At 45.8% G+C, this 47,531-nt stretch carries 38 protein-coding genes and 1 pseudogene; 14 read left to right on the top strand and 25 right to left on the bottom strand.

Features of this window, described 5'->3' with window-relative positions:
• The first annotated feature begins 166 nt into the window (after positions 1 to 166).
• From QTO06_RS10250 to QTO06_RS10260, 3 genes are all read left to right on the top strand, one after another.
• Positions 167 to 1,531, top strand: a complete 1,365-nt coding sequence (locus QTO06_RS10250) for a PTS transporter subunit EIIC (protein WP_331407800.1) — start codon at positions 167 to 169, stop codon at positions 1,529 to 1,531.
• 52 nt (positions 1,532 to 1,583) lie between these two features.
• Entirely contained in the window at positions 1,584 to 3,011 is a 1,428-nt protein-coding gene (locus QTO06_RS10255) for a sucrose-6-phosphate hydrolase (RefSeq protein ID WP_331407802.1), read from the top strand.
• Positions 3,012 to 3,421: 410 nt separating this feature from the next.
• Entirely contained in the window at positions 3,422 to 4,540 is a 1,119-nt protein-coding gene (locus tag QTO06_RS10260) for a carbohydrate porin (protein WP_020196091.1), read from the top strand.
• 46 nt (positions 4,541 to 4,586) lie between these two features.
• Here the strand turns inward: QTO06_RS10260 and QTO06_RS10265 are convergent, their stop codons facing one another.
• Positions 4,587 to 5,786, bottom strand: a complete 1,200-nt coding sequence (locus QTO06_RS10265; protein WP_331407804.1) for an MFS transporter — start codon at positions 5,784 to 5,786, stop codon at positions 4,587 to 4,589.
• A 91-nt stretch (positions 5,787 to 5,877) separates the two neighbouring features.
• Here QTO06_RS10265 and soxR point away from each other — a divergent pair, with 91 nt between their 5' ends.
• Positions 5,878 to 6,318: a redox-sensitive transcriptional activator SoxR gene (soxR, locus tag QTO06_RS10270; protein WP_005441477.1), complete on the top strand. Its 441-nt coding sequence runs from the start codon at positions 5,878 to 5,880 to the stop codon at positions 6,316 to 6,318.
• Between the two features lie 15 nt (positions 6,319 to 6,333).
• On the opposite strand, the gene QTO06_RS10275 is transcribed toward soxR, so the two are convergent.
• Together QTO06_RS10275 and QTO06_RS10280 are read right to left on the bottom strand one after the other, a co-directional pair.
• Complete coding sequence (locus QTO06_RS10275) at positions 6,334 to 6,729, bottom strand: DUF2391 family protein (RefSeq protein WP_005441475.1); 396 nt, start codon at positions 6,727 to 6,729, stop codon at positions 6,334 to 6,336.
• 2 nt (positions 6,730 to 6,731) lie between these two features.
• Entirely contained in the window at positions 6,732 to 7,583 is an 852-nt protein-coding gene (locus QTO06_RS10280; RefSeq protein ID WP_252042359.1) for a tetratricopeptide repeat protein, read from the bottom strand.
• 195 nt (positions 7,584 to 7,778) lie between these two features.
• On the opposite strand from QTO06_RS10280, the gene QTO06_RS10285 reads away from it, so the two are divergent.
• Positions 7,779 to 8,252, top strand: coding sequence for an ASCH domain-containing protein (locus QTO06_RS10285; RefSeq protein ID WP_331407808.1), 474 nt, complete (start codon positions 7,779 to 7,781; stop codon positions 8,250 to 8,252).
• A 53-nt stretch (positions 8,253 to 8,305) separates the two neighbouring features.
• Here QTO06_RS10285 and QTO06_RS10290 read toward each other — a convergent pair whose 3' ends face one another.
• Positions 8,306 to 8,869 carry a GNAT family N-acetyltransferase gene (locus QTO06_RS10290; RefSeq protein ID WP_331407810.1) on the bottom strand — a complete coding sequence of 188 codons (564 nt, stop codon included), beginning with the start codon at positions 8,867 to 8,869 and terminating at the stop codon, positions 8,306 to 8,308.
• Between the two features lie 123 nt (positions 8,870 to 8,992).
• Entirely contained in the window at positions 8,993 to 10,510 is a 1,518-nt protein-coding gene (locus QTO06_RS10295; protein WP_331407813.1) for a phospholipase D family protein, read from the bottom strand.
• Between the two features lie 589 nt (positions 10,511 to 11,099).
• On the opposite strand from QTO06_RS10295, the gene QTO06_RS10300 reads away from it, so the two are divergent.
• The 3 genes from QTO06_RS10300 (at position 11,100) to QTO06_RS10310 (ending at position 15,975) form a co-directional block, all read left to right on the top strand.
• Positions 11,100 to 12,257: an efflux RND transporter periplasmic adaptor subunit gene (locus QTO06_RS10300; protein WP_331407817.1), complete on the top strand. Its 1,158-nt coding sequence runs from the start codon at positions 11,100 to 11,102 to the stop codon at positions 12,255 to 12,257.
• 13 nt (positions 12,258 to 12,270) lie between these two features.
• Positions 12,271 to 15,429 (top strand): efflux RND transporter permease subunit, encoded by a 3,159-nt coding sequence (locus tag QTO06_RS10305; RefSeq protein ID WP_331407820.1) that lies wholly within the window; start codon positions 12,271 to 12,273, stop codon positions 15,427 to 15,429.
• 279 nt (positions 15,430 to 15,708) lie between these two features.
• Positions 15,709 to 15,975 carry a hypothetical protein gene (locus QTO06_RS10310; RefSeq protein WP_005429553.1) on the top strand — a complete coding sequence of 89 codons (267 nt, stop codon included), beginning with the start codon at positions 15,709 to 15,711 and terminating at the stop codon, positions 15,973 to 15,975.
• A gap of 687 nt (positions 15,976 to 16,662) precedes the next feature.
• Here the strand turns inward: QTO06_RS10310 and QTO06_RS10315 are convergent.
• The 4 genes from QTO06_RS10315 to QTO06_RS10330 all read right to left on the bottom strand — a co-directional run bounded on the left by QTO06_RS10315 (position 16,663) and on the right by QTO06_RS10330 (position 22,572).
• Positions 16,663 to 19,764: an efflux RND transporter permease subunit gene (locus QTO06_RS10315; RefSeq protein ID WP_331407822.1), complete on the bottom strand. Its 3,102-nt coding sequence runs from the start codon at positions 19,762 to 19,764 to the stop codon at positions 16,663 to 16,665.
• Entirely contained in the window at positions 19,761 to 21,089 is a 1,329-nt protein-coding gene (locus QTO06_RS10320) for an efflux RND transporter periplasmic adaptor subunit (protein WP_331407825.1), read from the bottom strand. Before QTO06_RS10320 ends, QTO06_RS10315 begins: the two co-directional genes overlap by 4 nt.
• The gene (locus QTO06_RS10325; RefSeq protein ID WP_331407828.1) at positions 21,076 to 21,732 is read right to left on the bottom strand and encodes a TetR/AcrR family transcriptional regulator; all 657 of its coding nucleotides are present in this window, start codon (positions 21,730 to 21,732) and stop codon (positions 21,076 to 21,078) included. The genes QTO06_RS10320 and QTO06_RS10325 overlap by 14 nt, the downstream gene beginning before the upstream one ends.
• A 141-nt stretch (positions 21,733 to 21,873) precedes the next feature.
• Entirely contained in the window at positions 21,874 to 22,572 is a 699-nt protein-coding gene (locus QTO06_RS10330; protein ID WP_331407831.1) for an HAD family hydrolase, read from the bottom strand.
• Between the two features lie 342 nt (positions 22,573 to 22,914).
• Between QTO06_RS10330 and QTO06_RS10335 the strand changes: the two genes are divergently transcribed.
• On the top strand, positions 22,915 to 24,516 hold the full coding sequence (locus QTO06_RS10335) for a long-chain fatty acid--CoA ligase (protein WP_331407834.1): 1,602 nt from the start codon (positions 22,915 to 22,917) through the stop codon (positions 24,514 to 24,516).
• 105 nt (positions 24,517 to 24,621) lie between these two features.
• Here QTO06_RS10335 and QTO06_RS10340 read toward each other — a convergent pair whose 3' ends face one another.
• Positions 24,622 to 26,205, bottom strand: a complete 1,584-nt coding sequence (locus tag QTO06_RS10340) for a BCCT family transporter (RefSeq protein ID WP_331407836.1) — start codon at positions 26,203 to 26,205, stop codon at positions 24,622 to 24,624.
• Positions 26,206 to 26,497: 292 nt separating this feature from the next.
• Here QTO06_RS10340 and QTO06_RS10345 point away from each other — a divergent pair, with 292 nt between their 5' ends.
• Positions 26,498 to 28,906: a beta-mannosidase gene (locus tag QTO06_RS10345; RefSeq protein ID WP_331407838.1), complete on the top strand. Its 2,409-nt coding sequence runs from the start codon at positions 26,498 to 26,500 to the stop codon at positions 28,904 to 28,906.
• Between the two features lie 259 nt (positions 28,907 to 29,165).
• On the opposite strand, the gene QTO06_RS10350 is transcribed toward QTO06_RS10345, so the two are convergent.
• The 8 genes from QTO06_RS10350 to QTO06_RS10385 form a co-directional block, all read right to left on the bottom strand.
• A complete protein-coding gene (locus tag QTO06_RS10350; RefSeq protein ID WP_331407840.1) occupies positions 29,166 to 29,819 on the bottom strand; it encodes a LuxR C-terminal-related transcriptional regulator in 654 nt (217 codons plus the stop codon).
• A complete protein-coding gene (locus QTO06_RS10355; RefSeq protein ID WP_061007572.1) occupies positions 29,819 to 30,634 on the bottom strand; it encodes a helix-turn-helix domain-containing protein in 816 nt (271 codons plus the stop codon). Before QTO06_RS10355 ends, QTO06_RS10350 begins: the two co-directional genes overlap by 1 nt.
• A 66-nt stretch (positions 30,635 to 30,700) precedes the next feature.
• Positions 30,701 to 31,717, bottom strand: coding sequence for a GGDEF domain-containing protein (locus QTO06_RS10360; protein WP_331407845.1), 1,017 nt, complete (start codon positions 31,715 to 31,717; stop codon positions 30,701 to 30,703).
• A gap of 372 nt (positions 31,718 to 32,089) precedes the next feature.
• A complete protein-coding gene (locus tag QTO06_RS10365) occupies positions 32,090 to 32,344 on the bottom strand; it encodes a hypothetical protein (protein WP_005441438.1) in 255 nt (84 codons plus the stop codon).
• 147 nt (positions 32,345 to 32,491) lie between these two features.
• Positions 32,492 to 33,718, bottom strand: coding sequence for a sodium/glutamate symporter (gene gltS / locus QTO06_RS10370; protein WP_331407847.1), 1,227 nt, complete (start codon positions 33,716 to 33,718; stop codon positions 32,492 to 32,494).
• Between the two features lie 210 nt (positions 33,719 to 33,928).
• Positions 33,929 to 34,468, bottom strand: a complete 540-nt coding sequence (locus QTO06_RS10375; protein ID WP_020196073.1) for a disulfide bond formation protein B — start codon at positions 34,466 to 34,468, stop codon at positions 33,929 to 33,931.
• A gap of 12 nt (positions 34,469 to 34,480) precedes the next feature.
• Positions 34,481 to 34,636 carry a DUF5993 family protein gene (locus QTO06_RS10380; protein WP_005429588.1) on the bottom strand — a complete coding sequence of 52 codons (156 nt, stop codon included), beginning with the start codon at positions 34,634 to 34,636 and terminating at the stop codon, positions 34,481 to 34,483.
• 159 nt (positions 34,637 to 34,795) lie between these two features.
• Positions 34,796 to 35,797 carry a TolC family protein gene (locus QTO06_RS10385; RefSeq protein ID WP_331407851.1) on the bottom strand — a complete coding sequence of 334 codons (1,002 nt, stop codon included), beginning with the start codon at positions 35,795 to 35,797 and terminating at the stop codon, positions 34,796 to 34,798.
• On the opposite strand from QTO06_RS10385, the gene QTO06_RS10390 reads away from it, so the two are divergent.
• Positions 35,784 to 36,089: a DUF6559 family protein gene (locus QTO06_RS10390; protein ID WP_331407854.1), complete on the top strand. Its 306-nt coding sequence runs from the start codon at positions 35,784 to 35,786 to the stop codon at positions 36,087 to 36,089. The two genes, QTO06_RS10385 and QTO06_RS10390, sit on opposite strands and share 14 nt — an antisense overlap.
• Here QTO06_RS10390 and QTO06_RS10395 read toward each other — a convergent pair.
• The 5 genes from QTO06_RS10395 to ppsA all read right to left on the bottom strand — a co-directional run bounded on the left by QTO06_RS10395 (position 36,086) and on the right by ppsA (position 42,345).
• Positions 36,086 to 36,382, bottom strand: coding sequence for a Dabb family protein (locus tag QTO06_RS10395; RefSeq protein ID WP_331407856.1), 297 nt, complete (start codon positions 36,380 to 36,382; stop codon positions 36,086 to 36,088). The genes QTO06_RS10390 and QTO06_RS10395 overlap by 4 nt on opposite strands.
• Positions 36,383 to 36,550: 168 nt before the next feature.
• Positions 36,551 to 37,807, bottom strand: a complete 1,257-nt coding sequence (tyrS, locus tag QTO06_RS10400; RefSeq protein WP_331407858.1) for a tyrosine--tRNA ligase — start codon at positions 37,805 to 37,807, stop codon at positions 36,551 to 36,553.
• Between the two features lie 81 nt (positions 37,808 to 37,888).
• Positions 37,889 to 38,710, bottom strand: a complete 822-nt coding sequence (locus QTO06_RS10405; protein ID WP_331407860.1) for a helix-turn-helix transcriptional regulator — start codon at positions 38,708 to 38,710, stop codon at positions 37,889 to 37,891.
• A 299-nt stretch (positions 38,711 to 39,009) separates the two neighbouring features.
• Positions 39,010 to 39,789: a hypothetical protein gene (locus tag QTO06_RS10410; RefSeq protein WP_331407862.1), complete on the bottom strand. Its 780-nt coding sequence runs from the start codon at positions 39,787 to 39,789 to the stop codon at positions 39,010 to 39,012.
• A 186-nt stretch (positions 39,790 to 39,975) separates the two neighbouring features.
• Positions 39,976 to 42,345 (bottom strand): phosphoenolpyruvate synthase, encoded by a 2,370-nt coding sequence (gene ppsA, locus QTO06_RS10415; RefSeq protein WP_331407864.1) that lies wholly within the window; start codon positions 42,343 to 42,345, stop codon positions 39,976 to 39,978.
• A gap of 349 nt (positions 42,346 to 42,694) precedes the next feature.
• Here ppsA and ppsR point away from each other — a divergent pair, with 349 nt between their 5' ends.
• Complete coding sequence (gene ppsR / locus QTO06_RS10420; RefSeq protein ID WP_331407866.1) at positions 42,695 to 43,531, top strand: posphoenolpyruvate synthetase regulatory kinase/phosphorylase PpsR; 837 nt, start codon at positions 42,695 to 42,697, stop codon at positions 43,529 to 43,531.
• 97 nt (positions 43,532 to 43,628) lie between these two features.
• On the opposite strand, the gene ansB is transcribed toward ppsR, so the two are convergent.
• Positions 43,629 to 44,693 (bottom strand): L-asparaginase 2, encoded by a 1,065-nt coding sequence (ansB, locus tag QTO06_RS10425; protein WP_045383968.1) that lies wholly within the window; start codon positions 44,691 to 44,693, stop codon positions 43,629 to 43,631.
• A gap of 524 nt (positions 44,694 to 45,217) precedes the next feature.
• Here ansB and QTO06_RS10430 point away from each other — a divergent pair.
• The gene (locus QTO06_RS10430; protein WP_331407872.1) at positions 45,218 to 45,433 is read left to right on the top strand and encodes a hypothetical protein; all 216 of its coding nucleotides are present in this window, start codon (positions 45,218 to 45,220) and stop codon (positions 45,431 to 45,433) included.
• Between the two features lie 120 nt (positions 45,434 to 45,553).
• Here QTO06_RS10430 and QTO06_RS10435 read toward each other — a convergent pair whose 3' ends face one another.
• Positions 45,554 to 46,810, bottom strand: a complete 1,257-nt coding sequence (locus QTO06_RS10435) for an adenylosuccinate synthase (protein WP_331407874.1) — start codon at positions 46,808 to 46,810, stop codon at positions 45,554 to 45,556.
• 107 nt (positions 46,811 to 46,917) lie between these two features.
• Between QTO06_RS10435 and QTO06_RS10440 the strand changes: the two are divergent.
• Positions 46,918 to 47,382, top strand: a pseudogene (locus QTO06_RS10440) (LysR family transcriptional regulator); the annotation flags it as partial.
• Positions 47,383 to 47,531 lie beyond the last annotated feature (149 nt).

Genomic DNA, 47,531 nt, shown 5'->3' on the forward strand with positions numbered 1-47,531 from the left:
TTATAGGTTTAATAACTAAGCAACTCCATGCATTTTGAATCAATAACAAGTGTGACGTGTGACAAAAAACGAGAATGAAAAATACAACCTGTATCTAACCTGTATTACGATGAATACAAGTTGAATACAGGTTGTTATTTCTTTGCACTCTTTGGAGACAAAAATTATGGCGCGAGATGCGAAAGTTGTAGCGAGTAAAGTGATGTCCTTGCTTGGTGGTGAGGGCAACATCGCACAACTTAATCACTGTGCAACACGACTGCGTGTTGTGGCCAAGGACGATGGACTAGTAGACGCGGAAGGACTCAGCGCGACAGAAGGGGTACACGGTTACTTCTTTCAAAACGGACAGCACCAAGTGATCTTGGGTACCGGTTTTGTGGGTAAAGTATTTGCCATTATGAAAGGCAATGAAGCGATTGAAGAAGCGCCACAAACCGAAGAGAAGAAAGACAAAGTCAGCACCTTTCAAGCAGTAACGCGCACCTTCTCCGATATCTTTGTTGCCATTATTCCAGCACTGGTTGCGACGGGTCTTTTGATGGGCTTACGTGGTTTGCTCGTCAACGGTTTTGGCATGGAGCTATCGCCACAGTTAAACACACTTTCACAAGTTCTGACCGACACGGCATTTATCTTTATCCCAGTTTTGGTGACTTGGTCTGCGATGCGCGTGTTTGGTGGTAACCCGGTTCTCGGCATTGTGCTCGGCCTGATGCTAGTTGCGCCGCAATTAGCCAGTAAGTGGGATGTAGCCTTTGGCAACGCTGAAGCCATGATCATTCCGTTTATGGGCTTTGATATCGCAGTTACCGGCCTGCAAAGCTCGATTCTTCCTGCGGTATTTATGGGTTGGTTCGCGGCGATGGTAGAGCGCACTTCGCGCAAATACATTCCTGAAGTGTTGGACTTGATCCTCACACCTTTCATTACCTTGTTGGTATCTCTGATTGCTGGCTTAGTCTTCGTAGGCCCACTTCTGCTTGGTATCGAGAAACTGATTACTGAGGCGGTGCTTTGCTTCCTGCAAATTCCTTACGGTATTGGCGGTTTGATTTACGGTGGTGCTATTCAATTTATGGCCGTGACTGGCATGCACCACACCATCGTTCCAATCACGATTGCAATGGTGACAGACACAGGCTTCGACTACATCAACCCACTTGGTACAGCGGCGATTGCTGGTCAGTTTGGTGCAGCGATGGCGGTCATGACTATGCAGACAGACAAAGTAAAACGCTCTGGCATGTTTGGCGCCGCACTTCCTGCACTATTTGGTATCACAGAGCCTGCCATGTTTGCGATTACGCTTCCTCGCGTTAAGCCTTTCCTATACGGCTGTGTCGGTGGTGCGATTGGTGGCTGTCTTGGTGCTATTGCAGGCATCGGCTCCGCGGGTACAGGCGCAACCATGCTACCGGGTATGTTGTTGTACCTCGGCGGTGGTCTAGGCATGTACATGCTTGTCATGCTGGTGGGCGCAGTGTCGGCGTTCGCTCTAACAAAACTGTTCTACAAAGAACCAAAGTAATTCTTTTCACTCCCGTTGTTTAGCGGGAGTGCTTTCTCTTTTTGGAGTCGTTATGGATTTTTCTAATCGCCAAAATCGATTTGTGAGAATCGATGAGGTGAGCGCGGAATATTTGGCAGACATTAAGCATAAAACGAAAACAGACCCGTTTTATCCGAGCTACCACATTGCCCCGCATCATGGTTTAGTGAATGACCCAAATGGTCTGAGCTACTTTAATGGCGAGCATCATATTTTCTATCAGTGGTTTCCACTAGGCCCCGTGCACGGTTTGAAACATTGGTATCACGTATCGACCAAAGATTTCGTCAACTTTAACGATCGCGGCATTGCGATGTATCCAGACCAAGATTACGACCATCACGGTTGTTACACGGGCGTGGGTGTTCCTCACAATGATGAATTGTACTTGTTTTACACCGCCAACCTTCTGAATGAAGAGGGGAAAGGCTTGCCAACACAAGCACTCGCGGTGATGGATAAACAAGGCAAGATCGAGAAAAAAGGCGTTGTGGTTGAGTTTAATTCCGATGCGTACACGCAAGAGTTCCGTGATCCAGTATTGGTCACTCGCGATGACGGTTACCACATGCTGATAGGTGCTCAAGGGCATGATGAAAAAGGCAAGCTTGCTTATTATCACGGTTCAGATATCGATGATTACCACTATCAAGGCAATATTGATGTGGGGCTGGGTGACTTTGGTTATATGTGGGAATGCCCTAACTATTACGAACAAGATGAAAACGGCGTGTTTATTTTCTCTCCTCAAGGCGTAAGCTCAGAGAGTAAATATGACCTGAAGAACGTTTTCTCTGTGGTTTACATGGTGGGCGAACGCATTGATTTCGAAAACAAAGTCTTTCCTAATCAGGGTTATCGAGAGTTGGATAAAGGCTTTGATTTCTACGCTCCTCAGACCTATCTCGATGATCAGCAGCGACGTATTCTGATTGGTTGGCTGGGTAACTCGAAGAGTGAATACCCAACCGATAAGAACCGTTGGGCACATATGCTGACGCTACCTCGTGTCTTGACTATTGAAGGGGATTACCTCATTCAAAGCCCATTACAAGAATTGGAAGCGTTACGCAAAGACTCTGTCGAAGTCGACGGTTCACATTCGTTGGATTCTCAAGCATTTGAGGTCGATCTTCATGTTGATGGCGCTTTCTCTTTGGCTCTATCCAATCAGAAAGGTGAGCGAATGGTATTTAGCGGCGATCAACATGAGTTCACCCTAGATCGAACTCATGTTTCTCATTTGCATGCTGAGGCTTTTGGTACCGTTCGTTATGCCAAGCGACTTGAACAAGCACAACGTATTCGTATCTTCGTGGATAACTCTGCCATCGAGATTTTTGCCGACAGCGGTAAGACGGTTTTCACCTCGCGGATCTTTATTGATGATCTGTGCAACATCGAGCTCAAACACGCTCAAGCAACACTGCATTACTTGTCCCCAATCTCTTACTGCTAGCAGTTTCGGATTGGTTTTTGGCCACCAATTTGGTGGCCTTTTTTGTGCCTGTTGTTTAGCAATGAAATTGATTCATAAATTTTGTGATATCTGTCATGTCACAATGCTCATATGAATGAGTTTGATTTCTATCAATTTCACTCAATAAATTGCTTTAAAATCCGATAATTATAAATTTTTATATTTAAGTTGCTGTAATTAAAAGTAAATAACTAAAGATCTAAAATCGTGATCTCGTCTAGCAAAAACGGTTTAGCAATATTGTTTTGCTGATTTTGTTGATCAAGAATTAGCCCCGTCCACTGCTAATGATCGGCCAGTTAATTAGCAGTTCTTTTTTGTCCATAGCTACACATAAGCCCTCCTTTAAGGCGGGCAAACTATTAAAAAATACAAATATAGGGGTTCACATGAACAACACTTTTAAGCTTTCGCTAGCGGCTGTTTTAGTATCAACAGCAATGACTGCAAACGCAGGTATCAGTATCGTTGACAACGAAGAAGGTAACTTCTCGGTTGGCGGTAACGTAGAGCTAAACTTCAACTTTGAAGATCGTGAATCAAACGCCAATGACGACAGCGAATTCAACCAAGATGGTCGCGTACTTATCGAGTTTGCGGGTGAGAAGTACACCAGCAACGGTCACTATGTGGGTGTCAAAGCACAGCCTCTTTTTGAAAGTACAGGCAACATCGCACTGGATGACGCGTACTTTGAATTTGGTAAGAAAGACGGTTGGGCGATTAAAGCGGGTCGTTTCGAAGCTTATGATATGTTCCCTGTGGGCCTAGACGTATTCCTTGAGTATTCAGGCGATACGGCGAATGACCTATACGCAGACGGTGCGGCATACTCTTACCAAATGAAAGAAGCGCGCGGTCGTGGTTCTGATGGTCAGATCATGTACAACCAAACATTCGGCAACCTGTATGTAGAAGTTGGTGCGATGTTGGGTGACCGTTCTAACTTATTTGATGGCGGCGTTGGTGGTTATTACCACGGTAAAGAAATCACAGAAAGCAAAGATGCGTTCCTACTACGCCCTGTCGTTGCTTACCAAATGGGTGATTTCACAGTCGCAGCATCGATGGAGACTAACCTAGTTTCTGACGCTATTGTTGCCGATGGCGTAGACATCTCAGATCGTACGGGTTACGGCTTAACAGGTAACTGGACAAGCGGTGATTGGTCTGTGAACGCAAGTGTTTCTTACCTAGATGCAGTAGACGAGAACAACATGTCGGCAGGTGTGAACGCATTGTGGAATAACCTAGGTCTTGGCTACATCTACTCAACGAACGAATTTGAAAACAAGGAATTTTCTTCTTGGGCGGAAGGCGACGTAAATGTATCAACTTGGTACGCTTCTTACGCATTCCGTGATGTGCTAGAAGTTCAGGATTTCTCAATCCTACTAGGTACTTACTACACTATGGTCGACAACAAGCTGACGCAGCAATCGGATGCAACTGCCTTTGCTGAAGAAGACGATTTCGGTGCACGTGTTCGTCTATACTACGAATTCTAAATCCTCCCTTTGGAAGCCAAAAGCCCAGCGACTGCTGGGCTTTTTGTTATTGGCTTGTGGCAAGTTGACCATCGCCATTCATTTTATGATTCAAATACCACATCACACAGACTGCCATCGCCATGGTGCCAGCCGCCAGAATGAAGCCATACTTGGTCAAGCCATAGTGGCTCAACATCGCAATAACAACATAACTTAAAGATTGCACGGTAGTGGCGAACATGCTGATTCCGCCATCGACTCGTCCTCGTTGATGGACAGAGACAGTGTGGTGCATCCAATTGATTCTTGCGATTCGATTTAACGCGTTAAATATGCCAAAGAGTGCAGTAAACATCAGAATGGTCAGTGGATGTGCCGATAAGCTCATGCCAACTAAAGCAATCACTAGCACGCTCATCGATACGACAATAATGCTGGTGTGACCAAACTGATTCAGTACCTTGGTAACAATAAGTCCGGTTAGTAATGAACCCAAGCCAAAGCTGATGTTAAATCCTGCGTACCAATCACCAGAGATACCTTGCTCCGAGAACCAGATAGGCACCAACTTTCCAAGATAAGTCAAAATGGGATAAGACAGGCAGGACAGCAAAATGAAAGCGTAAAAGGTCGGCTCTTTAGCAAAGATTTGCTTGCTCTCTTTTAACTGCGACATAAAGGCAACAGCGTGAGAGTCTCTGATTTGTTGCACGTACGGCGTGGCCATATAGAAAAGGACGGCGATAGAAGAAGCGGAGGCAGCAAACAAAGCAAACTCCCTCATTCCCCACATCTCTAACAACACGATACCTAGCGCGCCAGCGCCCAGCGTGGTCGATTGCATCACGATTTCTTGCTGACCGGAAATTTTGGCGTATTCATGGCGTTGATAGTTCTCTTGGGTGAAAGCATTATTGGTTGTCCATGCGAAGTTACTGGATACCCAATAGACCAATTGTGCAAACGCTAACAACCAATGTGAGCTAAGCTCAAGCCAGTACGCGACAAAAATGATGAACGCCATACCAGCTTGTAACCATTGATTGAGCACGAGTAACTGCTTTCTTGAATGGCGGTCGATAAGAGTAGAGAAGAAAGGCGTAGCCAAGAAAGAAACTGCAGTACAAGAGAGTGAGACCAAAGCAACAAAGGTTCCCATCCCCGGTTCAGCCAGCATTACCCATGGAAGTGCCATCATGAATAATCCCGAAGAAATGCTATCGAAGAATCGCCCAGCCAAGTAGGGCAGCGTTTTATTTTTCATCGTTTTTATCTGCTTAATTTGTTAACGTGGTGTAACTTTAGAACCTTAAGTAAACTTGAGGTAAAGCGTTTTTTTAAACAAGAGGTCAGAAATGGAAATCAGCGTAGGTGAGGTGGCAAAGCGCTCAGGAGTGAAGGTATCCGCGCTGCACTTTTATGAGCAGAAGGGATTGATTTCAAGCTGGAGAAATCAAGGTAATCAACGTCGCTACCATCGCAGCGTACTTCGTCGTGTGGCTGTGATCAAAGCAGCGCAGCAAGTTGGATTGTCGTTAGAAGAGATCAAAGTGGCATTAGAAGAGCTGCCCAAGCATCAAGCGCCAAACAAGCAGCAATGGGAAACCATGGCCAGTCATTGGCATGAGCAGTTAGAACAAAAGATTCAAAAGCTCAAAGCGCTACAAAACGATTTGGGTGGTTGTATTGGTTGCGGGTGTCTCTCACTAGAAACTTGTGCATTAAGAAACCCTGAAGATGTGCTCGGTAAAGATCATGCTGGTTCGAATCTAACTCTCGACGAACAAGAGTCATAACAACGGCTGAGCTGGTTATTCCTTATCGAAGCTATCCACCACGATCGCCCCCATTGAAGCGGGCATAGTAATCACAATCACCCGTTTGAGGGCGATTAGTGGGTCGGTGAATAAAGGAAGTTTGTTGATGCAGAATAGCACTAAAGCCACCACCACCGCGGCAATGAAGTAAGCAATCACAACACGAAAGATGAACACGGCAACGCGCGTTTTTATGTTGCTTTGAAATACGCTTTGGTAAGCGAAAAAACCTAAGAAGAGCACAGACAGGCTGAATAGCATCAGCAAATTCAACATCGGCAAGCTTTCACCCAAGCGCCACGCTTCTTCCGAGAAAGAAATTGGGACGGCGAGAGCAAAAGCGCCAACCAAAACTTGGCTGGCATCTTCGAGGTTAAAGTGGCTGCTCATGCTTAAGACTCAGGCGTGCTGCTTGCTAAGAGCTGCTCAAAGCGCTCATTGCCGTGAAGCAGTTCGAGATCTTGTTCTTCCGCTAACAGATCGCGAATGGAAGGGCTGGTATCAATCGCACGCTCTAAGTCTTCAATCGCTTGCTCCTCAATCCCTAAACGAGAGTAGGCGCAAGCGCGTTGGTAAAGTGCTGGGCCGTTAGTATCGTCCACTTCCAGTACTCGGTTACATAAGCTCAGTGCCCAGTGGTACTCTTTGATCTCCATAGCGGCGTCGGCTTTGTAAGTCAGCGCTTCTAAATCACCAGGGCGAACAAGCAAAATTTCATCGTAGATATCGATGCGTTGTTCCGGAGTTTGTGAGCTTTGTGCACGAAGCCATAAGTTATGGATTTCGTTGATCTTCTCAATCTCTTTGTTGTTTTCGCTGATGATGCGGGTTTTACGTTTCAAATCACGCTCCAACGCTACGAACTTTTTCTCGTATTCCTGAGCGATCTTTTCTAGTCGTTTGTCTGCCATCTCTTTGGTGTTGTGCTTAAACTCGCGCAGAGATTGCCAACCAACAAAAGCAATAAGTGAAGCGACACCCGCAATGATGTAGAAGAAGTAGGTCACCGTCACGTTAGCGTAGTTCAGTGATTTATCAGCCACCGTTAACTCTCGGTCGGTAATTTCAACAATCATTCGTCGCTCTAAATCTTGTTGTTCCTGACGCAGCGATTTCAACTCATCAAGGATATAGCGCTCCATTAATGGTCTGTCTAAAAGGTCGGATTCTGAATACTTTTCTTCGGATGCAAGAGTTGGAAAGGAGAGCAGGGCAGCGAAGAAGATGCCGATGATTAAGCGCATAGAACGTCCTTTTGCGTCGAGAATGGGTGGTTCTCTGAAACCATAGCAAATACAAGCAAGGTTTAGCAAAAATCAGATGGAAAATGCTTGTTTTATAAAGCGTTCTGATAGGCTCATATCTTGTTCTTTTGATCATGAATGGATACTCTTTCCGGTTAGTAAAGCGATGGAAAAGCAGAACCAAGGAACAGAAGTATGGACGCCAAAGCACAAGCTTATCTTACCCATTATATGGAGACGCTCTCTGAACAAGAGCAAGCAGCGATTCCCTCAGTAAGCGCTGATTATTATTGTGCTGACGAGTACAACGCTAATACTTGTGCTGAGCTGGTGAGAATCGGCCAGAAAACGGCCTCTTGCAGCATGGAGCTTTGGTATAGCGAACAGGGAGAAATGATGCCTCAAGTTGGACACCTACAAGTTGTGACCAACTGGGATGGTGAACCTGTATGCGTCATTCGAATCACTGATGTTAGAACTTGTCGATATGCAGATGTGAGTGAGGAATTTGCTCACGCAGAAGGGGAAGGTGACCGCACAATGGCTTGGTGGCGAAAAGCGCACACCAGATTTTTCAAAGCGGAATGCGAAGAGCTGGGTATCGATTGGCATGAGCAACGTTTGTTGGTACTTGAGCGCTTTAGAGTGGTTTACCCTATATCCAAGTAACCCAACTAAAAAGGCTTGGCGCGTTGCCAAGCCGTTTCATTAAATACGATGATTTACGCCAATTGTTCTTGGCTATAGAGCCGTTGGAGCAGCGTTTGCCATTCTTCTCTTAATACGCCGTATTTGATGGAATCGTAATACTCGCCTTGGTAGTAACGCACTTTACGAATCCTCGCTTCCTGCTGCATGCCAAGCTTTTCTGCGCAACGCATCATTCTTGGATTACCCGACCATGTTGTTAAACCCACTCGTGCTATGTCTTGGGATTCGAATATATGGCTAATCCAAGGCACTAGCGCACAAAAGCCCAACCCTTTATCCCAATAGTTCGAATCGTAAATGACGATGCCAGCTTCAAGCCAACGAGTACTCTCACATTCCCAATACCAACTCACTGAGCCAACGGGTTTGCCTTCAAACTCAATCAATAACATGTCTTCGCCTTTCAGTAGGCGTTGAAAGATGTGGTTACGGAAGCCTTCTAATGTCGGTGTTTGATAAGGGAAGTAAGGACCATTGAATTGCGCCCAGCGTTCATCCTCAGTGATGAGCTTATAGAGCGCTTTGGCTTCTTCCGGAACGGCTCGTCTTAATGTGACGCCTTGGAAATGGTACATAACACTCCTTTTAGTAACGGATTTATAGTAACGAGTTAACGTTTGACCGCGTTGACGCTGAACATGTGTCAATGTTTTGCATTGCCAAGAGCAGTGCTGCCATCTTCATCTCTCACTAAGAAGCTAGAGCTGATCCTCGATTGGCAGAATGCCCGAGAACCAAGCGCCCATTTTTCTCCACACGCTGGCTTCTGGCTCTGAATCGAATTCTTCGCCTGTCGCTTGATCAATCCATGCGATATCACCATCTTTGATTACGACTTGATAGGCATTTTCTTTCAGCTGCTCTGGCAAAACGGTTTGTTGCTTTTGCACGTATTCTGGTTGTTCAATGACGACTGCCATTTCAGTATTTAACTCTGCGGAGCGCGGGTCCCAGTTCATTGAGCCGACAAACAATGTCTTTTCGTCAATCATCATAAGTTTTGCATGCAAGCTGGCTCTGCTGCTACCGGTTAAGCTCCATTTACTCTTTATTTTAGCGCTGGCTTTTACTTCCCAGAGCTTGATGCCTGCTTTTACTAGATCTTCACGATATTTTGCGTACCAACCATGAACGGCAAAGACATCGTTTGACGCCAAACTGTTGGTCACGATGGTGATGTTAATCCCTCGTTTTGCTGCATTTGTCAGGGCTTTCGTTCCCGATTCTGTCGGCACAAAGTAAGGGGAAATTAGGACAAAAGAATCTTCAACGCTCTCAAGGAGTTCACCCAAGTTCGCGACCAGTTGACTTTCTTGAGTGGCAATCTTATCGGGTAAATCGAACCACACTTCACCTTTACCCCAATACAGATTGAGGTTCCCTTGCTGTAATTCTTCGTAAAGGTCGAGTTCTTTAAAGTTGTATGGGCCAGTCGAGAACTTTTCTTCTAACTCAAGTGCTTTTACTTGGGCCTGAATAGCCTGATCCGCCACTTTATCTGCTTCAGGTACGATCCATTCCATAGGGACGGCATAAATACTGTTCCAGTACAGATCAAATTGATCTGCGGTTTGAGTGACGACTTCACCAAATAACATCACGTCAAAATCACCGAATTCGACATTGGATTCGAAAGAGAAATATTCGTTGCCAATGTTTCTTCCACCCACGATGGCTGACACGCTATCGGCAATAAGTGCTTTGTTGTGCATGCGACGATTAAGGCGTTCAAAGTCACTTGCCAGTGCAAATACACGAGCATTTCGATATTGGTGCGGGTTAAACAGTCGGATTTCGATGTTTGGGTGGGCGTTTAACTCTGCCATTCCTGCATCATTTCGCTTTTGCATGTCATCTAGAAGCAGGCGAACGCGTACGCCACGCTTTGCTGCTTCGTACAAGCGCCACGTCATCAGTTGACTGGTCTCGTCACTACGATAGATGTAGTACTGTAAATCTAGGCTTTTTTCGGCAGATTCAATCAGTGCGATTCGAGCTAATAGCGCATCGTTTCCCTGATTAAGAGGGTAAAAGCCAGTATCTGAGTTGGGGTCTTTGTCGTAACTTTCAAAGAACTCAGCCAACGATGAGTCGCTTTGATACCCGAACTGAAAACTGGTGGATTTCTCACTTGGATCTCTTGGCTGAATTGAGGAGCAAGCCGAGACAAGTACAAGCATTGAACCGAGTAAGGCTTTAGAGAGAGAACGTAGCAATGCACACTTCCTTGTTAAGACACAACGTAACTCTTTGATTATATATCAACCTTTAAATCTGGGTAACGCGAGTGATTGTAGCCAAGTCGCAGATTTCTTAATAAAGCAACCGAATCTGAATGACTCGATATGGCTTTTGGAAGGCATATTATTCGGGCGGACAATATCATGTTTTTTACTTATGTTTTGCTCAGAAATGGTCAATATCACTAATATCTGGTGGTAATTACCAACACTGCACTGAGAGAAATTGCCAATTTAACCTAACTTGTTGATATTTAATGAGTAAAGGTTTGGCATGACGATTGCGTATAAACAGTGAGCGTGAGAGGTCGTAACTTGCGGAGATGGTTAAGTTTTTGTTAATTTTATTAACTTGCCATGGATAGTTCTTTTGTGATTGATAATCGCGAAACACAGCAGAAGCACGGCGCTCTTATAAAGTTGTCTATTTCAGATGCAAACACTCACTGTTTGTCCGCGGGGAGTAGGAGATTGGGTTATCGAACGTTCCGTTTGTTAATTCAGCTCTAAGGCGAAAGCCTGACGGGGATGAACAGGAGAATACAAAAATAAAAAAGGATTTTTGATGTTAGCAAAACCAGTATTACGTTGGCTTTTACCCTTCGTCGTAGTTGGTGGTTCTTATGCGGGTTATGCCGCGATTGCCGCTACTGCGCCCGAGAAAGAGTCAACCAAAGACACCATTACTGAACCCACAGTACAAACCTCTTCACTTTTTCCTACCGATCATAAAGTTGTTATCACCAGTCACGGTGAAATGCGTCCATTCGAAAAAACGCACTTAGCAGCGCAAGTTAGCGGCGAAGTGATCAGTTGGCACCCAAATTTTGTGACGGGTGGAATCGTAAAGCGTGGTGAAGTGTTATTCACGATTGAAAGTGATAACTACGAAGCGGCTGTTCTACAAGCTGAAGCGGGCTTGGCAAGTGCACGTGCTGCGTTGATCGAGGAACAAGCCAAAGCGGAAGTCGCAAAACGCCAAGCGAAAAAGTTAAGCGACAAACAAGTCACAGACCTTTACCTACGTAAGCCCCATGTCTTGAGTGCTCAGGCTCAAGTGAAGTCAGCTCAAGCTGCGCTGAAGCGAGCGAAGCGTGACCTAGAAAATTGCAAAGTAGTAGCGCCATATGATGCGCTTGTTGTTGAGCGTGAAATCGGTGTGGGTCAGTTTGTTTCTTCTGGTTCTCGTGTGGCAACACTGAACAATATCGAAGTGGCGGAAATCCACGTTCCTATCGCTGGCTTTGACAGTGCGTTTCTTCCTGAATCACTGAAAGAGCTGCGTGCAACGGTTACGCAACAAGGCATTCTATCGACGACTCGTGAAGGTAAAGTCGTTCGAGATCTCGGCATGATCGACAGCGCGACGCGCATGATCAACATGGTCATCCAAGTAAGAGACCCATATGGTCTCGATAATAATCAGCCGCCAATTAAGTTTGGCTCGTATGTTGAAGTTAGCTTTACTGGTAAGGAACTCAAGCATATCTACCGTCTTCCTCAAGAGCTGGTGAGAAACCGCACTGTGTGGGTTGTGAATGGTGAAAATGAGCTTCAACCAAGAACGGTAAATGTCCTTCGTGCTGAGGGGGAATTCCTACTCGTGGGCGAAGGTCTTGAGCAATCAGACAAGTTGGTACTGACGTTACCTGAGTACCCACAAAAAGGCATGGCTGTCCAAGTCGCAAAAAAGAATGACGACTCCGAAACCGTCGTACAGTAAGTAGGAGTCAATCATGGAAGAGAATCAACAAAAGGGCATCATTGCCTATTTTGCCAATAACTCTGTCGCTGCGAACCTAATGATGGTGTTCATCATCGTGATGGGTATCGTCAGCTTCATGTTCATTCAACGACAAATGTTTCCAAACGTTGAAGTTAACTACATCAACATTCGAGCGGCTTATCCTGGTGCCTCTCCGCAAGAGATTGAAGAGAGTATTCTGGTTAAAGTCGAAGAGTCGATCAAAGACGTCACTGGTATCAAAAAGACCGTAGCACGTGCTTCTCGAGGCAGTGCTTCTGTGTCGATTGAAGTCGATGTGAATGCCGACATCAAACGCGTATTGGACGATGTAAAACAGCGGGTAGATACCTTATCTAATCTGCCTGCAGGCATGGAACCCATCAACGTTTATCAGGTGGAGTGGCGACAAGAGGTGATAGAGATGGGCTTGGTGGGTGATAGGCCACTAGAAGAGCTCAAACCTATCGCTAAGCAAGTTGAAGACGAATTACTGCAACTGAAAAACGTTATGCTGGTGAATATCAATGCACCAGAAGAAGAGATTGCGATTGAAGTCGATCCGCTTGTTTTACGTAAATACGATCTGACTTTGAACGATGTGAGTAATGCGATTCGTCGTTATTCTGCGAACTATTCTGCTGGTGAAGTAAAAACCAATGCAGGCATGATCGCAGTACGTATTGAGAACCAATACTACCGTGGTGATGAGTTCCGTAATATCCCAGTTAAGCTTGGCGCAAACGGTGCAAAAGTTCTGCTACAAGACATCGCAACAATTAAAGACGGCTTTACTGAGGAAGATCGTTACTTCGAATACTCGGGTCAAAATGCGATCTACATGGCGGTTCAAGCCACGCGTGATCAAAACATTATCCCAGTTGCTGAATCCGTTCGTAACTACATCGAAGCAAAGAACAAAACCTTACCTGACGACATTCAACTGAAAGTTCTCGTTGATATGACCTACTACCTAAATGGTCGTCTCGACATGATGTTGAAGAACCTTCTTCAAGGTGCCGCGTTGGTGGCCATCATGCTCTCGGTATTCCTTCGTTTCCGCTTAGCAATGTGGGTAATGTTGGGGCTACCTGTGTGTTTCTTAGGCGCAGTAATGATGATGCCAATGCTGGGTATCACCGTGAACATTGTGTCTTTGTTCGCCTTTATCATGGTGCTCGGTATCGTGGTGGATGACGCCATCGTAACCGGGGAAAGTGCCTACAGTGAGATCGAAGAGAAGGGTGGTGGTGTTGAGAACGTTGTGACGGGTGTTAAGCGTGTCGCGACTCCGGCGACCTTTGGTGTGTTAACCACGATAGCGGTGTTTGCCCCATTCCTACTCTCAAGTGGAATTGATAGTGCCTTCTTCTACGGCATTGCGGGTGTGGTGATCCTGTGTCTTATCTTTAGCTTAATTGAATCTAAGCTGATCCTTCCAGCTCACTTAGCCCACACCAACTTTACGCCAATCAAAGCGGGCGGTTGGCGTGATAATTTCAACAAGCGCTTCTTCGGCTTTGTTAATGGCCCTTACCGCAGCTTCGTTAAGGCTTGTACCCATTGGCGTTGGACCGTGTTTGCCTTCTTCTGCGGTCTTTTACTGATTAGTGCAGCTTTAGTTAGCTCGAACTATGTTCGTGTGATTCCAAACCCGAAAGTGCCAACGGATTATCCGGCGATTACGATTGAGATGAATGATACGGTGTCGAGCGAGCAAACCATTAATGCGTTAAAAACCATTGAAGGCGTGATGCAGAAAATCGAAAACCAGATCATTGATGAGCATGGTCAGGGGATGATTCGAGATGTGCTTTCTTACAACCGCAGCCGTACTGAAGGTCGTATCCTTGTACCGCTTGTGGATGAAGAGTTGCGTCCATTCAATACCTTTGAACTTGCACGTCGCTGGCGTGAGGCAATGCCAGTTATTCCGGGCATGAAGAGCTTTAAGATCCGTGAACAAAGTGCAGGTGGCGGTGACCGCGACGAGTTTGGTTACTTGCTGTTTGGTTCGGACATTAACGAGCTAAACGAAGCGGGTCGCTACTTGATTGGTCGACTTCAGCAAGAAGAAGGTCTGTACGATATCTCGTCGTCTATCGATTCCGGTAGTAAAGAGGTACTACTATCACTTGCCCCTGTTGCTTATGATTTGGGCTTGGATCTGACTATGATCGCAGAACAAGTAGGCGGCAGTTTCTACGGTGGTGAAGCACAACGCATTATTCGTGATGGCGAAGAAATTAAGGTTATGGTGCGTTACCCGCAATTGACGCGTGAAGCCTTCTCATCACTGCGTTACGCTGTGATTACCACACCAGCAGGCAAGAAGGTCATGCTTGGTGATGTGGTGAAAATCAACGAGCAACCGGGTGTGAGTACCATTCGACGTGAAGGCGGTTATCAAACCGTTTATGTCTATGGCTCTATAGATGAAGAGTTGGTTGAACCTCAAGAAGTCGTGAAAGTTATCGACGACAATATCTTACCGGACATGAAGCAAGCCTTCCCAAGTGTGAAAACGGAATTGGGTGGTGACATCGAAGAGCAAGCCGCGCAACGTAACGAGCAAATCATGTTCTTCATTGCTGGCATGATCATCGTATACATCTTGTTGGCCGTGCCGCTTAAGAGCTACACCCAACCGCTGATTGTCATGTCGGTGATTCCGTTTAGCTTAACGGGGGCGATTTGGGGACACTTCTGGCTGGATATGGACATCAGCATGATGTCGACATTTGGTTTAATTGCAGCAGCGGGTGTGGTTATCAACGATTCCTTGGTGATGACAGATTACGTTAACCAAGTGCGAGAAAAAGGCATGAGCATTAAGCAAGCGGTTGTTGAAGCTGGCTGTGCACGTTTTCGAGCGATCACCTTGACGTCAATTACCACCTTCGCAGGTGTACTTCCTATCATGTTTGAAACCAGCTTGCAGGCGCGTTTTGTTATCCCGATGGCGGTCGCGCTCGGTTTTGCCGTTCTATTTGCAACTGTCCTTACTTTGATTCTGGTGCCTTGCTTGTACCTAATGTTAGAGGATATTAAAAACATCTTCCGCATTGTTAAACGGTTCTTTGGTCGTTTGATAGGTAAGTTCAAATCACAGTCATCAAACACTGTCGGCAACGAAAGCACGCAAAGCTAGTATCACTTAAAGCGAAAATCTAAAGCAGCCCTCGGGCTGCTTTTTTTGTTTTAAGCGAACTGAAAACGACTATCTATACTATAAATTGAATGAATGGTTAAATATTCATAAATATCGTTGGTTAATTTAACACTGTGTGTGTGAAATTCGCCATTGAGCAGATGGTAGAAAAATAAACTTTTGTTTAAGTTGTTGATATTAAAGGTTTAAAAAGTTGGCATCCAATGTGCAGTGTATAGAATGCAACCCAATGAACTGCTAATCCCTAAGGAGCTTATTATGCAAAGCGTATTTCTATCTACTCTAGGTCTTATTGCTGTAATGTCATCACCAATCGCTGCTGCCAACACTCTAGACAAAGAAGAGTGGAGTGCGGATTTACGTCAAGAATTTACAACAATGAAGCATGAGGCGGTTGCGGACATCCAACAAATGAACATGGACGCTATTGATGAACGCGATGAACGCATTGTTAAACACATCAAAGAACAACAAGCTCAACTGGTAAAGATCAAATGCCAGAAGACAGAGGCAACCAAGTCATAATCTCTGACGACAAAGATTCCGTGTTAGTCACAAGGACGAGTGATTAACCAGAGTGCATCCGATACAAGCACGACGTTAGTGAGCAGTCAGCGTCAACCTTGTTGCTCTATTTGCCAACCTATTAATGGGTTGGCTTTTTTACGTCTGTTGATTGAGGAGGGGACGCCAAAACTGGGAATTGAGTAGGAGAAATACGGCAGATAGAAAAAAGCCCGCGAAGAATACCTTCACGGGCGAAAAAAGGGCACCAAATTGGGTGTCTATTCATTTTGGAGATGGTCGAACGTCCATATCATACTGACAATAGGCTTGGTGAGAGGCTTACCACCAGTGCGACCAACGAGGCTAAAGTTAACATTGTTGTAATGATTGTTAAAATGTTAATTCTTCAATCAATGATTTCATTATCGTTAGTTCAGGATGTGAATGTGTTGTTGGTATGTGTCATAAGTGTGCCAAATATCGTTTTTGATAATAAAACTTATCATAAATTCTACGGTGATCATTTGGGTTGGTTATATAAAACTCGACATACTGCATTCTTAATTGTTCATATTTGCACTTAATGCCACATAATAACCCTGCATTTGTTAAGTGTCTGTGTTGTTTTTAACGCTTTTCATTGAAAACAAAAAGAGCGACCTAAGCCGCTCTCGTTCATTTTGATAAGTAAACTTATCAGTCGTTTTAGATTTCTTCGTGCTTATGGACTAGGCCGAAGTCAGCTAAAATGGCATACGCTGCTGGGATCATAAACAACACCAACAGCGTGGATGCAAAAATACCAAACACGATGGAGATAACCAGTGGCTGGATAACCTGTGCTTGCAGGCTGGTTTCAGTCAGTAACGGAAGCAAACCTGCTGCAGTGGTCATTGATGTCAGGAATACTGCTCTAAAGCGCTCCCGACTGGCTTTGACTACCGAGTCATGTACATTATCTCCTTCATCCACATGATGACGTATGTATTGAACTAACAGAATCGAGTCATTCACCACAATCCCTGCTAATGAGACGAAGCCCATCATACTTGGCATACTTAATGAGTGACCGAGTAGGATGTGTCCCCATACCACGCCAATAAAGGCGAGTGGAATCGCAAGCATTACCACGAATGGTTCCAAATAACTGCGGAATTGGTAACTCAGAATCGCAAACACGCCAAACAAACCAAGCAAGAAGCCTTTACCCATTGATGCGCCAGTTTCGGCGGTATCTTTGGCTTCGCCTTCAAAATCGAAGCGAAGGCCAGGATACTTTTGCATAAGCTTTGGCGCTTCATCTTGTTGGAACTGACGAATAATGGCAGTTGAGTTGGCTTTCGTATTGTCGATATCGCCGAATACGCTCACAGTGCGCAAGCCATCAATGCGCTGGATTCTTACGTAATTACGTTGGAAATCCAAAGTCGCAATGGTCGCGAGTGGAATTTGACTGCCATCGGACAAGATAATTGGGAAGTTTGCCAATTGCTGTAAGTCACCAGCTTGTGCTTTATCAAGGCGAACTTCAATAGAAATGTTTTCTACCCCAACTTGGATTTCGTCTGCGGTTTGGCCAAAGAAAGCCGCACGCAATTGATTAGCGATGAGCTGGCCGTTAATCCCATAAGCTTCCGCCCCCGGACGCAGTTTAACCAAGACTTCTTCTTTCCCCATACGCATGTCATCCAACACACCATGCACACCGTCAAACTCATTCAAGTATTGCTGAATGTCGATAGAAGCTGCTTTGAGCGCATCCAGATCGTCATGCTTCGCTCGAATTTCAATAGCTCGTCCACCCGGGCCCATGGTCGGTTGTTTAAATACCAGTGAGATAGGATCGGCAAGTTCACCAATATCTTCGCGCCATGCATCGATAAATTCATCGATGAGTGTGTTACGACTCTCTGCACCAAGCAAATCCAGACGTACCGTGGCAATGTGAGGGCCAGATTCATTCGCGTCGGCATTGGCGTTGAATTGACTGGTGATGTGCAGAACCAATGGATTGCCGTCTTCCACGTTCTCTGTCCATTCTTTATCTAGCTTTTGAGCGGAAGCGACGATCTTATCGACGACAGCTTCCGTTTGAGACAGAGAAGAACCCGGAGGAAGAATAATGCGCGCTTCTGCAATGTCGCCATCCAATTCAGGGAAGGGTTGGAACTTGAGTAAACCACCTACTAACGTGGCTGCGGAGATAAGAAGCAAGGCAACCACGCCCCCTATAAAGGCATAGCGATACTCGACCACTTTATCGACTGCGTTGACTAAGGTGGTGTTGCGGAAGTTCTCAAAAGAAGCCAGCAGCTTTTGTTTGAACTTGGGTGTCTTTCGCTCTTGCTTCTGTTTATGCAGGGAGTGAGAAAGGTGGTTAGGTAGGATCAAGAAGGCTTCCACCAAACTCAAACTCAAAACGAGGATCAGAACTTGAGGTACCGCTTTAAGTACTGCACCCATTTCACCTTGCAGGAATAACAAGCTACCGAAAATACACACCGTGGTTAGGAAGGAAGAAATCACCCCCGGTAGTACCTTTTTCACCCCTTTAATCACGGCATCATCTATCTCTTCTCCTCGGTCTAGGTGAGCGGCAATCGATTCAGCAATAACGATGGCATCATCCATCATGATACCGATGGCCATGAGTAACCCGACCAAAGACATGATGTTAATGGACAGGCCAAGTTGCGCCATCAAAAATAACCCACCTAAGAAGGCAACGGGCAAACCAGCCGCAACCCCAAAAGAGTAGCGAAAACTAAAGAACAACCACATGGTGGCGAAGACCAGAATGATACCTTGCCAACCGTTTTTGACCATCATGGTCAGGCGATCCCAAAGTACGGATGAAAGATCATTGGTCATTTGTAGCATCACACCGTCTGGGGCGATGGCTTGTTGTTCTTCGACAAATTGAGCAACACGTTCCTTGATACGTAGCGCATCGTCTTCTTTGTTTTTACTGACTTTTAGTAAGGCAGAAGGGTGACCATCAAAGAGGACTTTCTGTTCGTCCAATTCAAATCGATCAGTAATCGTTGCGATGTCTCTTAGACGGATGATTGATCCATTTGGACCAGAGCCCACGACGATAGTCTCAAGCTCTTCTGGCGTCACACGTCGTTCGTCAAAGCGGATCAGAAAGTTCTTATCTGGCGTTTCGACATTACCACTTGGCAACTTAACGTTTTGACGACCAATCTGCTCAGCAATATCACCAACACTCAAGCCAAGTTGGCGAATAGCTTGAGTGTCTAGCTCTACTCTGAATTGGTGGTCTGAGAAGCCAGCCACGTCAACTAAAGATACGTCATAGTCGAGCTTTAACGTGCGCTTAAGCTGTTCCGCATACGCTTTTAACTCCGGCCATGTGGTATCTGCGGTGATCGCGACATCCACAACTGGCTCATTCCAATCTAGTTCTTGGACCACAGGAGATTCAATCTCTTGTGGAAAGTCATTAATCGAGTTGATTTGAGTTTGAACGTCGACCAGCATACGCCCGATATCGGCTTCTTCATTCAGTTTTAAGATAAGACGCGCAGAGCCTTCAATCGCTTCACATTGCGTTTCTTCAATGTTAGCAAGACCATCAACAGCATCTTCCATTCGGACACAGATACTCTCTTCGACTTCTTGCGGGGAAGCGCCAGGGTAAACCACACCAGCTAGGATGTAGGGCGGATCAAACTCAGGAAAGGTTTCCCGCTTAATCGTGGAAAGTGAAGAAATCCCCAATATTAGCAGCGTTAGCATCAGCAAGTTGGCTGCTGTTGGGTGCTTGGCGAAGAATCGGATCATGAATCAGACTCCTCAATCGCCGCTTGTGACTGTTCAGGTGATTCCTTCAATAGCATGCCGTTTATCGCAGGCAGCAAATCGTTGATGATCAGCTTTTGGCCTTGCTCCAATTCGCCATCGATCACCACTTGGTTATTACGGCGATATAACACTTCAACCGTCACCACTTGCAGACGATTGTCATCGCCCATCAGGTAAATCTTATCGCCATGAAGCGCACGTTCTGGGATGACCCAACTTGGGTTCTCTTGCCCCTCTATCAAGGCACGCACAAACATGCCGTTCACCAATGGAGGCGCAGAGGTTGGGTTTAATGCACGGTAGTCTTGTTCAATTTCCAGAATCACACCGGCCGTCGCTTGGCTTGGATCAACCGTTTCACTGATGCGTGCAACTTTCGCTGGCCAGCTTGCAGAGAGGTTACCGCTGCTGAGTTCAATGTTGGCATGAATCGAATTCATATCAGGTTGTGGAATACCAGATTCATCACGGACAAACTCACCGATGCTCGCCGCCAAAGTTTGCATGTCATGAATGGAAAGCTGAGCTTCAACCTCCATGACATCAATGCCATGCCCGGTCACCATGGTCTGTTGTAGGTTAACTACTTGGTTTTGCTCAATTTCGACTTCTGCAATACGCAAGTCGTAAGGAAGGGTGATGATGGTTTTATCAAGCGAACGTTTCGCTTCGTCCACTTTTGATGCATTGACCTTAACTAGGGCTTCTGCGACACGCTTTTCATCCGGCATCAAACCGATTTGGTTTTCGATATCCAGCACTACCTTACGTTGAGAAAGTGTGCTTTGCTCTTGCTGATCTACATCCGATTGTGAGGTTAAGCCTTTCTTACGCAGGTTTTGTTTACGGTCTAACTCTTTGTTAGCGATAACTAGGCGGTTGGCTTCTATCTTGAGGGTGCTTTTGAGATTCGCTTCTTCTTGGTTCAGCTTAGCCAGAGAGGTTTGGGCAGATTTGAGATCGGCTTGAGCTTGAACCAGTTTCAATTCGTAATCGAGTGGATCGATGCGCAATATTTCCGTTCCTGCTTGCAGCACTTGTCCTTTTTCCAGTTGAGGATGACGGTAAACCACTTTACCGGTCACTTCGGCTATCGCCTTCCATTCAACTTTCGGAGCTATTTTACCAAAGCCAATAGCAACAGGTGCGATGGCTTTGAGTTCCAGAGGAATTGTTTCAACCAATCTTGCACGATCACTTGCGGGCTTGACGGGCAAATCTGGTTTAAGGCTCATCGCCAAAAATAGAATGACGACCCCAACAGCAAGGGCAGGAAAGAACAGCAGCTTTTTATTTATTTTCATATTGGTCGCCCGAGTCTAAAAATCCATGTTTCATCAGTTGTATGTTGTGTTCGAATAATCGGTTCAAGAAGGCTTCTGAGAGCTCGATACCGTGAATAGCCAGAAGTGCTGGTGGTGCCATAAAAGGAAACACCATTAAGCTGATGTAAGAGACACGACAAAGTTGAGGGTCAGCGTCTTTTCGCAACACGCCACCATCGACTAACTTATCAAAGATCACGCCTTGCATTGGCTTGCTGATATCAGCGAAAACTTTTTCGAGCAACTTACGTTGGGTCTCTGAAGGAGGCATATGCATGACTTGGGCAATCAAACGCGGGAACTGCGGGACCTTAATCATTTCGCGGTAATAGGTGCGCATTAAGTCGAGGAAGTTTTGTTCGTTGCTATCCGCTACCAACGTTTGCATTTGTTTTTGCATCGGCGATAACGTCTCGCGCAACATGGTCTCGAACAAGCCTTCTTTGTTGCCAAAGTAGTAGCGAATCATCGCCACGTTCACGCCTGCTTTCTGCGCGACTAGGCGAGTAGACACCTTGTCGTAAGCCATAATGGTGAAGAGTTCGCGCGCATGGAAAATCAGCTTCTCCCGTGCGTCGATTTTATCTGTGGGTCTTCCCGCCCTTCTATGAGCTTCCGTCACAATCGTCTCTCAAGATATTAAACATTTGATTAATTATAAGGCGCTGATTTCTTATACGACATGCGAAAAATTAATCAGTATTTAATCAAGTGATTAATTTGTGAAGGAGAGGCACAAAAAAGAGCAGTAAGGTCTGCTCTTTTATATCTCGTGAAGAGGGTAAGTGTTGTTGAGCTGATTTACCCCCCAACTCAACACAGTCCAATTCGGTCTATCGGCTTGTTCTTTTAGGCGAGGGCATGGATTGACCAGATAGGCGTAATCCGCGTATTCACACAGTGGTAAGTCGTTGATCGAATCCGTATAGAAATGGATGTTTGAGTAGGTCTCAGGTTGAGCCTCTAACCACTGTTTCAAGCGTGTAACCTTGCCTTCGCGATAACTCGGGATGCCTTTTATTTCAGCGGTATAGCCGTTGTCTTTTTCGACTAAATCAATTCCGAGAGCGTTAGGGATGCCGATGCGTCGACCAACTGCCTCAACCAAAAAAGTGACGCTGGCAGAGATGATGATCATATCAATCTCATCACGAGACAGTTGTTTAATCAGTGTTTTGGCTTGAGGGAATTGTTTAGCCAGAATATGGTTTTCAACGCACTCTTCCACTAAGGCTTTGACCTGTTCAATAGGCATGTTTTCTAGCGGCTTCATGGAGAACGTTAGGTAATCTTCCATGTCCAGTTTGCCTTCTGCGTACAAGCCCATTAGACGCTTATCTTCCTCAATAAAGTTAGACGCAGTGGCGATGCCTTTCTCGACCATAAATTCATTCCAAATCATTGCGCAGTCAGCGTTGATTAAGGTTTCATCCAGATCAAAAACATACAAAGGCTTGGACATAGTTGGCTCCCACAGTTTGGATTGAGGTCGATGTAACGTGTCGGTCAGTATAGAGCGAGGTTTACGAGTGTGGGACGTATGCTAACGACAAACTGTGACGGTTTCGTTGCACTTTTTCTGACCATGACAAAACTTAATGATTAAGTCGTGGGATGAAGCATTTCTGACTTGGTGATAGAAGGCTACAATACAGGGGTACTTTAGAAACTGCGTACTATAGATATATGGCGTCTTTCGAACCTGATCTCAATATTGTGTACTGAATACAGTCTTGTCTTTGAGTGATAATAGCGCCACTCGCACAAAGCGAACGTTAAGAAAAATACAAAAAGAATCCCCGATATGAACCAGTATGTAAATGATCCATCCAATTATCAGTTGTTAATTAAAAACTTGCTGTTTTCCCCAGTTGCTTTCAACCCCGAGCAAGAAATCGTCTACGCGAACCACCGTCGTCACAGCTACAAAACGTTTCATGACCGTGTGAGACAGTTTGCAAACGCGTTGACCAAAATGGGCGTGAAGAAAGGTGATACGGTAGCGGTAATGGATTATGACTCACACCGTTATCTTGAATGCTACTTTGCCATCCCGATGATTGGTGCAAAGCTGCATATGATCAACGTACGTTTGTCTCCAGAGCAGATCCTTTACACCATCGACCATGCGGAAGATGACATTCTCCTTATTAACGAAGAGTTTCTGCCAATTTTGGATCAGATCAAAGGCCGCATTGATACGGTCACGCGTTACGTCGTTTTACGTGATAACGATGAGTGTGAGTATGAGCGTCTGCTTGAGCAAGAAAGTACCGAATACAACTTCCCAGATTTTGATGAAAACACCGTAGCCACGACCTTCTATACAACGGGAACGACAGGCTTCCCGAAAGGTGTGTTCTTTACTCATCGCCAGCTAGTTCTGCATACACTTGGCATACTGAGCACAATCGGCACCAATGCGTCGCAAGGTCGATTGCATCAAGGCGATATTTATATGCCGATTACGCCAATGTTCCACGTGCACGCATGGGGACTTCCGTACATGGCAACCATGCTTGGTGTTAAGCAGGTTTACCCGGGCAAATATGTTCCAGATGTTCTGCTTAACTTGATTGAGCAGGAGAAGGTGACGTTCTCGCACTGTGTGCCAACCATCCTGCATCTTCTATTGAGCTCGCCAAAATCTAAGTCGATTGATTTCTCGGGTTGGAAAGTTGTGATTGGTGGTGCTGCACTGCCAAAAGCATTGTGTAAAGCGGCACTCGAACGCGATATCGATGTCTTTGCAGGGTACGGCATGAGCGAGACAGGTCCAATCCTGTCTATTGTTCAATTGACTCCAGAGCAGCTTGAACTCGACCTCGATCAGCAAGCGGAATATCGCTCGAAAACCGGTAAGAAAGTCGCGATGGTAGAAGCTCATATTGTCGATGATGAAATGAACAAACTTCCTCACGATGGTGAAACTGCGGGGGAAATAGTCGTACGTGCTCCTTGGCTAACGCCGAACTATTACAAGGACAACAAGAACTCAAAAGCGCTTTGGCGTGGGGGCTATCTTCATACGGGTGATGTCGCGCATATCGACGATGAAGGTTTTATCAAGATCACTGACCGTGTAAAAGACATGATTAAGATTTCTGGTGAGTGGGTAAGCTCTCTAGAAATAGAAGACATTCTGCATCAACACCAAGCGGTTTCCGAAGTTGCAGTGATAGGTATGCCACACGATAAATGGGGCGAGGTGCCACTAGCGTTGGTGACGTTGAAAGAAGATGCTGAAGTGACAGAGAAAGCGTTGTTAGGCTTTGCGAAAGACTTTATCACGAAAGGTATTCTTGCCAGAGAAGCGCTACTACTCAAAGTGAAGCTGGTGGACGAGATTGCCAAGACCAGTGTAGGTAAAGTGGATAAGAAAGAGCTGCGTAAACTTCATCTGTAAAGTAGTGACGCTGTTTGAGTCCAACCCATAGTATTCGGCCCCGACACAGGTTATGTGTCGGGGCCGTTTTCTTATCTAATTAAGAGAAAGACTTGGGTTACGTAGTTAAACCAAACCTTGCTCTTTTGCCATGTGGCTGGCGATGCTTGGCGCTTTCCAAATGCTTGGTAGCAAAATGAAAGACACGGGCACGGCCGTAATCACGATGAAAGATTGCAAAGCAGAGATGCCGCCAGAGCCCATTGAGATAAGCGCGATAGCCACCACACCCATCATTAAGCCCCAGAACGAGCGAATCACAGCGTTTGGCTCTGCTGATCCTGTCATTACCACACTGATGGTGTAAGTCATTGAGTCACCGGTTGTCACGATAAACGTCGTGGTCAGGATCAAGAACAATACCGAAATCACCATTGGGAATGGCAGTTCAGAGGTAATCGCAAGCAGAACCGCTGGTAGGTTAAAGCCTTCAAATGCGGATGAAATCAAACCTGGGTTTTCTAGCTCGAATGCCAAACCACTGCCGCCAACAATACTGAACCAGAAGCAGGTAATCAGAGGTGCAGCGATGCTGATAGAAAGGATCAACTGACGAATAGTACGGCCACGTGAGATACGTGCGATGAAGATTGCCATCATCGGGCCATAACCAATAAACCAGCCCCAGAAGAATACAGTCCACCAACTTAGCCATTCTGTGTCGCCACGGTAAAGTGCCATCGGGAAGAAGTTATCCACCATGCGGCCAATGCCTTGCACGTAACCATCGACAATAAAGCTGGTTGGGCCGAAGAACAGGATGTAACCAATTAGAGCCACAGACAAAATGATGTTGTAGCGGCTCACAAGCTGGATGCCTTTGCTCACACCGCTCAGTGCTGACAAGGTGTACATTAGAATTGCAGCCACAATCACCATGCTTTGAGTGATGAAGGTATCTGGCAAGCCGAATAGCGAGTTCAACGCGTAACTGATCTGCAGGCCTAAGAAACCAATTGGACCAATAGTACCAGCGGCTACGGCGATAATGCTGCAGGCGTCAGCCACGTCACCAATCCAACCGTTAATGGCCTTGTAGCCAAATACAGGGTATAGCAGAGTACGTGGTTTAAGTGGTAAGCCCTTATCGTAGTGAAGGTGCATCAAAACCACAGAAGAAAGACAACCTAAGATTGCCCAAGCAAGGAAGCCCCAGTGCATGAAAGACTGAGAAAGTGCATTGATTGCAGATGCTTTTGGTGATGCCTCACCGTAAAGAGGCGGCGCAGAAACAAAGTGCGCGATAGGCTCAGCTGCGGCCCAGAAAACACCGCCACCCGCGAGTAGGGTACAAAGTACGATCGATAACCATTTAAAAGTATCGATATCTGGTCTCGCTAAACCACCCAAGCGCACGTAACCCGTACGACCTAGCGCAATAGCCAAACCAATAAGGAAATTCAGAAGGAGTAATACTTGCCAGAAGGCACCGAAGTATTGAGTCGCAAACCCGAAGCCTGCGTTAACCATTGCGGTCAGAGAGTCTGTATTCGTCAGAGCAAGTAATACAAACACGGTGAGGAAGCTACCACTTAGCCAGAATACTGGGTTAGTGAGTTCAAGGCGCTTTAGAAGGGAAGGAGGATGGATCGCAGAATAGTCTGCCTCCTGAATAGGAGCATGAGAGGCGGCGTTCGTCATATTTGACATAATTACTTCGCTTTTTAGGGCTCGGAAGCCGTGCATTTCCCTCACACCAATAGCTCGAAAAGTGTGAGGATGATCAAAAAGCCGCTGATACTAGCACGTTGAGAACCTCAATATAACCGCAGAGCGCGATTAATTGTCGATCTCTAAAGTAAATAACTGATTTATGGAATGAGATTATTTGCGTGAAGTGCGCCGCATTTCATACGTAAATGACATTCCCCTTATTCTTGTAAGGACACCTCAGGATTACATTGAGCCAACCTGTTCTAATAAAAATTAAAGGTCTTACCCTATGGCTCAAATCGAACTCAACGGGACGTGGCAGCTTACCTCGCCACATCGTCCAGATATCGATATTCCTATGACTTTGCCCGGTGACAATGTATCCGCATTATTGCAAGCAGGGCTCATCCCGAATCCCTATTTTGCTGATAATGAAGCGAAAGTTCGTTGGATTGAAACTTGCGATTGGCACATTTCACGCGAGTTTGATGTCGATGGTTCTGTGCTCTCTGCCAAACAAGTGTGGATGACGCTCACCCGTGTAGACACCTTAGCGAACTTTTATATCAATGGTGAGCAAGCACTAACTAGCAGCAACATGTTTGCCCAGCAACGTATTGATATCAAACCTTACTTAAAACAAGGCACTAACACGATTCGAGTTGAGTTTGCCCGTGTGGATATAGAAGGGCTAGAACGTGCGAAGAAATTACCATTCCCTATTCCTTCGGCGATGGGGAACAACCAGATCCCGCACATGAACTTGATTCGCAAAACACAATGTCACTCGGGATGGGACTGGGGCATTTGTTTGATGGTGTCTGGCATTTATGACCTGATTCAAATTGATGTAATAAACGATGTGTGGCTCAAAGGATTCTCTACAGAGCAACAATGGCAAGCTGATGGTAGCGTGCTAGTTGATGTATTAACCGAAGTAGAAACCGATACTCAACCTCATGAAATCACGATTGAATTTGATGGTCAGCGCCAATCGATTCAAACCGAAGGAAGTGGTCACTATCACTGCCAGTTCCATATTACCGAGCCAAAACGCTGGTGGCCTGCGGGCTATGGTGAAGCTTACCTTTACCCAATGACAGTATCTTGTGGTGATCAATCGCTATCACGCAAGATTGGTCTGAGAGAGTTGAGCTTAAATAACCAAGCTGATGAGCATGGTTCGGCGATGGAGTTTGTTGTCAACGGCACACCAATCAATGCCAAAGGCGCAAACTGGATTCCGGTGGACGCTATGCCAGGGCGTGAGTGTGAAAGCCGCTATCGTGCGTTATTGCAAAGTGCTGTCGATGCCAATATGAACATGATTCGTGTCTGGGGTGGCGGCCAATATGAGAGCGAAACTTTCTACAACCTTTGTGATGAATTGGGTCTGTTGGTTTGGCAAGACATGATGTTCGCTTGCTCGCTGTATCCATCTGATGATGATTTCTTAAAAGATGTGGAACAAGAGTTGCGATTCCAAATCCCGCGTCTAAAAGAGCATCCTTCCATTGCGCTGTGGTGTGGTGATAACGAAGTGATTGGTGCAATTGGTTGGTACGACGAATCCAAGCACAACAAAGTCAAATATACGGTGAACTACGATCGTCTGAATCGAATGATCGAACAAGTCATTGGTCAGCAGGACGATTCACGTCGATTTTGGCCAAGCTCGCCTTGTAACGGCGAGCTGGATTTTGGCGATGCGTGGCACGATGACAGTAAAGGCGACATGCATTTCTGGGATGTTTGGCACTCAGGAAAATCGTTTAATGCTTATCTAAACATCAATCCACGATTCTGTTCCGAGTTCGGTTTCCAATCTTGGCCTTCGTTTGCTGAAGCAAAACAGTTCGTACCAGAGCAGGACTGGAACGTTACCTCACCAACGTTTGAGCAGCACCAAAAGAACCCACGCGGTAACAGCATCATCACAGAGATGTTTACTCGCTACTTCCGTTTCCCTTCCGGCTTTGAACAAATGTTGTACCTCAGCCAAGTGCAACAGGCGATGGCAATCAAAACCGCTTGTGACCATTGGCGCGCGATCTCTCCAGTATGTCGTGGCATGTTGTACTGGCAATTAAACGATAACTGGCCAGTGAGTTCATGGTCCAGTTTGGAGTACAGCGGCCGTTGGAAGCAATTGCATTACCATGCGAAACGCTTCTTTGCGCCGCAGTACTTGGTGTTCTCGGAGCATACTGGCAAATTGAGTCTTCACTTGTTAAATGACGCCAAAGAATCAGTTGATGTGAGTGCGCAATTGCATTGGGTGAACTGGCAAGGTGAAGTGAAACAAACTTGGTCGTTAGAGCGCACCGTTTCCAATGACAGCAACACCATTGTTTGGCAGTTGGATGAGCAGTTTGATTCGTATGAGTTGGCATCGGGTTTCTTCTACGTAGAAGCACAAGTTGGGAAAGATCGAACTACCAACACTTGGTTTAGCACTCATGAACTAAAAACATTGCCGATGGAAAGAGCGAATATTGAAGTAACGATTGAAGCCAATAAAGTCACGCTCGTTGCCGATAAGCCAGCGTTCTTTGTTCATCTTGAATGTGATACGGCTGGACGCTTTGACGACTCAAGCATCACGCTATTGGTGAACCAACCTGTCACGGTTGAGTTCTTGGGTGAAGACTTAGCAACGATGGCGGAATCGCTACGCGTGTATCATTTGATGCAATAAGAGAGACTCAAGCGAGTCTAAGCATAGCAAGCGCATTAAAGGGGGCCTCCGTGCCTGTCTCTTATACACAAATCCCCAAGCTTGTAGCTTGGGGATTTTTTTTGAACTCTTTAACGTGTGTGCGATCTGATCACTTACTTGGGAAGGATGGTTTAAACTGCAAACCATCCTTGAAGGCTACGAGCTCGCAATGTCTCTTGATCACTAGACTTGTGATCAAGAGACAGGCCTCCGTGCTCCCTTTGTTTTTGGACGAGGACTAGAACAAGTTACGTTTTGCCCAAGCGACCGCTTGCATTCGGTTCTTCACTTCCAGTTTGCGGAAAATACTATACAGGTGCGATTTAACCGTGTGTTCACTGACAAATAATGAGTCTGCAATATCAAGGTTAGAGCCGCCTTGGCACAGGGCGGTCAGGACTTGCATTTCTCGACGAGTGAGTTCAATTTCGAGTTTCGTATCCAGCTCAGTAACCGTGTGGTTAAGATTTACTAGATAGCCAAGCAGTCGATTGAGAATGTCTCTAGAGAGCCAGTTCTCCCCACTCAGAATACCTTTCAAGCCTCTGATTACCTTGTCGAAGTCATCTTCAAAATAGAACAAGCCTTTGAGGTTTGACCAAGTGAGTAGGCTCTCCACGCCCAAGTTGGGTTCTGCATTCACCAACACCGTCGCATCGACATGTTCCAGCTCACTGAGGGTCATTTTAACCTCCGATAGATCGGGCAGGGAACTGTCGACGATCGCCATGTAGTGCTCATCTCTATAGTGAGGTAATTCTACTTCAGCCCCTTTTGCTAATAGCACTGGTTGTCCAAGCTGTTGCTCGATGGCCGTTTGTAAGCCTCGACCTTGTATATTATTGAAGGTAAACAATAAGATGGTACTGTCGGTTGCGTTGTTATTTATCATTAGTGGGCCTCCTGTCGAGACTGCATAAATTCATTTCCTACTTGATGGAAGCGATAGAGCACCAGATCTAAGAGTCCATCAAAGCAATGCTTCACCATGGGGTTCTCGAATATGTGTGTCGCGGGGGCTTTAAAAAACGTGACCCGCCGGTGGTGGTAGAAATCCCGTATGAAAATGTCGAATAGAAGTTGTTTAATTACGGGCTCATGAACCGGAAAATGGATGATGGCATTGCCCATAACTTGGATGATGTCAGTCACCAAGAATTTCAAAATTGAGCGCCCTAAATGCCATAAGCTGAGAATCCGAAATTCAGACCTCAGCTCTTGGTAAATCAAATGTCCAACTAACATGCCCTTGCAATAGTAGAGGCGAGCCTTGCTGGGGGATTCGCCAAACTGGTTGAGCGTGTCCTCCACACCTCCGGGGGTAATTAACTGCTTGTGGACGGCGTCAATCTGTTCGAACTCTGAATCGCTGATTTGACTGAGAGAACAACTTTTCACATCGGTAACCTGATACTCGTAAACAATGTCTTTAAAGCTCAAATAGATGTTTTTACTTTGCGAGGCTTTTATCCTTTTATACTCACTGGAAGTGTATTCATACTGCTCACCGATATAGTGAGAGAAGGCGAGTCGCTTTAACAAACTCGGTGTGACTTTTCCGCTTTCCCACTGACTTAATGTGGGTTGGTTTAAGCTTTCAAAAGCGCTGTAACTCCTTGCTAAGTCGTCCGCCAATTGACCTTGAGTTAATCCCCTCTCCTTTCGAACTGCAGCGACCGCATGCGAAAATTCTAACTTGCTAACCATATATCTACGTCCTGAACTCATTATATTTTTTGATTGCTTCGAAGCGGCTCGGACCGAGCCAAAACTCTATGTTCTTGATTTTTTAGTGAGGTACATCATTTGGTCTGCGTGCTGGATTAAGGAGTCACTACAGCTCCCTTCATAAGGGAAGCGCGCGACACCGACACTCAGACCGATGTGAACGTTTTGAAAATGGATAAAAATAGGTGCACTACATGCTTGGTGCAGCAAAGACTGAAACTGTTCTAAATCCTTTGTATGTTCTAGCTCGGGTAGACAAAGAATAAACTCATCGCCACCAATTCTCGTTGCGAACTGGCCATCGCTTAGTAGATGCAAAATGCGTTGGGCGGTAATGCGTAAAACCTTGTCTCCGGCATCATGCCCGAATTCGTCATTCACGGCTTTAAAGCCATCCAAGTCGATGTAAAACAGAGTAAACGGTTGAGCACGCTGTATCTGTCGTTCTATCAGCTGATTGCCTTTAAAGCGGGAATAACACCCTGTTAGCTCGTCAATCTCGAGCAGTCTTTCTAGTTTTTCAACTTGTTCATATTGGGTTTGCCATGCGCTGTGCCAATAGCTCTCGATAGAGTGTAACCCTTTGTAAATAAATAGGTTGAACAAGTACAGAAACGTACTCCGAATGGAGAACTCACTTAAACCCTGTAGTTTAAACAGGTCGTTGCCTGCGGTTATCAAATCAATGTTAAAGCAAACTGCCATTGATAGGGTGTATGTGATTAGTGACCAAAAAACACCGAACTCAATTAAGGCTAAAAGAAGGTTTATTGTGACTAATGACGAAAAGAGGAAGTGGCCGCCTAAGAAGTAGTACAGGTAAAAAGTGAGGGTGTAGCCGAGGATCAGAGCAATGACGACAGAGCGATGTCTTTGCTCAAATGCGAACGTTCGCCCCACCCATAGGTAGGTAAAACAAGCAACCGCGGATAACACGTAAGGAAGGTATACAACATAATTAACCCCTCTGATTGCACAAGCGAATAGGGTAATAAGAATCCCCAAACTTGTAGAGCGCATGTAGTAGCGCGTAAAAATTTTGGTGAACTGCGTTCTGTCCATAGTTATGTCTCAAAGGAACAGCAAATAATGGGCAGTCAGAGATAGGGTTCAGTATGGATTGAGTGTGGATGGAGAACGTGAGAAACAAAGAATTTGCACCGCATGAACTTGGAAATGCGAGGCGCATATGCTTTTTCGGGCGTTTTTCTCGTCTGCAAGCGACACTGCATTTCATAAAGATGCTCGATACCTACTGCCGTTTTTATAAACTATTCTATGAGGCGAGGTTGCATAAAACTATACGGTTTTCGGGAAAATGCCCCGATCTCAATATGTCCGTATAAAAAGTGGGTTAACAGCAAATTTATCTAGGAAAAACTAATACTTAAGTGCTATAAAGTGTGAGTTAAATCAGTCTTAAGTTTGATATGTCTACTTGAGTTTTTGATGGATGCGGTAACCGGTTGCGTAACCAAGATAAAACAGCGCCGCAAGCGTAACGAACGCAGAAATGTAGGCAATAAAGTGATTCAAACCTAATCCAAAAGACAAGGTGAATGCAATGCCATTCACGGCTTCCATCGGGATCTTGTACCAAGACGCATGTACGGTCGATCCAAATAGAATAAGTGTGCCAATTAAAAAGAGTGTGCCAATGGAAAGGCCAACCCATCTACTGCTGTTCATGTTCATCTCAAGAGTTACTGACTTCGTAACAAAATATTTCAAGAGAGGCATTATACAACTGAGTGAGGGGGGAAGTGGTAGCAATATTTGCATGAATATGACAAGAGGCCACCGGAGTGACCTCTTTTTAACCAGATGGCGTTTTAATTAGCCAATCCATTTAATGAAGTAGGGGATGATGAGCGCGTTCGCTAAATCGATGAAGAACGCACAAACCAGAGGTACGATAATAAAAGCCTGATGCGAGTTACCGTATTTCTGAGCAACCGCAGACATGTTGGCCATTGCCGTTGGTGTTGAGCCCAGTGAAATACCGCCAAACCCCGAGCAAACTACCGCTGCATCGTAGTTTTTCCCCATCAATGGAAAGACGACAAATATCGCGATACAAATTGCCACCAAGAACTGCGCGCCAAGAATGATAAAAATAGGCCCAGCCAAATCGACCAAAGCCCATAGCTGCATGCTCAGCAGTGACATGGCTAAGAACGCGCCTAACGCCATATCCGCAATTAACGCCACCGCGGGTTTTCTTGCTGGCCAACGAGTACCGGTAAGGCGAGGGTAAGAGGCGGGAATAAGATTAGAAATTAAGATACCGGCGAACAAACAGGTCACAAACAACGGCAATTCCAGCCCCAAACTGCTTACGCCTTCGTTCAAAATTGCGCCCAATATGATACAAACATGGATAGCTAACATCGCATCTAAGAAGTCATAAGCATTGATAGACGGTTGCGGTTCATCCTGCGCTGTACCCACGTCCATTTCTTCCACTTTAGCTGGCTTCAGGTTGTGTTTGTTGATCAGGTATTTTGCAATTGGGCCACCCATCAAGCTTGCTAAAATTAAGCCAAACGTTGCACTCGCGATGCCGATTTCCATGGCGGTATCAAGATCGAATATTTCAGCGATGCGAGGTGACCACGCAATCGCAGTGCCGTGTCCGTCAATCAGAGATACCGTGCCGCTCAATAAGCCAACCGCTTCTGGTTGATCTAATAGGGTCGCAATTCCAATGCCGGTTAGGTTTTGAATTAGCATGTAACCGATGGTGACCGAAAGCAGGATCAATAATGGCTTACCGCCTTTGAACAGATCTTGCAGACTGGCGTTGATGCCGATGGTGGTAAAGAAATACACCAGCAACAAGTCTCGGGTAGCAAGATCAAATTGGACATCGATTTGAGTGACGTAATGGATAACGGCGAACAACACCGATACCAAGATACCGCCGGAAACGGGTTCAGGAATACTGAATTCCTTTAAGAAACTGCTGGCTTGGGTTAGGCGCCTGCCTAAAAACAACACGATGATCCCGAGGGTCACCGCGAGAAAAGATTCGACCTGTAATACACCGTCGACAAAGTTCATAACCACTCCTGCTTTGGTAAAACATGATGAGAGAATTAATCGGTACGTTTATCTCTAAACATACTGACATGTTTGTATGACATCCAATTGCATACCAACGAATTTGAACCAAGTCGGATTGTGCTGAGAATCGTATTTTCGTAACCGATAGAAAAGAGGAGTAATACAAGGTCACTATGCATGACTCCTCTTGCTTCGATTAAGGGCTCGTTAGTTAAATAGCCAGTAGCTTTCTGGATTGTCTGGACATTGATAAGGGCCACATTCGGCAAAAGTCCCAATCACATTGAGTGCCACAACAGAAATCGCCAGCAAACATGTGATGCGACCTAGATTGCTCATTTCGTAAGGTTCTGGAGACTCCTCTTTACTGGTGAGCATCAGGATAACGGCGACCGCGAAAATGGTGGCAACAAACAACACAAACGCCCAAGTGTAATAGTGCATCCCGAAGATAGGGCTACCGTATCCAGGTGTACCGGGAATCACGTGCAAAGAGACTTGTCTCAGTGACGTAGCGACGCCATAGAGTGCGCCAATAAGTACCACTCCATAATGTCGAGACTGCGGTCCATACACCACGTTTAATAAAAAGCCGAACATGATCATGATGAAGCCAATGCGCTGCAATAAACACAAAGGGCAAGGCAACTCATTCAGTACAAATTGCAGAACAAAGCCAATCAGTAAAACGGCTGTCATGCCAAGCAGACCAAGAGTATTGAGTAAAGCCAGATAGTTTCGATTCATATGCAATCCCCCTTACAACAAGATGGAAAGAGGGTCGGTGGCGTGATGATTGAACCAATACAGTCCGATGATCACCGAGGAAGCAAAGAAGGCATAGCCCACCGCTTTCTTACCTAAAAATGCACTGAGCATCGCAATCAATAACAGCAAAAAGATTAATGTCATCATGAGGGAGTTCCTTCCTTACTCTCTGATTTCAATCCTTTTAACTATAGGAAACGCGAGCTAATGCGCGACTTTATCCACAATAAAAAAGAGGAGGGGTTAGATTCGAGGTCCCAGATGAAGCTAACCCACTCCCCAAAATCGTTACTTAACTCATTCGGTTTAACTTTGTGAAGATTGCTCTAATGCCCAATCGCCACCCAATGATTTGTAGAGTGCGACAGTGACCTGAGCCGTTTGCAATTTGGCTGCGATTTGTCGGTCTTGCATCATGCGTTGTTGGCGCTGAGCATCCAGTACCGACAAGTGGTCAATCAAACCAGCACGGTAGAGGGATTTGGCTTTCCCCACGGCTTTATCTGTCGCAACCAAAGCATCATCAATACGACGTTGATTCTCTTGGCTTCTGCCATAAGCAAATAGTGTGTAATCCACTTCAGCAAAAGCCGAATCTACGGCGTGTTGGTAAGTCAGAGTTGCTGCGTCAAAACGAGCCTGGTTGATGTCCTCTAAAGCATCGCCACGACCACCATCGAAGACATTCCAACTGATGCCTGCTGCCCCAACCCAACCGAAAGAATCACTGCTAAACAGATCATCAAAGCTAGAAGCGGACACGCCCGGAGCGCCGGTTAAGAAGAACTTCGGATATTGATTGGCGATACTTGCCGCAAGTTCTTCATTGATGGCTGCCATTTCTCGCTCCGCTAGGCGGATATCAGGGCGACGCTGCAGTAAGTCTGAAGGTAATCCGATTGGCACGACATTTTGCATTGCTGGTACACCTTGAGTCTCTGCAAGTCGCACTTCGACTTTCGATAAAGGCTCACCAAGCAGTACCGCGATACGATGTTTGTGTACCTGCTGCGCGATTTCCAACTGAGGAATGATTGACTCCATCGCTGCAAGCGTCGCTTTGGCCTGCGCTAAATCGAGATCCGAGCCATAACCGCTACGAACCACTTTCTCGACCAAGTCCATGGTTTTTCTTTGGTCTTCAAGGTTTGATTTAGCTAAGTCGAGACGCTCGCTTGCCCCTTGATACTGCAAGTAGTTATGAATCAAATCCGCAGTAAGCAAAGTCGTCAGCCCGCTTTGATAAATCTCTGCTTGCTCAACACGTATTTGCGCGGCATTGGATTGGCGATCAATGCGACCAAACAAATCCAATTCCCAAGCGATACTTGCGCCGGCAAATACACCATCATGCTGGTTGTCCAACAAGGTGGTATTGGCAATTTGTGGTGGCAGGCCTGCTGCTGAATCGCCAATAGGATTGAGCGCAGAAGTTAGAACTGAGCTTACTTCCTTGCGTGCAGATGTCTCGAATGACTTTTTCGATGGTGGTGATTACACCGCACAAGATGTGCTGAATCTACTTGGTTCGGGAGGTTGGAAAGGCGGTCGTATGGACGACGATATGTCCCACCGATTCGGAATGAATAGCCGATACTAAACCTCGTAATCAAACACGATGATGTCTTCAAGCAGTGGTCTAAATACCTCTTTCAATACATCGTACTCTGGGTGAGGTAGGTAGTTCTGACGACCCGCTTCATCGGTAAACGTCATCATCACGGCGTGTGTGTAGTCTTTGTTCTTTCCTTCTGGGCTGTTGTTTAAGCCCCATTCGACGTCGGTTACGCCTTCCACTTTCTTTGGCATGGCTTCGAATAGCTCTTGCAGGTGTTGGATTTTGTCGCTGGTGGCAGAAGCTTGAAATTTGATGAGTAGAATGTGTCTGATCATGGTTTTGTGCTGTTGTTATATTTTGTCATGTTTGAAGAACAACACTATAACGGGCATCCACTCTAAAGTTAGCTTTTGGCTTCACAAAATAGAGAAACAAAAACGCGAGCACTTTGGCTCGCGTTTTTAGTTGGTTTATCTAGGTCGTAGGTCGTTAGATGGGAACCGTTAACCCGCGATGCGTTTCACCAAGTAGAAATGCTTTTTACCGCGTTGAAGTAACCAGTATTGATCGAACAGCGGGAAGTTCAAACTTGGGTTTTCTGCATCCACTTTCTCGCCGTTCACACTGATGGCGTTGTTGCCAATCAGCTCACGAGCAATGCGCTTTGAGTTGGCTAAGCCTGATTCAACCAGAAGCTCGACCAAGTCTTGCTCGGAACTTTGCATGCTCGGTAAGCCATCGAGCTCCAACTGTTTTAGCTCGCTCAAACTGAGTTGCTGCACATTGCCGCTAAATAGCGCTTGAGTGATTCGCTCTGCACTTGCTAAGCCTTCTTCACCGTGGACAAAGCGCGTCACTTGCTCTGCTAGGGTACGCTGTGCTTGCGGTTTGCCTTTGCTCTCTTTGTCTTGCGCTTCAATCGCGGCAATCTCATCGCAACTCAAGAAGGTGTAGTAGCGTAGGAAGTGGTAAACGTCGGCATCTTCCGCAGATAACCAGAATTGGTAGAAAGCGTAAGGTGAGGTCTTACTTGGATCTAACCACACAGCGCCACCTTCGGTTTTACCAAATTTAGTGCCGTCAGATTTGGTGATCAAAGGTAAGGTTAAGCCAAATACTTGCTCTCCATTTTGGCGGCGAGTAAGGTCAATGCCACTAACAATGTTGCCCCATTGGTCATTGCCACCGATTTGTAGGCGGCAGCCGTATTGACGGTTTAGTTCTGCGAAGTCGTAAGATTGCAGCAGTGCGTAACTGAACTCGGTGAACGAGATACCTTGATCTGGACGTTGTAAGCGTTGCTTTACCGACTCTCGACTGATCATGGTATTCACGGAGAAATGCTTACCTACGTCGCGGAAGAAGTCGATCACGTTAATCTGCTTTACCCAATCCGCATTGTTTACCATGATCATGGGCTTGCTGACTTGGTTATTCATCAACTGTTGAATTTGATTCGACAGATCTTGTACCCAACCCGTTACGGTCTCTTCTGAGTTTAAGCTTCGCTCTGTGGCTTTAAAACTTGGGTCGCCGATCATACCCGTAGCTCCACCGATCAGGGCGATGGCTTGGTGTCCTGCATCTTGAAAGCGCTTGAGCATAATCAGTGGCACTAGGTGGCCAATGTGCAAGCTACCTGCGGTTGGATCGAAACCGCAGTACAAGGTTTGTGGCTCAGATAGCAGTTGTTGAACTTGGTCTAAATCGCTCGCTTGGGCAATCAAACCGCGAGCTTGTAAATCTTCAATCAGTGTCATCGTCTTATCTTTATCTGGTTTGGTTGTATTCAGATTAAAAGGCGATGCGGAATCGAGATATATCCCTAAAGGGACAGTTTGTTATCTTGATTGAATTATCAGGTGGTTGAGAAACAACTGAAAGAACTCGCTTAACGACGCCACATTCAGTTGTGCGTAGATGCGTTTACGGTGATTCTTAACGGTGCCTTCTGCAACATCTAGCTGCGTTGCAATCTCTTTGCTGTCATAGCCTTGCGCGATCAATGCCGCGATTTCTTGTTCTCGTTTGGTGAGGACGGTTTGGCCAAAAGATGCCAGTGCAGATTCAATCGCGGTACGAATTTGTCCTGAATAAGCGTTAGGGCTGAACACTGGCTCGGCGAGTGTAAACTCGGTCTGTTTCCAGTGTTGTTGGCACAGAGACTGAATAATGGCGAAGAAAGATTTAAGCTTGGTGACTTGAGGTTTGGTGAAGCGTTTGTCGTCTTGCATAAAACCGAAGTAGAGCATCACCCAACGCGTCGGCTCGATTTCGATCAGCATGCTGAGTTCATCCTTCCAGCCCGTTTGATGATAAAACTGCTCACAGTAGGTTTGGTAATCGAGATCGTTACGCGCGACGTCTTTGCCTACGACATCTTTGAGCGTAAAAATGCCTTGCTCTTTGTTAGCGTGAAGCTTCTGGTAAAACGGGTCGTTTTGAAAAGAGGTGGTGAGGTAACGCTGGAACAAAAGCTCGCGCTCATTTTCAATCGAATCATACAGATAGATAGGGTGTTTGCCTTCGCGGTAGCCGAGTATCACCGCGCAATCAAAGCTCAATAACGAAGCTATAACGCGCATGAGTTTAGGCGTAAAGCTTGGTGAATTAAGGGCAGATATTGTTTCTGCAAGCTGAGTGTTGAATGCGTCGCTGGGCATGGTGATTCGAGCGTGAGATAAAGGTTGAGATAAGCATAACGCAACGGGCTGGCATTCCAAAGTTATCTGCTATTTTGTTGTTCATACGACGTTGTGGGTTTAGAAACGTGCTGCATGAGACTCCTAGTCTCGCTTTGGCTCGCTGGAGTGACGGTATAAGGATTGTTGTGTGCTTCATAAGCGCACTAGGTTCATATTCTCATCGAAATATGCTGGAATGCCAGTGATGGGGCGAGTGTTGAGATAAACAAAACGGGGAGCGTTGTGCCCCCCATCAATAAATCCTTGTCACTAAGCGATTACTGCGAATCGGTCAGCTCTTTGTTGACCCAGTATTTCGAGCCAGAAACGTTCGCATCAACCAACAAGCCTGTGGTGTTTAACTGATATACCGCTACGCCGCTGTTGAATTGCGCTGTCATTTCTTCGCCATCCTCACCAGCAACTAAAGAAGCTTCGCTCGATGCTTCCCAGCCTTCCTCGACAAAGGTGTTGAAGTCTTTTTCTTTCTCAAACAGCACGACTTGTTGGTAGAACTTACCGCCAACACCAAGGGCGACACCCGCACCAAACATGTTCATGTAAGTGCGTTTATCCGTCGACTTGTTGACTGCAACACCAGAGCCGGAATTGGTATGGAACATCAGCGACAGTTTGCGTGAATCAAACACCGCATAACCGTAAGCTTTATCGTAAAGAACTTTCGCTTCTGGCTTCCCATTGAAGAGTTTTAGCAGGGCGCTATCCGCCATTAAATCAATGGCTTGGCGCGCTTCTTCTGGCGTATCACTTTCCATCAGCTCATCAATTTTCTTGTCAGCTTCGTCGATCCACTCTTTACTGGTTTCAATACTTGCATCCGTCCATTCGCCAGCGGTGTTGATCGCATCTTCTGACCAATTAGTGAAATCTTCCCATGCTTGTTTTGAGAATTCTTTGGTGCTGTCCCATGTCTCTTTGGCCGTATCAGAAACTGCATCCCCTAAGTCTGAAAGGCTGTTAGAAATGTCGTCCCAGTCGGCATAAGCCGGAGAAGCGAGCAAGGTTAAGGCAGTGATAAGGGCAAGAGGCTTTTTCATATATCCATTCTTCTATGAAATAGGTGTGTTTTAATTTTAGGTGAAAAAGGGGGGAGGGAAAATGAAAGGAAGACACAGCTTGGAATTACGGTCACGAACTTACATCGCTTTGACATGCTAGGTAAAGAAAAAGCCCTCAAACTCAGGAGCTTGAGGGCTTCGTATTACAAGTTAGGAAGGCTCGTTTTACTTGCTCACTTTACCTAGCTTCAACCAAGTATCGATAACCGTGTCTGGGTTCAATGATACAGAGCTGATACCTTGTTCCATCAACCATTCCGCTAGGTCATCGTGGTCTGATGGGCCTTGGCCACAGATACCGACGTATTTGCCTGCTTTGGTTGCCGCATCGATTGCCATTTGCAGCATGGCTTTCACTGCCGGGTTACGCTCATCGAATAGGTGAGCAACGTCGCCAGAGTCACGGTCAAGACCTAGTGTAAGCTGAGTCATGTCGTTTGAACCGATAGAGAAGCCATCAAAGTACTTCAAGAACTCTTCAGCAAGCACTGCGTTTGACGGTAGCTCACACATCATGATGACTTTAAGACCTTGGTCGCCACGGCGTAGGTCGAACTTGGCTAGTAGGTCGATAACTGATGCCGCTTCGCTTGGTGTACGTACGAATGGAATCATGATTTCAACGTTCTTCAGCCCCATCTCGTTACGAACACGTTTGATTGCTTGAGTTTCTAGCTCGAAACAGTCTTCAAACACTGGAGAAATGTAGCGAGACGCACCACGGAAGCCCAGCATTGGGTTTTCTTCGTGCGGTTCGTAACCTTTACCGCCCACCAAGTTGCTGTACTCGTTCGATTTGAAATCAGACATACGAACGATCACGCGTTTTGGCCAGAATGCAGACGCGATAGTCGCAATGCCTTCGGTTAGCTTGCTAACGTAGAAATCGATTGGATCTTTGTAGCCACGAATACGCTCAGTGATTTCAGCTTTTAGCTCATCGCTTTGCGCATCGAAGTTCAGCAAGGCTTTCGGGTGAATACCAATCATCTTGTTGATGATGAATTCAAGACGCGCAAGACCGACACCTTCGTTTGGAATCTGAGCGAAGTCGAATGCACGGTCTGGGTTACCTACATTCATCATGACTTTGGTTGGAAGCAGCGGAAGCTCATCGACCGCAGAGCGCTTGATTTCAAAATCCAGCTCGCCTTGGTAAACGTAGCCCGTTTCACCTTCTGCACAAGATACAGTCACTGTCTCGCCGTCCGTCAGTTTGCTGGTGGCATCACCACAACCAACGATGGCCGGAATACCAAGCTCACGTGCGATGATCGCTGCGTGGCAAGTACGGCCGCCACGGTTAGTGACAATCGCAGATGCCTTCTTCATTACTGGTTCCCAATCTGGGTCAGTCATGTCTGTCACCAGCACATCACCATCTTGTACAAGTGACATTTGGTCTAGAGAGTCCACCAAACGCACTGGACCTTTACCAATACGTTGACCAATTGCACGACCTTCAACCAAAACGTCTGCTTTGTTGCTGAGCTCGTAACGTTCAATCACGTTTTGCTCGCTTTGAGAACATACTGTCTCTGGGCGCGCCTGTACGATGTATAGCTTGCCGTCGATACCATCTTTTGCCCACTCAATGTCCATTGGACGTTGGTAGTGCTTCTCAATGATCATAGCTTGCTTCGCGAGTTCTTTGATCTCTTCATCATTCAGAGAGAAGGCGTTGCGCTCTTCCACTGAGGTATCGATGATCTCAACTTGCTTACCGATTTCTTGACGGTCTGAATAGATCATTTTGATCTGCTTAGAGCCAAAGGTCTTTTTAACGATTGGGTGTTGACCCGCTTCAAGCATTGGTTTGTGGACGTAGAATTCATCAGGGTTAACCGCACCCTGAACCACCATTTCACCCAAGCCCCAAGAAGAGGTGATGAACACCACCTGGTCGAAGCCAGACTCGGTATCTAGGGTGAACATTACACCAGAGGATGCAATGTCAGAGCGCACCATGCGTTGAATACCTGCCGATAGCGAGATGCCACGGTGGTCAAAGCCTTGGTGTACACGGTACGAGATAGCACGATCATTGAACAGGGAAGCGTAAACGTGCTTGGTCGCTTCTAGAACGGCATCAATGCCTTTTACGTTTAGGAACGTCTCTTGCTGACCCGCAAATGACGCGTCCGGTAGATCCTCTGCTGTTGCAGAAGAGCGAACGGCAACAGAAATCTCAGGATGATTGTCTGTCAGTTCTTTGTAGTTATCGCGGATGTCTTGTTCAAGATCCGCAGGGAACGGGGCTTCTAATACCCATTGACGAATGGTGGCACCTGTCTTACGCAGGGCTTCTACATCCTCAACGTCCAGTTCATCAAGTAGTTGGTGAATACGCTCATCCAAACCTTCGTGGTCAAGGAATTGGTTAAACGCATACGAGGTTGTCGCAAAACCGTTTGGTACTGATACACCAACATTGGCTAGGTTAGAAACCATTTCGCCAAGTGAAGCATTTTTACCGCCGACTTTGTCGACATCATCCATGGATAGTCCATTGAACCAGAGGGTGTTCTTTTGCATGTCTTTCTCCAGAAACATTGCAGCTTTGTAGGGATTAATACCAACCTCGAACAGTGGTTATGCATCCTTGCAGGTCAATGTCATTGAAGACGCAGTATCGAGCTGACAAGCAGCCATTGTAAGTAAGGGGCGTTAACTACAACTTCCCAACTGGGGCTTAAACGAATTTTCCGACGCAAACATGGTTCAACACTTTTCGTGGTTGATATGAAAGGCAAACGATTACGTCTTGGCTTAAAAAAACTCCGAAGAATTTTCAAAGCTGTGGGGCACGCAATTGCAAGCCAAACTCATTTATTAATATTATGTAAACCATCCTACTCAAATGAATTTTAAAAATTAAACTAAAATGCAAATAAATAGCCAAAGTCGTGATGTATTCTATGTTTCTGACGGAACGGCCATAACATGTGAGACGTTAGGGCATGTTGTTCTGGGTCAGTTTTCTTTCATTCCTAATGAAAAAACCTTTCCTTTTGTCGAAAGTGAAGACAAAGTGGCCGATGTCATCAAAGAAATCGAGATTTCCTACCAGCGTGATGGGATTAAGCCTTTGGTTTTCTTCTCTATTGTTGTGCCAGAAATTCGTGAAATGTTGCTAAAAGCGCCAGCTCATAGCTATGACGTACTAGAAAGCATTGTGCAGAAGGTGCAAGACGACATTCAGATGGAACCACAACCGAAGATGCAGCGCTCACGTAGCGTAAGCAAAGATTCGGACACCTATTTCGACCGTATCGCAGCGATTGAATACACGCTTGCTCATGATGACGGCATCACACTTAAAGGCTTGGATGAGGCCGATATTATCCTTCTTGGTGTTTCTCGTAGTGGCAAAACCCCAACTAGCCTGTATATGGCGATGCAGTTTGGTTTGCGTGTGGTGAACTACCCGTTTATTGCTGAAGACGTCAAGATGATGCGTTTATTGCCTGAGTTTGAGGTCCATCGCCATAAACTGTTTGGTTTAACCATCAACCCAGAACGGTTAAATGAAATCCGCGAGAACCGCTTGTCAGGCAGCGAATACGCCAGCACAGAGCAATGTAAGTTGGAGCTTGATACGGTAGAAGCACTGTTTAGAAGAGAAGCCATTCCTTACATCAACACGTCATCGCTGTCGGTAGAAGAAATCACCACGCGCATTCTTGAAAGAGCAGGTATGAAGCGTCGCTTGTTTGGCTAAGTTGCTAGTGAAAAGTAACAAAAGAGGAGGCATCTGCGCTTCCTCTTTTTAATTAGCGGTTAGCTTTAATTCATCGAAAGGTTCGCAAACCGTCCGATTAGTAATGTTGGAACATCTTCTGGATGTCTTGGTAATTTTTGGTCTGTGTTAGCGATAGCATCAACAAAATACGAGCTTTCTGTGGGTTCAACGTACCAGATGCCACGAAACCGTATTTATCGTCGTCAATTTCAGCATCTAGGGTAGTAGAGCCGGTTGGCGTGCGAGAGCTGCGAACAACCATGATGCCATCTTTACTTGCCTTTTCTAACTCATCAAATACGGTGTGGTACAAGTTACCATTGCCGACACCCGCACTGACGATGCCATCAAATTTCGCATCGACGAACGCTTTTACAGGTAAGCTCGACGCATTGGCATAGTTATAAACGATACCAACTTGTGGCAGCTTATCGAGTTTGGAAACATCGAAGGTTGTTTCAGTAGTGTGCTTACGCTCTGGGCTGCGTTGATATTTCGCATCGCTGTTGTGAATGTAACCGAGTGGGCCAAAGTTCGGTGATTGGAAGGTGCTGACTGATGTTGTGTTGGTTTTCGTTACGTCACGCGCATCAAAAATGGTGTCGTTCATTGCGACTAGCACGCCTCGACCTTGAGAATCTTCATCCGTTGCGGTCACCACTGCGTTGTAGAGGTTAACTGGGCCGTCAGCACTCATTGCCGTAGAAGGGCGCATTGCACCTACGATCACAACAGGCTTGTCACTCTTCACCGTTAAATCTAGGAAGTAGGCGGTCTCTTCTAAGGTGTCGGTACCATGAGTAATCACAATGCCATCTACGTCGTCCTGAGCGAGCAGTTCATTCACACGCTTGGCTAACGTTAGCCAGACTTCATCGTTCATGTCCTGAGAGCCGATGCTGACCACCTGTTCACCGGAAATGTCGGCAATTTTGGTCATGCTAGGCACTGCGTTGATCAGTGAATCGACTCCAACCTTACCAGCGGTGTAGTTGGATTCAGTGGCGGATTGCCCTGCACCAGCGATAGTGCCGCCGGTTGCTAAGATCTTGATGTTAGGTAAATCAGCATTTGCAAAAGCCAATGAGCTCATGCATAAACCGAGTGTTATCGAACTGAGGCGGAGAAACTTTTTGGTCATAGGAATCACCTGTTTTGGGTTAGATGTTGGGGGAAGCGTTATCTATCCTAAAAACAGTGCGGTAGATTTTTTGAGCACAACTTCACCAATTTACAGATGAAAATCGTGATCAACCAATCAGTTAAAGAACATTAAATCAACCATTTAACTTAGTTTATGTGCTTCATTAACAAGTGAACCTTTCCAGCAACCTAGTCTATATTCCGTTAATCGTAAATCATCAAATAGTGGATAAAGTGCCGTATTTGGTCGGATCCACCAAAGTAGAGTTTAGTGGGATTTAGGAGAAAGAAGGATAAAGGCATGTTTTATAAAGTAATCAGGCATTCTCCTTGTGTTATAAAATCGAAATGCCTGAATATTTTTAGCATGCGAATTAATAAAATTATCATTTTGAGATTCGCCCTCTCATTTTTGACTTACTACCCGCATAATTATTTAAAGAAATCGCAACTAACAACGAATAAAATAACTGTAACATTTTTTTTCACGGTGGAAGAGCAACCAAAAAGGAGTTCAGTAACATGGTAGCTAAAGTGTTTTGTGTACAGGTATCTTGTCCGAGTTGCGGAAAGTCGCATACCCCACAAGCAAAGGATTGGTTTATTGATAAAAATACGCCATTTTCAGTTGATGAAGGATATGATTTTCACTGTTTCTGTGGACAGAATATCGAATTTTCTTTGGTACCAGTCCAGTTTGGAGCGATGGTTAAAACGTTTGAAGGATACCCTCTTTAATTAATACCCTCTTTATATTTTCTTACTCTAACTAAGCAATCGTTTTTAATTAAAATAAAAAAAGCGGCTTTACCCCGGAAAAGATAAAAGCCGCTTGCCAATAGACGTACTGTTTACGTCTTAGCGCATAATCATTTGTTCACGACCAGGACCAACCGATACCATTTTCACCGGTACACCCATTAGCTCTTCAATACGTAGAACGTATTTTTGTGCCGCGACTGGTAGATCTTCAAATTTACGACAACCAGTAATGTCTTCGCTCCAGCTTTCCATCTTCTCGTAGATTGGTGCTAGTGCAGCCGTTTGAGGCCAAATTGGGTTTTCGCTGTGCTCGCCTTCGTAGCCAACACAGATTTTTAGATCTTTAAGACCAGTCAGACAGTCTACTTTGGTCAGAGCGATTTCAGTCGCTGCTTGAAGTTCAACACCGTTTTTCGTTGCAACAGCATCGAAGTAACCCATGTCACGTGGACGACCGGTTGTTGCACCGAACTCACCCGCAAGTTCACGGAATGCATCTTGCTCTTCCATTGCAGTGATTAGCGTACCAGTACCTACTGATGAGCTGAACGCTTTTGCTACTGCGATAACACGCTCTGGACGTAGAGCAGGAAGGCCACTACCGATACCAGCGTACATAGACACAACGTTTGAAGATGTTGTCCATGGGTACTCACCGTAAACAAGGTCACGGCCCGCACCTAGCTGTGCTTCGAACAATAGAGTTTGGTCTTTTGCTTGCAGCTCTTTTAGCGGCAGCGTTACGTTGCAGATAGCATCACGCCAAGGTGCAGATACTTCTAGCAACCAGTTCGCCATTTCTTCAGCGGTTTGTTCGAATTCGAACGTTGGGTAAAGGGCACGTAGTTGTGGAAGTTTCCAGTCCATCCAGAACTTGATGCGTTCTACTAGAACTTCTGGTTGTTTCAGCCAACCCACTAGGATGCCTTTTTTCATCACACGGTCGCCGTATGCAGGTGCAATACCTTGACGAGTAGAACCGTATGCTTTGTCGCCTAAGCGTTGTTCTTCCAGCGTATCTTCTAGTGCGTGTAGAGGTAGACACAGTGTCGCGCGATCAGAGATGCACATGTTCACTTTAACGCCTGCTTCCGCGACTTCCGCAATCTCCTGAGACAGCGACGCAGGGCTGATAACCATACCCGGACCTAAAACTGCCAAACAGTCAGGGTTGAAAACGCCACTTGGTAGCTGGTGCAGCTTGAACGTACCTAGGTCGTTAACCACGGTGTGACCCGCGTTGTTACCACCTTGGAAACGAATGCTTGCAGAAGCTTGCTCTGCCAAAAAGTCAACGATGCGGCCTTTGCCTTCATCACCCCAGTTTGCACCCACAACAACGATAGACGACATAATTCATTCTCCAAAAACAGACCGGAAAATCTTAGGATGCTCGCATGAATAAGAGAAATTAATTATACTCATTAACTTGATAAGAAAATCATATCGGGTAATTTTCTATGTTAGATTTGAACTGGTTACGTACTTTTGTCACCTTGGCAGAAGTGAAACATTTCGGCAAAACAGCGATTGAACTGCACATGACACAGCCAAATGTGAGCTTACACATCAAACAACTTGAGCAAGCGACGCGCGCGAAGTTGATCGAACGTAACCCTGTGCAATTGACTCAAGCGGGTAAGCGATTATTGAACACTGCTCAGCATATGTTGAATGAGTTACAAATCTGCCAATCCGACCTCAATGCGATCAATGACTTAACACAAGGCTCGCTCTCAATTGCGGCGAGTGATATTGTCTCGCGTTTGTTACTTATCAAGCCATTCCAACAATTTAAAAACGAGTATCCTGGTATCGATTTAGCGCTGTTCAATACCACCTCATCACAAGCGGTGGATTTGGTAAAAAGTGCTCGAGCAGACATTGGTTTTGTTATCGCACAGAAAGAGAGTCAACCACTGCACGGCTTTGTTGCGTAATTCAGACGAGAAACCAAACCTCCTAAAGTTGAGCGACTGTTATACAATATACTGAGTTTCAGGCATACCAAGCCCTGTAAGTTTGTTCAGTGCTTTGATCATGGCGTAAGTCTCGCCAACCTGAGCGTTGTAAT

It is taken from the genome of Vibrio sp. M260121, from assembly GCF_036533715.1.
Classification (GTDB): Bacteria; Pseudomonadota; Gammaproteobacteria; order Enterobacterales; family Vibrionaceae; genus Vibrio.

Bases quoted from the DNA above. Each gene is read 5' to 3' on its own strand.
- QTO06_RS10265 (WP_331407804.1), bottom strand. From the start codon at position 5,786: ATGAAAAATAAAACGCTGCCCTACTTGGCTGGGCGATTCTTCGATAGC.
- QTO06_RS10375 (WP_020196073.1), bottom strand. From the start codon at position 34,468: ATGAATCGAAACTATCTGGCTTTACTCAATACTCTTGGTCTGCTTGGC.
- QTO06_RS10430 (WP_331407872.1), top strand. From the start codon at position 45,218: ATGGTAGCTAAAGTGTTTTGTGTACAGGTATCTTGTCCGAGTTGCGGA.
- QTO06_RS10410 (WP_331407862.1), bottom strand. From the start codon at position 39,789: ATGAAAAAGCCTCTTGCCCTTATCACTGCCTTAACCTTGCTCGCTTCT.
- QTO06_RS10305 (WP_331407820.1), top strand. From the start codon at position 12,271: ATGGAAGAGAATCAACAAAAGGGCATCATTGCCTATTTTGCCAATAAC.
- QTO06_RS10250 (WP_331407800.1), top strand. From the start codon at position 167: ATGGCGCGAGATGCGAAAGTTGTAGCGAGTAAAGTGATGTCCTTGCTT.
- ppsA (WP_331407864.1), bottom strand. From the start codon at position 42,345: ATGCAAAAGAACACCCTCTGGTTCAATGGACTATCCATGGATGATGTC.
- QTO06_RS10435 (WP_331407874.1), bottom strand. From the start codon at position 46,810: ATGTCGTCTATCGTTGTTGTGGGTGCAAACTGGGGTGATGAAGGCAAA.
- ansB (WP_045383968.1), bottom strand. From the start codon at position 44,693: ATGACCAAAAAGTTTCTCCGCCTCAGTTCGATAACACTCGGTTTATGC.
- QTO06_RS10340 (WP_331407836.1), bottom strand. From the start codon at position 26,205: ATGTCAAATATGACGAACGCCGCCTCTCATGCTCCTATTCAGGAGGCA.
- soxR (WP_005441477.1), top strand. From the start codon at position 5,878: ATGGAAATCAGCGTAGGTGAGGTGGCAAAGCGCTCAGGAGTGAAGGTA.
- QTO06_RS10330 (WP_331407831.1), bottom strand. From the start codon at position 22,572: ATGTCCAAGCCTTTGTATGTTTTTGATCTGGATGAAACCTTAATCAAC.
- QTO06_RS10335 (WP_331407834.1), top strand. From the start codon at position 22,915: ATGAACCAGTATGTAAATGATCCATCCAATTATCAGTTGTTAATTAAA.
- QTO06_RS10300 (WP_331407817.1), top strand. From the start codon at position 11,100: ATGTTAGCAAAACCAGTATTACGTTGGCTTTTACCCTTCGTCGTAGTT.
- QTO06_RS10255 (WP_331407802.1), top strand. From the start codon at position 1,584: ATGGATTTTTCTAATCGCCAAAATCGATTTGTGAGAATCGATGAGGTG.
- QTO06_RS10350 (WP_331407840.1), bottom strand. From the start codon at position 29,819: ATGATAAATAACAACGCAACCGACAGTACCATCTTATTGTTTACCTTC.
- QTO06_RS10395 (WP_331407856.1), bottom strand. From the start codon at position 36,382: ATGATCAGACACATTCTACTCATCAAATTTCAAGCTTCTGCCACCAGC.
- QTO06_RS10290 (WP_331407810.1), bottom strand. From the start codon at position 8,869: ATGTACCATTTCCAAGGCGTCACATTAAGACGAGCCGTTCCGGAAGAA.
- QTO06_RS10360 (WP_331407845.1), bottom strand. From the start codon at position 31,717: ATGGACAGAACGCAGTTCACCAAAATTTTTACGCGCTACTACATGCGC.
- QTO06_RS10260 (WP_020196091.1), top strand. From the start codon at position 3,422: ATGAACAACACTTTTAAGCTTTCGCTAGCGGCTGTTTTAGTATCAACA.
- QTO06_RS10310 (WP_005429553.1), top strand. From the start codon at position 15,709: ATGCAAAGCGTATTTCTATCTACTCTAGGTCTTATTGCTGTAATGTCA.
- gltS (WP_331407847.1), bottom strand. From the start codon at position 33,718: ATGAACTTTGTCGACGGTGTATTACAGGTCGAATCTTTTCTCGCGGTG.
- QTO06_RS10315 (WP_331407822.1), bottom strand. From the start codon at position 19,764: ATGATCCGATTCTTCGCCAAGCACCCAACAGCAGCCAACTTGCTGATG.
- QTO06_RS10275 (WP_005441475.1), bottom strand. From the start codon at position 6,729: ATGAGCAGCCACTTTAACCTCGAAGATGCCAGCCAAGTTTTGGTTGGC.
- QTO06_RS10390 (WP_331407854.1), top strand. From the start codon at position 35,784: ATGCGACCAAACAAATCCAATTCCCAAGCGATACTTGCGCCGGCAAAT.
- ppsR (WP_331407866.1), top strand. From the start codon at position 42,695: ATGCAAATAAATAGCCAAAGTCGTGATGTATTCTATGTTTCTGACGGA.
- QTO06_RS10380 (WP_005429588.1), bottom strand. From the start codon at position 34,636: ATGATGACATTAATCTTTTTGCTGTTATTGATTGCGATGCTCAGTGCA.
- QTO06_RS10285 (WP_331407808.1), top strand. From the start codon at position 7,779: ATGGACGCCAAAGCACAAGCTTATCTTACCCATTATATGGAGACGCTC.
- QTO06_RS10365 (WP_005441438.1), bottom strand. From the start codon at position 32,344: ATGAACAGCAGTAGATGGGTTGGCCTTTCCATTGGCACACTCTTTTTA.
- QTO06_RS10345 (WP_331407838.1), top strand. From the start codon at position 26,498: ATGGCTCAAATCGAACTCAACGGGACGTGGCAGCTTACCTCGCCACAT.
- QTO06_RS10405 (WP_331407860.1), bottom strand. From the start codon at position 38,710: ATGCCCAGCGACGCATTCAACACTCAGCTTGCAGAAACAATATCTGCC.
- tyrS (WP_331407858.1), bottom strand. From the start codon at position 37,807: ATGACACTGATTGAAGATTTACAAGCTCGCGGTTTGATTGCCCAAGCG.
- QTO06_RS10355 (WP_061007572.1), bottom strand. From the start codon at position 30,634: ATGGTTAGCAAGTTAGAATTTTCGCATGCGGTCGCTGCAGTTCGAAAG.
- QTO06_RS10320 (WP_331407825.1), bottom strand. From the start codon at position 21,089: ATGAAAATAAATAAAAAGCTGCTGTTCTTTCCTGCCCTTGCTGTTGGG.
- QTO06_RS10280 (WP_252042359.1), bottom strand. From the start codon at position 7,583: ATGCGCTTAATCATCGGCATCTTCTTCGCTGCCCTGCTCTCCTTTCCA.